The sequence below is a fragment of the Sphingobacterium sp. GVS05A genome (assembly GCF_019969845.1).
Lineage (GTDB): Bacteria > Bacteroidota > Bacteroidia > Sphingobacteriales > Sphingobacteriaceae > Sphingobacterium.
This window is the reverse complement of record NZ_JAHXYR010000005.1, coordinates 403699-461369: the sequence shown is the minus strand read 5'-3', so window position 1 is coordinate 461369 and position 57671 is coordinate 403699. Positions and strand designations below refer to the sequence as shown.

The following is a 57671-nucleotide window of genomic DNA, read 5'->3' as shown; positions in this document are numbered from 1 at the left end:
TTTGATAGTATTTCTAAATTGTGATATTCATTTGATTAATTTTCAGATTCATAACGATTTACTCCTGTGATCCCTCTTACTTGTTTAAGGTTTTTCATCAAGCTCTCCAATTGCTGTGTATCATTGACGTATACCATAATATTCCCATCAAAAATACCATCATTACTCGATATGGATAAGGAGCGAATATTAACGGCAAACTCTTGGGAAATGACAGTTGTGAGTTTATTGACCAATCCGACATCATCGATCCCCACAATATGCAACCCAGTCAGGAATGCAGAGTCTTTTGTAGAAGCCCAACGTGCCTTCAGTATACGATAGCCATAATTCGCCATTAACTTGGACGCATTAGGGCAACTGGTACGATGGATCTTGATACCGTCATTGACTGTCAGGAAACCAAAAATATCATCGCCAGGAATCGGATTGCAACAAGGGGCTAGGGTATAGTCGACTTTTTGCATATCATCTCCAATAAGGATGGTATCAAACTCTTTCTTATTGATCTTTTCGACTAAACCACCGATATGGCTATTGAACTGATTGCCAGAAGAAGAACCCGCATTGATTTCAACCGCTTTCTCATGCGCCACGTACTCGCGCAATTGCTTGATATCAACGATGCCTTTTGCGACGTTATAAAAAAGGTCCTGAGAACTTGGATATTTCAGATAATTAGCAATCTTATTGATATTATCGGTATTGTAGGTTACCTTTAAAGACTTCAATTTGCGCTCTAGAATCTCCTTACCGTCCTCTGCGACTCTTCTTTTCTCTTCTTTAAGGGAGGATCTAATTTTAGATTTCGCTTTTGCGGTAACGACAAAATTGAGCCAATCTTCTTTTGGAGACTGCTTACTCGATGTAATAATCTCTACTTGGTCACCATTTTGCAAAACGTGGCTAAGTGGGACCAATTTATGGTTCACTTTGGCACCAATACAACTTGCACCAATATCGGAGTGGATCTCAAAGGCAAAGTCCAATGCTGTGGCATTGTTAGGCAATTGAATCAGTGTACCTTTTGGCGTGAAGATAAAAATCTCATCGGAGAACAGATTCATCTTAAAATCATCCACAAAATCCATGGCATTCTGATCAGGGCTGCTCAATACATCGCGTACCTTTTTGATCCATTGATCCAGGCCTGAATCCGAATTAGACTCTTTATATTTCCAGTGGGCCGCAAATCCTTTCTCTGCAATTTCATTCATCCGTTTGGTCCGAATCTGCACCTCTACCCATTGGCCTTTGGGGCCCATCACTGTGGTATGTAAAGATTCATAACCATTCCCTTTGGGGGAGGAGATCCAATCGCGTAAACGGTCTGGATTGGGGCGGTATAAATCCGTAACAATGGAATATACTTTCCAACATTCGGTTTTTTCCTTTTCGTCTACCGCATCGATGACGATACGAATAGCAAATAAATCATATACTTCCTCAAATGGAATTGACTTTTTGCGCATCTTGTTCCAGATCGAATGGATGGATTTGGGCCTTCCAAACACAGATGCTTTAATCCCTTGCTCTTCTAGAATTTCTTTAATAGGGTCAATAAAATCACCAATAAATCTCTCGCGCTCGGCCTTCTTCTCATTCAGTTTGCGGGCAATAAATTTGTAGGTATCCGGATCGGTGAACTTCATGGACAAGTCCTCCAATTCTGATTTAATTGCATACAGACCCAAGCGATGTGCTAAAGGAGCATAGAGATAACTGGTCTCCGAAGCAATCTTCAACTGTTTGTCTCTTGCCATAAACTCCATCGTCCGCATATTATGCAGCCTATCCGCCAATTTGATAAGAATAACACGTACGTCGTCTGCAAGAGTGAGCAGCATTTTACGGAAGTTTTCAGCCTGCATTGAACTATTAGGATCGAATATTCCGGAAATTTTAGTTAATCCGTCGATAATGCGACGAACTTTTTTTCCAAACATTTCCTCAATTTCGTCCAAGGTCACATTGGTATCTTCAACAACATCATGGAGCAAAGCGCATACAATGGAGGTCGTACCTAAGCCTATTTCCTCAGCAGCAATTTGCGCTACAGCAATAGGATGATAAATATAAGGTTCTCCTGATTTGCGGCGCATTTCCTTATGACTATCCAATGCCAAATCAAAAGCTTTACGAATCTCTTGCTTATCCCCGCGCTGCAAAGTAGGCTTGCAAGCACGCAATAATGCGCGGTAACGTTTTCTTATCTCTTTGTTTTCTACCTCTATATCAATCACATAATCTTTCATAAACGTTGCAGGTAAATGATGTTTTTTTGAGTATTTTTGTTTAATTTAGTTAATGTATTTCGAATACGATTATCAAGCTAACTTATTTTGTAATAAATTTACCAAAATATAATAGCATTGACAAATTAAAAGAGTTATATAGTCATTCAGATGAAGACAATAGTAGGTGGTTTGCTTTTTCTTCTTGGGACTTTGTCAGGTGTGACACAGGCTCAATCTCTTGTTCTTCCATTGTATGGTGAAGGGGCGCAAGAGACTGTGACTGATTATATGAAAACAACATTACCTTCGGGCGAGATTCTACCTTGGTTTCCCATCCCCGAGGTTGTTATTGTCAGAAAACGAGTATGGTCAAGCGAGGAAGCAAGACGGGAATATCTACGTTTTAGACGAAATGTACTGAAGGTACTCCCTTATGCGATCTATGCGCAAAAAAGATACGACCAGCTGGATCGGGATCTAGCCATGACATCTGAAAAAAAGGAACATGAAGCCTTGGTGGAGCGTTGTGAAAATGATGTGAAACAAATGTTTAATAGGGAAATTAAAAACATGACCATTTCCCAGGGTAAAATTCTTATAAAACTGATCGATCGCTATACAGGACACACAAGCTACGAAATGGTAAAAGAAATGAAAGGTGGAATTTCCGCGTTCTTTTATCAAGGAGTTGCCAAAATTTTTGGACATAATCTAAAATCTGCGTACGATCCAAAGGAGGACTTCGAAATCGAAAACATTATCCGGGAATTTGAAAGATCAAGACCTAAACCGGTCATGTAGACTTCAATATGCTAATTGCAAGGAGACTTGAAAAAGTATCCGGATCCTCATATAAATACCTAAATTAAGATAATATGAAAACGATTTATGACTTTGATGCCTTGCAATTCAATGGAACCATGAAATCTCTAGGGGATTTTGAAGGAAAGGTTTTGTTGGTCGTCAATACAGCGAGTCAGTGTCTGTTTACAAAACAATTTAAATCGCTAGAAAAGCTCTACCAAAAGTATAAAGAAAAGGGGTTTGAGATACTGGCATTTCCATCCAATAACTTTCGAAATCAAGAACCCTTGACAGGCAGTACATTGGAAACATTTTGTCGAATAAACCAACAAGTCAGTTTTCCTGTTTTTAAGCGCAGCCATGTCATTGGCACGTATGCCACGCCGTTGTATAATTTTCTTTCAAATAAGACAGAAAACGGTCATATAAATAGCAAACCTTCCTGGAACTTTCACAAGTACCTGATCAACAAGCAGGGAGAGGTTGTGGATTTCTATTACCCCACGACTTCGCCATTGTCAGGTAAAATTTGTCGTAATATCGAACGACTTTTAGCGGAGTAAACAACAAACTTTCTACCTTTGACCTCGGCTTCACAGCAGTAAGTCCATCTATGTTGGCTATCTTCAAAATAAGCTAGCAATATGAAAGAATTAACTGCAGAATCATTTTAACCGATTTTGGTGAAATTGGAAGCTGTAAACAAAAAAGAGGATATCAATATGCTAAAACTAGATTTATTAGTCATTGCTGTGCATCCCGATGACGCAGAATTAGGGGCAGGCGGAGTAATGGCAAAATATGTTGCTGAAGGAAAAAAAGTAGGAATTGTAGACCTGACACAAGGCGAACTAGGCACACGCGGTACAGCGGAGACCAGAGCGCAAGAGGCAAAAGATGCCGCAACGATCCTGGGGCTGGCTACTCGCGAAAATCTTGGTCTCAGAGATGGCTTTTTCGAAAATGCTATCGAAGAAAAAATGGCTATTATAAGTGCAATAAGGAAATACCAGCCTGAAATTGTTATCACCAATGCAATTACCGACCGCCACCCTGATCATGGCAGGGCAGGACAGCTTGTGAATGAAGCCTGTTTCCTTTCGGGTTTAAGAAAAGTAGAAACAAGAGATGAAAATAATCATATACAAGAAGCCTTTCGGCCACGATTAGTGTTACAGTTTGTACAGGATTATTACATCAAACCTGACGTGGTTATTGATATTACGGACTACTATACTATCAAGGAGAAGTCAATCCTAGCCTACAAAACACAATTCTATACTGGTGAAAACACCAATCCAGACGAGCCACAAACCTATATCTCCAATCCGGATTTTATGGAATCTACTGCTGCTAGAGCGAGAGAATTTGGCCGTTATATCCAGACAAAGTATGCGGAAGGATTTACTTCTAAAAAGATATTAGGTGTTGATGATCTATTCGACCTAAGATAAAGAAGCTATAATGAAAATAAAGAAGTGAAAAGTCGAAGATTTTATGGAGACTCATAGAATCTTCGACTTTTTTTATAACGGATAGGCAACCTATCAGGAGATAAAACCTTTTACATATTGTTTTGTGATCTCATGCTGTGGATTTAAAAGTACTTGCTCCGTGGGGCCAAATTCTAGAATTTCACCTCCATAAACAAAAAGGATATAGTCAGACACTCTTCTAGCTTGTCTTAATATATGTGTAACTAGAACAATAGTATAATCCTGCTTAAGCTCGATTAATAATTCTTCAATTTTTGCTGTAGATAATGGATCCAATGCGGAAGTCGATTCATCGCCGAGTATAATTTCAGGTTCAACAGCAAGGCCCCTAGCTAAGCAAAGTCGTTGCTGCTGTCCAATCGAAAGACCACTTGCAGACTGCCCCAAACGGTCCTTGACCTCATCCCATAAGGCCACATTTCGCAATTGTGTCTCGACAATCTTATCCAGTTCCTTTTTATTCTTGGTGCCATGTATACGCGGGCCATAAGCGACATTATCGTAGATAGACATCGGTAAGGGATAAGGTTTTTGAGATAAAAGTCCCATCTTCTTACGGATATGTGTCACTTCAGCATCCTTACCATAAATATCCTCACCGTTCACAAGCACAGACCCCGTTATTTCAACACCTTTTGTGTCGTCTACAAGTCGATTAAGTGTTTTCAGCAATGTGGTCTTACCACAGCCTGAGGGGCCAATGATCGAGGTTACACTGTTGTTTGGTAAGGCAAGATTAATATTCTTTAAGATATGCCTCCCATCGATATACACATTGAGATCCTTGATCTTAATGTGAGGATCAGTCAAAGGACTGTTTAACGACGATTCTTTTGTTTCGATTGAAGGATATGTGTGCATACTACGATAATTAAAATAATGATTGTTAAAACCAGGGCCGAAGCATAAGCTCGCCCCTGAACCTCAGGAATTGGACTACTTAACTGAAAAAATATGGCCAAAGGAAGTGTTGCCGCAGGTTCATCAATATATTTAGGTAAATTGTCACTGAACCCTGTCGTTAATAGTACGCCAGCTACATCACCAATAGCCCTTCCAAACGCCAAGAGAATAGCTGTCAATAATCCGGCACGGATACTCCGCAACATAACCTTTGCAAGCTCCCAGCGTGTAGTACCCAAGGAAAGGGTGACATTTTTAAGATCTTCGGGAATCGTTTTGATCAACTCATCTACGGTACGTACCACAATAGGGATCGTCAATAGTGTGACGGTAATGATACCCCCCAATAGCGAAGCTCTGATACCGAAATAGACCATAATACCAAAGCCGACAGCACCATACACAATAGATGGCACTCCATAAAGCACATCAAACAACAACTTCGAAAACTGTGTTACTCTGGATTTTGTACCCAAATAGATATTCAGATAAATTGATATTGGAATACCAATAAAAGCCGATAAGGTAGTCGCTACACCGGCTAGATATAGTGAACCTAATATGGCGTTTAAGATTCCGCCTTCTTTACCAATGTAAAACCCGCCTTTGGGCAGTTGACTGACCATGTCCCAATCGAGATAGGGAAGACCTTTATAAAGTATTGTACCTACAATAAAAAACAGGGAAGCCGTCACCGTAATTCCGGATAGATGCATGAAGCCCTTCGCGATTTTTTCGCTCAATAACCTTCTTTTGGTATTATCCATCTAAACCTCCTTCAAGACGTCTCAGTATCAGACGTGATATTAAATTGAAAACAAATATGATCACAAATAGCAATAATGCCGAAAACATTAGTGCGGACTCATAAAGTGGGATGGACATCATCTCACCAAAGTTGTTGGCAATTAAAGCTGGTATGGGATAACCGGCATCAAATATGGATGTCGGGACCTTGGGTACATTGCCGCAAACCATTAATACTGCAATCGTTTCTCCAAATGCACGAGAGGTCGATAAGACAATAGCAGCAATAATACCGGGCTTTGCTTTTTTGAGAATAACATGTTTTATGGTATCCCATTTTGTTGCTCCCAAAGACAAAGAAGCTGCTTTTAATTCATACGGAATCGTTTGGAGAACCTCAACCATAATTGAAATCATAATCGGAAAAATCATGACTGCCAATACAATCCCCCCAGCTAACACCGAATAACCAGATGTCACCACGCCAAAAATCGGAGCAATATAAAGCTGGATCAATGGTACAATAAATAACACGCCCCAAACACCATATAGCACTGGAGGAATGGCAGCCAAAACATTGACAAGCGGGAGCATCATATTTTTCAATGCATCTGAAGCATATTCAGTCAGATAAACAGCTGTTAATATACACAGTGGTATGGCAATGGCAAGGGATATCAATGTGACAGCAAGTGTGCCAGCGATAAAAGGTAGAAATCCGAATGAGCCTTTCATAGGTGCCCATACTTTGTCTGTCAACAACTGAAATACATTGCTATATTCAAATAGTGGAATGGATTTTACGGTTAAACCGACCGCAATAATAAGGACAACTGAAAGCGAAATCAGTAGCAACAATAATGTGGACCGTTTTACTAAAGTATCTTTAACCAGACGTGTATTTAGCATGCTATAACTTATTTAGTTCTTCATTGATTAGTGTTTCACTCAATGGGACATACCCATTTTCCAGTAACTGCGACTGCGCCTGCTTCTGCAGTACAAATGAAATAAATTCTTTCAGGAGCAGAGATTCTGTCTTATTACGTGTGACAAATGTCAGATCACGCGAAGGGGGAGCGGGGTATTTACCCAAAGCAACAGCTCCGGTCAGGTCCGATAGCGATCCATAGAATTGCTCTTCGACTTCAATCTGTCCATTTTTATTTAAATCCAATGGCAATACATCAATATGATCAAACACTTTGTTTGTCTTTAAATTATATACATAATTAATGTTGTTGAAGCCAATACCCAACTTATCATCTTTGATAGCCTGAGCAATACCAGGATCTCCGAAAATGCCAACACCTTGCAGGTCCTCCTGTTTATGCCCGAAAAATTTAGCCCAGGTTTCTGCCGCTCCGGCGGCATCGGAACGCACGTAGACATTAATCGGATCTGCTGTAAACTGCGGATCAATTTGATTCCATGTTTTAAATTTTCGATTGACAAAAATATCCGCAAGTTCCTCCCGTGTTAAACCTCGTTTCAGTAATGCTTTATAATTCGGATTGCCCGGATTCAATGTACAAATCACAGCGTCTTTAGCGACGATAATAGGAACTGCACCTTTTTTGACTTCTTGCGCATGCAAATCCCGTGACACAAGACCAATGTCTACCATACCAGTTAACACATCGGCTATTCCTTTTCCCGCTCCGCCTGCGGAAATATTAAAACGAACATGAGGGTGAATTTTTTTAAAATCTTCACTCCAGATTACCGCCAAAGGGTAGAGGGCAAAGGCTCCAGATAATGAAATATTACCTTCGAACCCACGCTCTTTGCTATATCCATTCTTTACTTTTGGCGCGCATGACGTGATCTTAAATACAACTATAAAGCTAAAAACAAGGACTATAAAACATCTTTTTATCATTACACCTATTAGTCTACAGGTTTGGTATATTAAATTTTATACGGCAAATATATATTAATTTGGTAGATATTATAGAATATTAAAAAAATATTTTTACATTTGACATCGAGAAAAGAATACTAAATCAATAGATTTTATTTGTTTTATGCAAAGCTTCCGTACAGAATTAGAAAATCCAGTCGTGGAAAAGGAGATTATTGAACTTGAAAAAAAGATTCGGTTATTTCACGAAGGTAAGATCGCTGATGAGAAATTTAGATCACTGCGCCTTGCCAGGGGAGTATATGGACAGAGACAACCAGGGGTTCAAATGGTTCGTATCAAACTTCCATTTGGAAAAGTTACTTTTAAACAATTGATCAAAATCGCGACGATCTCTGATGAATATGCAAGTCGCAACCTGCATCTGACCACACGTCAGGATATTCAGATTCATTATGTCAGTCTGGATCGCACACCAGAACTTTGGTCAAAATTGGCAGAGGACGATATTACCTTAAGGGAAGCCTGTGGTAATACTGTTCGTAATGTAACGGCTTCACCAACTTCGGGTATTGACCCGAAAGAACCTTTTGATGTATCACCATATGCACAGGCGACATTTGAATATTTTCTACGTAATCCAGTCTGTGCGGAGATGGGTAGAAAATTCAAGATGTCTTTTTCTGCAAGTGAAGAGGACACCGCTTTCTCGTATATCCATGACTTGGGTTTTATTCCAAAATTAAAGTATGTGGATGGTGTAGAAGTACGTGGTTTCAAAGTCTTGCTAGGGGGTGGACTGGGATCACAGCCATTTTTAGCATCGCTAACAAATGAATTTCTACCGGAAGATGAGCTAATTCCTTATATAGAGGCTGCCTTAAGAGTGTTTGACCGATACGGCGAACGCAACAACCGTAACAAGGCTCGCTTTAAATACCTTATTCAAAAATTAGGTCTGGAGGAGGTGTTAAATCTGATCGAAGCAGAAAAGATTGCTACAAAAGTAAAAACTTTCGCTATCGATCGAACCAAAATTGAACAACCGCTGCCACCGGATGACAGCCAAATCACCATACTTGATCTCGATACCGATTTAAACTATCAGGTATGGAAGAATACGAATACATTTGAACAAAAGCAAGCAGGCTATTATGGTGTCTATGTACGTGTTTCTACCGGGGATATCGGTACCGATAAAGCGCGGTCATTGATCGCTGGATTAAAAGATCTTGTTGCCGATGATATCCGGATAACACAAAACCAAAGTTTACTGTTGAAGTATGCAACCGGAAAGTCGCTACCTCATATTTATCAACTGCTAAAATCATTAGATCTTGCTCAGGTAGGCTTTGACAGTACTGCTGATGTGACAACATGTCCCGGAACGGACACCTGTAATCTTGGCATTTCAAATAGTACCGAAATGGCGCGAGTCATTGAATCCTATATCGCCGAATTCCACCAAGATTTTATTTTCAACAGAGATTTGAAAATTAAGATATCCGGTTGTATGAATTCCTGTGGCCAACACGGACTGGCACATATTGGCTTCCATGGCAGCTCAGTTAAAGCAGAGGGTAAGGTAGTTCCCGCTGCCCAGGTTATGCTCGGCGGTGGTACGATCGGCGATGGTGAAGGCCGGGTCGCCGAACGGATTATCAAAGTACCAACCAAACGGGTATTGCATGTGGTTGAATTCGTACTGAACGATTACAAAAAGAATGCTGAAGAAACTGAAAACTTTCATGCGTATTACGACAGACAAGGTAAAAATTATTTTTACAATCTATTAAAGCCACTGTCAGATCTGACAACGCTTTCGGAAGATGAGTTTGTGGATTGGGGACATGAAGGTACTTTTCAAACAGCGATAGGTGTGGGTGAGTGCGCTGGGGTAGTGATCGATCTGGTAGCAACATTGATTTATGAGGCGGAGGAAAAGCTGCAATGGGCAAATGAGACATTCGGTGAAGCAAAATTCGCAGACGCTATCTACCATGCATACAATGCCTTTGTTCAGGCAGCGAAAGCCTTGCTGTTAGATAAAGGTATTAGCGCAAGCACACAAAATACAGTGATCAATGAATTCCAGACACATTTTGTGGAGTCCGGGGAATATGACTTTGATCAGTCATTTCCGGAGCTTGTCTTACAAATCAGTAAAAATGAACCTACGGAGGTCTTTGCAACAGGTTATCTACAAGAAGCCACAAAGTTTATCAATGAGGTTTATCAACGTAAAAATTTAACGCCTGTATTGGCTTAGGAGGGGACGGAATGTCGATAGAAGCAAAAGTAACTTTAGTAGGTGCTGGGCCAGGAGACCCAGAATTGATTAGCCTCAAAGGGATCAAAGCAATCCAGAAAGCGGATGTTATTTTGTATGATGCGCTTGTCAATGATGAACTATTGGATTATGCGAAAGCAGATTGTATAAAAATTTATGTCGGAAAACGTGCCGAACAGCTTTCTACATCACAAGATGAAATCAATCGCTTACTGGTTGACTATGCCTTGAATTATGGGCATGTAGTGCGTTTGAAGGGTGGAGATCCCTTTGTCTTTGGACGTGGAGGTGAGGAAATCGATCATGTGGCACAATATGGCATTGAAACAGCCGTTGTACCGGGTATTTCCTCCGCTATTGGCCTAACAGGACTACAGCAGATTCCTTTGACTTATAGAGGGATTAGCGAAAGCTTTTGGGTGATAACAGGGTCAAAATCTGACGGCAGTTTATCTAGCGATCTATACTTGGCAGCGGAATCCAATGCGACTGTAGTCGTTCTGATGGGCTATGGAAAATTAACAGAGATCGTGGCCATTTATCAGGAGAAAAACCTTCATCATCTACCGATCGCTTTGATTCAGAATGGTTCACTTCCCAATGAAAAGATTGTATTGGGAACAATGGACAATATACTAGATGAATCTACTGAAAAAAGAGTTGGGGTACCAGCTATTATCATCATAGGTGAAGTGGTGGCGAAACACAGATCGTTTCAACAGATTAAAGAAAAAGCACTTGCATTATAAGTATGAATCAGTTGTTTCCCATATTCGTTAAACTTGATCAGATCCAGACCCTATTGGTCGGAGGTGGAAAAGTTGCATTGGAAAAATTCCAGGCATTGATAACAAATGATGAGAGATTGAACTTAACTATTGTTGCAAGGGAAATTGTTCCAGAATTTGAAATATTACTCAGGAATTATCCTCACATTCAACTTCACATACGTCCTTTTGAGACGACTGACATTGAACACAAGCAACTTGTGATTGCGGCAACGAACAATATGGAACTGAATGATGAACTTCGTGAGTTAACATCATTTCACAATATACTCTTCAATGCAGCGGATAAGCCAGATCTATGCGACTTTTATTTGGGATCCATTGTTACTAAGGGCAATCTAAAAGTTGCAATTTCCACAAACGGCAAATCGCCAACAATTGCAAAAAGAGTAAAGGAATTGTTCAATGATCTATTACCAGCCGAAATCGACGAAACGCTTTCACTGATGAGCGAATATCGTGAACAGCTGAAAGGGGACTTTGAATTTAAGGTAAAGAAGCTGAACGAACATACCAAAAACATATTACGTCATGAGCGTTAAGGAAATTAAAGAAATTATCGGCGATAAAAAAGGAACCGAGATGCTGCAAGCAATTGCAGCACTATATCCTTCAGAAGTTGTTTTTTCGACATCTTTTGGGATAGAAGATCAGATTATCACCGAATGGATTGGCAAAAACAATATTGGTATCGAGATTTTCACTTTAGATACCGGGCGATTATTCAAAGAGACATACTCTTTGTGGAGCCGTACATTGGAACGTTATCAACTGAATATCAAAACATACACACCGGATACGACATTGCTGGAAGATTTTATCAGCAAAAAGGGGCCTAATTCTTTCTATGAATCTGTTGAAAACCGTAAAGAATGTTGTCGGATCAGGAAGATTGAACCATTGCAGCGTGCTATCAGTGGAAAAAAAATCTGGATTACCGGCATTCGGTCTGAACAATCGGTCAATAGACATGATATGGATTTTGTAGAGCACGACGAAATAAATGATATCATAAAAATTCATCCGCTGTTTGAATGGACCTTTGAGCAGGTAAAAATGTACTGTAAAGAACAGTATATTCCCTATAATGTCTTACATGACAAAGGATTTCCGAGCATTGGTTGTCAACCCTGTACAAGAGCTATTCAGGAAGGAGAAGATTTTCGTGCCGGAAGATGGTGGTGGGAAGATCAGAGTAAAAAAGAATGTGGTTTACATGCTGTTAAATCTTAATCATAAAAAAGCGTAAACCCGAATTCATTAAATCAAATTTTATTATTTCAAAGAATGGACTATTTAGATCATTTAGAAGCGGAAGCAATATATATATTAAGAGAAGTCGCTGGACAGTTTGAAAAACCAGCACTATTATTCTCGGGCGGAAAAGATTCCATTACATTGGTTCATCTAGCAAAAAAAGCTTTCAGACCTGGTAAATTTCCCTTTCCACTGGTTCATATTGATACTGGGCACAATTTCCCAGAAACTATTGTTTTCCGTGATAGTCTTATTGAAGAAATTGGAGAAAAACTTATTGTTGGCTATGTCCAAGATAGTATAGATCAGGGCAAAGTCGTTGAGCAAAAAGGTAAAAATGCAAGTCGTAATGCACTTCAGACTGTTACCTTACTCGATACGATCTCGAAACACGGTTTCGATGCATGTATCGGAGGGGCACGTAGGGACGAGGAGAAAGCACGTGCAAAAGAACGTATTTTCTCCGTTCGTGATGAGTTTGGACAATGGGATCCAAAAAGACAAAGACCTGAGTTGTGGAGTATTTTCAACGGCAAGATAAACAAAGGCGAGAATGTACGGGTATTCCCGATATCAAACTGGACTGAGCTCGATGTCTGGAATTATATCAAACGCGAACAAATCGCATTACCATCCATTTATTTTAGTCATGAGCGGGAGGTAATCACCCGTAACGGACAATTAATGGCAGCCGCACCGTTTTTGAATATTGATGAGGATGATGTTGTTGAAACTAAATCTGTTCGTTTCAGGACGGTGGGTGATATGACCTGTACAGCGGCAGTAGATTCTACAGCAACTGCTTTGGATGATATCATCGCGGAAATCAAGGCATCAACCGTCAGTGAACGTGGGGCTCGGATGGATGACAAAGTATCCGAGGCAGCAATGGAAGAACGAAAAAAACAGGGATATTTTTAATTCCTCAAATCTAATACTTGATATTGACAACAATGAATATATTGAAATTTATAACAGCTGGTTCGGTAGACGATGGTAAAAGTACCCTAATCGGTCGATTGCTATACGATACCAATTCTATTTTGGATGACCAATTGGAAGCGATACAACGTGCGAATCGAAAAAATGATGATGGAACAGTAGATTTAGCGATATTAACGGATGGACTAAAGGCAGAACGCGAACAGGGGATAACCATCGATGTCGCTTACAAATATTTTCAGACCGATCATCGAAAATACATTATCGCTGATGCTCCGGGCCATATCCAATACACGCGAAACATGGTTACAGGTGCATCTAATTCTGAGCTGATTATCATCTTGGTGGATGCACGGAAGGGGGTTATTGAACAAACGAAAAGGCATTCGTTTATTGCTAAATTACTGGCAATGAAACAAGTATTGGTGTGTGTCAATAAAATGGATATGGTAGATTATAGCGCCACTGTTTTTGAACAAATCAAAAATGATTATCAGCAATTGGCGGCCAATCTAGGGCTTCAGGATGTTGATTTTATCCCTGTATCTGCATTAAAAGGAGACAATATTGTTCATAAATCTGATCGTATGCTATGGTATTCAGGAAAATCGCTATTGGATTACCTGGAGAATGTTGAAATTCACGAAAATCAAGCGGCGAATTGGAGATTCCCTGTGCAGTGGATTGTAAGGCCACAAACAGATGATCTCCATGACTATAGGGGATATGCCGGCAGAGTATTAGGAGAGGGGCTTACCGTTGGTGATCAGGTGATTATTTATCCCTCAGAAACATATAGCGCTGTAAAGGCTATAGAATTTAACGGCCTGCAGCTTGACCGTGCGGAAAATGGACAGTCGGTTATTCTTCATTTAACAGACGATGTTGACATTAGTCGTGGCGACACCATAGCAAATGTTGAAAAACAGCCAAAATTTGAGCGCAATATACAGGCAAACGTATGTTGGTTTGACAATAAACCGTTGGATACCGAACAGATCTACTTACTTCAGAACCACAGTAAATTGACAAAAATTAAGATTGTCGATGTGCTTTATAAATTTGACATCAACACACAGGAAAAAGTTTTCGACGAAACGATCAAGCTCAATGATATTGGTCGTATTGCAATCAAATCTGCTGAAAATCTTGTATTTGATTTACAGACAGAAAATTCTGCAAATTCTCAAGCCATTGTCATAGATCCGAGGACTAACTTAACAGTTGGCGCTTTGATGATTCAGGCAGTTGATTAGCATTTTTTATTCTGTAAATATTCAACCTAAATATTTATTGAGGAATCTGAGCGTTTCGCTTGGATTCCTTTTTTTATATAAAATATGCAAGCCTTATTTATAAATCATTGTAAGAAAACTTATTTTATATAATATCAAAACCAGCAATAAGTGTATTAAATAATTCATTAGAAACTTCCATTCTCATCACTATACATATTTATTATAATTTATATTATGTTAAATAGTAATTTACAAACCTCCCTTTTACCCAACGATTTGTTATATTTTGTAATAAAATAGTATTGCTACTTTGTTATAACGAAGACTCTAATCTCATTGCATATAGCGATTTTAATTCCGCGTAAAATCAGATCTTACAATCTATTGAGACTTCATGATATAATGGCCTTATAAATTTTAAAATTTATAAGGCTTAGAATTACACAAATCATTACGTTTAATATGTTCTATTACAAAAACGAAAATGATTCTTTTTTTTTGCTAAAGTGTCGAATAAAATACGTGGATGATTTGATTTTGGCTACAATTCTATATTATCAAGCTAAATATACATATTTTATAGAATTCGAAATTTCATTATAACAACGTAAAATTTATAAAAAATTAACAAAAATTGGATTTTTATTAAAAAATACATAAATTAGTACCAGCCAAAGGGAAATTTTACTAATTAAAACATGTCAAAAAATTTTAACGAGTTCATTGCGAGCGTTGAGAAACGCAATCCAAATGAGCCAGAATTCTTACAAGCTGTAAAAGAAGTTACAGAGGATTTATTTCCTTATATCACAAACAATCACCCTGAATTTTTCGACCAAAAAATTCTTGAACGTCTGACCGAACCTGAGCGTATTATCTCTTTTCGCGTAACCTGGTTAGATGACAATCATAATGTACAAGTAAACCGTGGATACCGTGTGCAAATGAATAGTTCTATAGGTCCATATAAAGGCGGACTTCGCTTCGCTCCTTCTGTAAATCAAAGTATCTTAAAATTCCTTGCTTTTGAACAAGTTTTCAAAAACAGTTTAACAGGCTTACCAATAGGTGGCGGTAAAGGTGGTTCTGATTTTGATCCTAAAGGCAAATCAGACAATGAAATCATGCGTTTTTGTCAAAGCTTTATGACGGAATTATATCGTCATATTGGAGCCGATACAGATGTTCCCGCTGGCGATATTGGTGTCGGTGGACGTGAAATTGGCTTTTTATTCGGACAATTTAAGCGTCTTCAGAACAATTTTACAGGGGTTCTAACAGGTAAAGGTGAATTATGGGGCGGCTCTTATATTCGTCCGGAAGCTACTGGATATGGCCTACTATACTTCGTAGATTGTATATTTAAACATAAAGGACAATCCTTAAAAGGAAAAGTTGCAACAGTTTCAGGTGCTGGTAATGTTGCATTTTATGCTGTTGAAAAAGCAATGCAATTAGGTGCAAAAGTAATTACTGTTTCTAATAGCTTGGGTACATTGTATGACCCAGATGGTTTTGACACAGAGAAAATGGCTTTTGGAGCAACATTGGGACGGAATTTAGACCAATACCCTACTCGTTATCCAAATGCACAGTTTTTATCGGGACAAAAACCTTGGCAATTTAAATGTGATATTGCATTACCTTGTGCGACACAAAATGAATTGAATGAATCCGATGCAAAAACACTTGTGGCAAATGGCTGCATCTGTGTTGCTGAAGGCGCTAATATGCCTTCCACTGCCGAAGCAATTAAAGTTTTCTTAGATGCTAAAATTAGTTTTGCACCAGGGAAAGCGGCAAATGCTGGCGGAGTTGCCGTAAGTGGTTTGGAAATGTCCCAAAACTCGATCCGTACACAATGGGGTACCGAGGAAGTTGATAGCCGTCTAAAAACAATTATGGAAAGCATTCACGAAACTTGTTTGAAATATGGCAAAGAAAGTGACTTTGTTAATTACTTAAAAGGTGCCAATATTGGCGGCTTTATTAAAGTGGCTAATGCCATGAAAGCTCAGGGAGTTGTATAATCAGCCTTTTTCTAATCATATCATAATCCTGAACGCTCAAATGTATTTCATTTGGGCGTTTTTTTATACTTTTATGGTAATTTTTAAAACAAGAGATTTACATGAGATTAATAGCGGAACTCCCCCATCCTGATTGCAAGATTTCCATCTTTGGAATGAACCAGAAATTCATCATCAAATTTGAACAAGGAAATCTGGAGCAATCCTATAAAATTGCAGAGGTTGACATCATAGGCGGCGTAAATGGTGTTTTTGAATTGCTTGATGAGGAATTTCTTAAAAGTGTAATAGACCAGTTCTCGTTAATGCGTCAATCTTTTAACGGTGCTTACAGTAGATACGAATAGCGACAATTATGTTAAACTACCTTTATTTTGCGGCGTTTTGGGCTTGCCAAATTGTCTCCTCCATCCTATTTAAGCTGGGCGGTATTCACCCCAAATATAAATGGGCGGCGTTGATTGTTGGGAATATTATTTTGCTTTCAGCAAGTTGGTTTCTCATTCAATTATTTAAGAATGTCTCTCAACCTATTGTTATTGCCTTATGTTCAGGTGGGACTTTTCTGACGGTTCAATTGGCAATGGCATTTTATTTTAAAAGTCCACTGAGCTGGCAGCAGGTTGTCGGTATGTTTGTTATTATTGTAGGTATGGTGATGATTACCTTTGGTGGCAAAGATCAAACGATCTAAAAAGATAAAAAAGAACTCGCATTTTACATGTGCGAGTTCTTTTATTGCTATAGATAAGCGTAAGTTATTCCGTCTCCACCGCGGTCTTGATGTTCATCTTCAAACCGACTGACATGGCTGTATTTACGCAAGTAATCCCGAATGAATTTTCGTAAAATGCCGTCTCCTTTACCGTGGATAATTTTTAAAGATGGGTAGCCTACCATAACAGCCCTATCCAGTACTTTCTCCAATTCATTCAACGCATCTTCGGTGCGCATCCCTCTGAGGTCAAGTTCCGGATTAAAATCTGCGACAGTACCCGCAGACAATGATTTAGACAAGCTTTTTGCTGATTTCTTATTCTCTCGTCCCTCGAGCTTAATGACATTCTTTCGCTTCTGTACTGTTCTCAATTCTCCCATAGCAAGAATCAAATTGTTTTTAGCAATTTCAACAACCTGTGCTTCAGCACCATTATCAATAATCTGCACCCAGTCACCTATACTCAATTCGGAGGATTCCGTTACTTTTTCTTTAATGACATGCTTTACTGTTTGCTCTTTCGGCAAAACAGCTTTCAAAGCTTGATCCAGATTACTGCGCAATTCACGGGTTTTCTCCTTATCAGCTTTCGCTGATTTGATCTGTGCAACCGTATTTTCGATTAATTTATTGGAGTTTCTGATGATTTCCTGAGCCTCCTCTTTGGCTTTTTTCAGGATAACCCGCTTATTTTCTTCAAGATAACCTTGTAATTCCAAGTACTCCGATTTGAGAGATTCAAGTTCTTTCTCTCTTTTATTGATGGCAACTTTCGTGTCAAACACCTCTTTCTTCTCCCGTTCAAGATCGATCAACAAGGTATCTACCTTTTTCTGTTGTACACCGATTTTCCCTTTGGCGGCCTCTAGAATATCCTTGCCTAAGCCGATTTTCTGTGCAATTTCGAAAGCATAAGAGCTTCCAGGTTTACCGATCTGGAGAATATACATTGGACGCATCTCGCGGTTATCGAACAACATGGAAGCATTCTCCAGCCCCGTTGTATTGCTCGCAAATACCTTTAAGTTTGAGTAATGGGTTGTTACAACGCCTCTAATCTGCTTTTTATTCAACGATTCCAATACGGCTTCGGCAATAGGTCCGCCAAATAGAGGGTCTGTTCCAGTTCCGAATTCATCAATGAGTACCAAGGTGCGTCCATTGGCAAATTCCGTAAAATACTTCATTTTCGACAAGTGTGCACTGTAGGTACTGAGGTCACTCTCAATAGATTGATCGTCACCAATATCAGCAAATATTTGCTTGAATACACCTACTTTCGTCGTCGGCTCAGCTGGGATCAATAGACCTGATTGCACCATGATCTGCAGCAAGCCCACTGTCTTCATACATACTGACTTACCACCGGCATTTGGTCCAGAGACAACAATAACACGTTGCAACTGGTCGATTTGTATATTTAATGGAACTACAGTGCCTTTATGGTGTTCGTTAAGTATGAGCAATGGATGACGCGCATTGATGAGATTGATCTCCGCCTCTTTGGACAATTCAGGCATCTCGGCCTCAATATCCAAGGCAAACAATGCTTTGGCTCTAACAAAATCAACCTTGGTCAATAAGCCATGATAGGATAACAATAAAGGGAGATGCGGGCGCACTTTATCTGTGAGTTCCACAAGAATTCGGATGACCTCCCTCCTGCGCTCAAATTCAAGATCTCTAATTTTATTGTTCATCTGAAATACTTCTTCTGGCTCAATATAAGCCGTTTGTCCTGTCGCAGACTCGTCATGAATCAATCCTTTAAGCTTTCTTTTATTTTCAGCCAAGATCGGAATACATAGACGTCCATCCCGTACAGTCAAATTGCCATCCGCAGTCCAGCCACTGTCCTGAGCATTTTTGAAGATACTATTTATACGTTTGAGCGCATCTTGTTCTGCCCGTTGTATTTGTTGAGTGATTTCGAGCAATAAGCGTGAAGCATTATTTTTGAGTTTTCCTCGCTCGTCAATCACTATTTCAATATCACGGATGATTCCCTTCTCGATAGGTAAATGCTCAAATAGCACTTCCAAATTCGGATAAAGGCCCTCTCTTTCGTTAAAATAGCGAATGATGGCATAAACAGTTTTCAAGGACAACAGGACACGAAAAAACTCTTCTTCAAGTAGAAAAGCACCTTCCACCCTCGCTTTTTCAATAATGGATTTCAGAGGAAAAAAATTCTCGACTGGAAATGCTCCATCATTGACAAGAAGATCTTTGAATTCACTTGTCTGTCTCAAAAAACGATCTATCTGATCAAAGCGAGTTTGTGGCTGAATTTTTTCGACCAGCTCACGGCCCGATTCACTCAGGCATTTTTGTTTTATTTTATCTTTTATCTCGGAAAAGCCGAGTTTATCTATCGCATTTAATGGATATACCATAAAATTATATTCTTTGATGGTTAAAGTTTTGATACAGGCTTCAATGCCTGTGGTGGAGTAAGAATAGGTTTTTCAAGCCTTTGCTCCATTTGTTTTGGTAACGTTGCTGTGTCCTTTGCCGAAACGCCAGGTGTTGTTGCTGGGGACGCAGGATTTCCAGAGGAAGTAGGTGGCGGTGATCCAGCTGGAGTTATTGAACTACCTATAGATAGCTGGTTCATTAAATAGCTGTCCAAACTAACACCTGTTTTCTGTTGGAAATTTTTGTTAAACAACGAAGACGCTTCTTTAAAACTGAATTTCTCCTTGCTTCGTTTGTAGTGGATAAGCGCAGCAATACGTTCCTGATACTGTTGCTGTTGTCGCATCACACGACTTGTACTATCCTGAATTCTTGCATTGACAATCGAATCCCTTGTTCGGATAGAATCCTGCTTTTTACGTTCGATATCCGTATAAAACTTATTCTCCTTCGTCAAATTATCTTCCACTTTCTTATAAATGGCTGACATGACCTCAGCATCTTTACCGTAATAGTCCAGGTTCTTTTTAAAAGAAACGGAATCCAGTCCGTATTTATCAAAAGTCACCTGGTACAAAGGCACCATCACTTTGCGTGCACTATCAATGGGCAAAATATTGAGATATGAATCTGTCAATTGGATTTCTGTCAAAGCATTTACAAATTTGCTTTGTGAGATAATATCCTTCTCCTCTGGTTTGACACAGGAACCAAATAAAAAAATCACCGCAAGTAGATTCAGTATTAATCGTAGCATTTCGTAGTTTTGTACAAATTTACAAAAAGCACCGACATTTGGCACTTTTTACATCATCAAACTATATCGGAAATGAGTATTGCGAGTAATTTAGAAGCTTTAAGATTGGAAACTGAAGCAAAAGGCGTTCAGCTTGTAGCAGTTTCAAAGACAAAGTCCAATTCAGAAATCATGGAAGCCTATGAGGCTGGACAACGTGTTTTTGGTGAAAATCATGTTCAAGAATTAATTGAGAAAGCAGAGCTTTTACCCAAAGATATTCAATGGCATATGATCGGACACCTACAGACAAACAAAGTAAAATATATTGCTCCATTTATTAGTCTAATTGCTTCTATTGACTCCCTAAAACTGCTAAAAGAAGTTAATAAACATGCTATAAAAGCGAATCGTACCATCGATTGTTTATTGCAAGTATATATTGCTGACGAGGATACCAAGTTCGGTTTGGATCATGCCGAATTGATCGAGCTGCTTCGTGATGAAGAATTCCTGGAACTAAAAAATATCCGAATTTGTGGGCTAATGGGGATTGCGTCCAATACAGACAATGAAAAGGTGATCAAAGCAGAGTTCTACGAACTAAAGATGTTATTTGATGGAGTTAAAGCCAGCTTCTACCGTAAAGACGACTATTTTAATATCCTTTCCATGGGGATGTCATCGGACTATAAATTAGCAATTGAAGAAGGATCTACCATGGTCCGTATTGGCAGTACAATCTTTGGTAAAAGAGTAATTAAACATTATAAAAACAATGATTAAACCAATTATACGCGCAGCAATTAAATCAGATTGCCCACAAATGCTTGGGCTAATCAAAGAATTGGCTGTCTATGAAAAAGCCCCGGATGAGGTGACCGTTTCTCTCGCGGAGTTTGAAGAAGCTGGATTTGGACATAATCCTATTTGGGGTGCGTTTGTAGCGGAAGTTGGCGAAGAAATTGTTGGAATTTCATTATATTACGTCAGATACTCCACCTGGAAAGGAAGAAGACTTTACCTGGAAGATTTAATCGTTACCGAAAAAATGCGTGGACTGGGAATGGGTAAACAACTCTTTGATAAAACACTAGCCTACGGCAAAGAATGCGGTTATCATGGCATGGTATGGCAAGTTTTGGACTGGAACGAGTCTGCTATAAAATTCTACGAGCGGTATAAAGCTGATTTTGATTCGGAGTGGATTAATGTATCAATCACTTATTAAATTAGAGGGGAAGCAATCAATTCAATGCGGTTTTATCTTTTTTTGAAAATTTTATTTATAGGCAGCTTGTTGTATTCATGTCAAAACAAAAGTGCTGCACCTTCTCTTGCTCAAACTGGAGATACACTCTCATATCATAAAAAAATGGTTGATGAGCATAGTAATTATTTTCTAAAAGGAGATGATCAGTTGGATACCACATACTTTCGGGCAAGCTACCCTGTATTCGATGAAGTAAAAATCAATAATCTTGTTTCATCTATTGTTCATCTCGAAGGGGATACAAGCATGGAAGAAGCTGCCCATCGTTTTATCAGTGCCTACAATGAATATGTGGATGATAACAATGGTAAATCTACCGCGACCTGGAATCGAGATCTTCAGGTAGATGTAGTTGCTAACACACCGGTCTATCTTGCTTTACGAACGAAACAGGAAGAATATACTGGTGGAGCTCATGGCGACCATGTAACGTTATATTCAAACTTCGATAGGCAGTCTAATCGTTCTATCACGATTGACGATATTATTCGTAAAGAAGATAAAGACAGATTTACAGCAATAGCCGAACAATGCTTTCGTAAACAAGAAGGATTAAATAAGGATGATTCCTTAAATGGGAAGTATTTTTTTGAAGAGGGCAAGTTTTCACTCGCAGATAATTTTACTTTTGAAAAAAACGAATTATTATTCTACTATAATATCTATGAAATTAAATCCTATGCGGAAGGTAGTACAGAATTACGCGTCCCTTACACCGCTATTAAAGATCTAATGTCAGAAAAAGGATTACATTATATCAATAGTATCAATTAGCAATCAACTAAACTCAATAAAATAAATGCAGGTTTTTAAATTTGGAGGTGCATCGGTAAAGGATGCAGAAAGTGTCAGAAATTCAGCAAAGATTATTTCGAAATACAAAGGTGAAGCTTTGTTGGTCGTTATATCTGCCATGGGTAAGACGACAAACCTTCTGGAGAAATTGACCAGAGAATATTATAACAATACAGGCTTGCAGCTTCAAACCCTTGAAGATGCCAAAGCATTCCATTTCCAAATTCTTCAGGACCTATTTCCTGATGGTGAACACCCAATATTCGACGAAATTGCCAATTGTTTTGTCGAGATCGAATGGATTTTGGAAGAGGATCCGCAGGATTCCTATGACTATCTATTTGACCAAATTGTATCCATGGGTGAATTGATATCGACTAAAATTGTTGCTGCCTATGTTGCTTTTATTGGAGAGAAAGTAAAATGGTTGGATGCCCGTGATTATATTTTAACAGATAACACCTATCGAGAGGCTGCAGTTGACTGGAACAAAACAGAAGAAAAAATCCGTGCTGAACTTCCATCCATATTAGACGAATATATTGTCATTACACAGGGTTTTCTAGGATCCACATCTGAGAATTTCACAACGACATTGGGTCGTGAAGGATCTGATTATTCTGCAGCAATATTTGCGTCTTGTTTAAATGCCGAAAATGTAACAATCTGGAAAGACGTCCCGGGTGTACTCAATGCTGATCCTAAATGGTTTGAAAAAACTGAATTGATCCCTGAACTATCTTATACGGATGCGATCGAACTGACCTATTATGGTGCGACCGTAATTCACCCGAAAACGATCAAACCACTGCAGAATAAGAAAATTGCCTTAAATGTACGTTCTTTTGTTGATCCGGAGTCTCCCGGAACAATAATTCGAAGTACAAATCAGACATTACCAGTTCCTTCGTTTATATTTAAAGTAAATCAGATTTTTATTTCCATTTCGCCCCGGGATTTTTCTTTCATCGTGGAAGATAACCTCAGAGACATCTTTAATCTATTCCATGAACATCGTATCAAAATAAATATGATGCACAACACAGCGATCAATTTTACGGTCTCCGTGGATGACACTGGAAAGAATCTAGTGGATTTAATTAACGATCTTGAACAACGATTTAAAGTTACCTATGAGTCTGGTCTTGAGTTAATCACGATCCGTTATTATAACCAAGAAACGATCGATCGTGTTCTGGTTGATAAAGAGGTGATCAGTGAATTAAAAGATAGATATACGTGCCAGCTTCTTGTTAAGAAAATATAAATGAATAGATTGATTCTTCAAAACGAGGTACAGCTGTTTTTGGAAAAAAAACTGAGCGAGTCTCCTACTAAAATAGCTTTAAAGAAATCTCCTTTTGAAGGAATATCGTCTTCTGAATTAGCTGCACAACTCGATGGTAAGCAGCGTACACGGATTAAAATACCTTTGTGGGCAGGGACTCCAGGAGTCTATTTTCCTGCTAAACTAAATCTAGAACAGTGTTCATCAGAAAAAACGGCATTATTCAAAAGTTCGCTTGTTAAGGAAGATACAAATTTAGTTGATGCGACAAGCGGTTTTGGTGTCGACAGCTTTTATTTTTCAAGGCGGGCAAAGCAAGTGATTTCATGTGAACTCAATCCTGATCTTGCACAAATTTCTGCATATAATGCCAGGATATTGTCTGCCACAAATATTGAGGTTATTGCCACAAATGGTGTAGATTACATACTTAACAATCCACAGGCGCATTTTGATTATATCTATCTGGATCCTTCGCGTAGAGTTCAAAATAAGAAAGTATTTTTACTGGACGAATGTGAACCCAATTTGGTGGCTCTGCAAAACGATTTTTTCGAACGATCAGATGTCATTATCAGCAAGCTTGCTCCATTATTGGATATCTCCTCAGCATTGAGCATGTTAATCCATGTAAAGGATGTTTATGTCGTTTCCCTGCAAAATGATTGTAAAGAACTTATTTTTATTCAAGAGAAAGGATATATAAGCGAGCCGGTTATTCATGCTGTCCGACTATTCAAAGAGGAACAACAGATCATCTCTTTTACTTATGAGGAGGAACGCACTACCCTTGTTGATTATAGTGCACCTCTATCCTATCTTTATGAGCCGGATGTTGCCCTGACAAAAGCCGGTGCGTTTAAAACAATCGTCAGTCGCTTTGATGTAAAAAAACTACACCAAAGCACCCATTTATATACATCAGATCAGAAAATCCCTGATTTTCCAGGTAAAAAATTTATGATAAAACAGGTTGAATCTTTCACAGAATTCAAGAAAAAGAAAAGTCCTCTAATTGCGGATATTATCGCCAAAAATTTTCCTTTAAAAACGGAGGAGATAAAAAAGAAGTTTAAAATTAGAGATGCCGGTGACACCTTCACCTTCTTCACAACAATATTGAATAATCAGCTTACTGTCATACATACACGGCGAATCCTAGAATAGACAATTTCATTACAATTGTCCTATTTCTTCTCCGTAATTTTAATGCATGGATAAAATCGTATTATCAGCATTAGATTTAGCTCCTGTCAAAAAGGGAGAAAATGCAGCTAGTGCTATAGCTCGCAGTGTAAAAGTTGCCCAACATATCGAAAAACTAGATTTTAAAAGAATCTGGGTAGCTGAACACCATAATATGGAGTATATTGCAAGTTCGGCAACCTCACTACTTATACAACTTATTGCTTCAAAGACTGACAGGATCAGAGTAGGTTCGGGTGGTATCATGTTGCCTAATCATGCACCCCTAGTGATTGCGGAACAATTTGGCACATTGGAAACATTATTTCCCGGTCGAATTGACCTTGGCTTAGGTCGCGCACCAGGTACCGATCAATTGACTGCAATGGCCTTGCGTAGAAATAATCTGAATACTGCCTTTCAGTTTCCGCAGGAGGTCAAAGATCTTCAACGTTATTTCAGCGCCGATAATTATGATGAAAAGGTGCGAGCATTCCCTGGTGAAGGACTGGAAATCCCCCTTTATATTCTAGGGTCTAGTACAGATAGCGCTTATTTAGCGGCTAGTTTAGGACTTCCCTACGCCTTTGCAACACATTTTGCGCCGGCTCAATTTGCCTCAGCAAGTATGATCTATCATCAGAACTTTGTACCATCGGAGGTATTGGATAAACCTTACTTTATTTCATGTGTAAATGTTATTGCTGCAGACAGTACCGAAGAGGCTGAGTTTTTGTCAACCAGCTTCTATAATTTATTTGCTGGTATAGTAACGAATGCAAGGAGACCCTTATCTCCGCCGACGGAAGAGGTGATTTATAAAGGCATTCCGGCCATCGAACAAGCTGTACACAGCATGGCTTCCTGCGCTTTTGTGGGAGATAAAAATAAAATCGCTCCAGAGATAGAGAAATTTGTCAAAGATCATAAAGTCGATGAAATTATAGCGACCTCCTATATCTTTGACGATGAAAAGTGCCTGAAATCATTTTCCTTACTTAAGGAAGCACTCTCTTAGGAGGAATTATATATTGTGAATTTTTATATATTTAAATAAAAATTCACAATATATGAACAGCTATTCTGTTTTGACCTTACTGTTTGGGCTATTATTCATCCAAGCTTGTCACAGTCCCACAACGAAAAAAGGTGATACCCCAATAGATTCGGTTGCTACAAAAGATAGCTCATCTTTGGCATCGAAAGACAGTACAGCCTTGTTAATTTCGGCAGCAGCCGATAGTTCAAAAGGGCAGATTTTTTTGGTACGCAGTTATCGCATCTGGGAAAAAGAGGATCCGACCGCTGTATTGAATAAGGATTGGTTTGATCTTTATGAGCGCGAGGGGAAATATTATCTGGATAAAGTCGATTATGAAATTAACGATAGTTATGATGAATGTGCTCAGGTTCCGTCAAAAAGTGTCCAGTCCAAAAGAAACTCGCTTTTGTTCCTAAATATTAAAGGATTGACGACGGGAGTCGTGGAAAACATGAAGGTAAACCATTCGGAGATCTGGCCCAAGGAATCTGTAGAGTATAATTTTAAAAAACAACGAATTGTCCTTAAAGGATTGGGAGACATCAAATCCACTGAAGTGCAGACGGATGAAAAGGGACATGAAAAACTATTTCACGAAGTCGCACACTACAAGCTCAATGCCACCTTTGGGGGAGCTAAAGAAATAACATTATTTCAAAAAGATCAATATGATCATATATTTATGTCTACACAGTTTGTTGGTGATATAGATCGTGATGGACAGTTGGATTTTATCTTTTCCAATCCAAGTCACTATGAGGAAGAAACTACATTACTATTTCTTTCTAACGGCGGAAAACCTTTGATTTTCGAGGCGAGCGAACAGTTCGATTGTTAATTTATGATCATGGAAAAAATAAGGACAATACTGCATCAAATGAAGTCCATTCACCGAGCTCTAATCGCAATTTGTGTTTTTATACTTGTGTATATCTTTTCCCCGATTAAAACCTTCACATTGTTAAGTCTGGTTTTATGTTGGCTTGGCTTTTGTATTTCCTATATATTGGTTTCCTGGTATACGTTTTACACCATGCCGGTGACCACAATCGCTAAGAAAGCACAACAGGAAGACGGTAGCCGACTTTTTGTATCCCTATTTATAATATTAGTTACGGTTAGTTGCTTTATTTCTGTACTAATGATCATTATATCGACTAAAGATAAACAGCTTAGTGATTCATTTATTATCGTCATCTGTATGTTAGCCATACTGGCTTCCTGGTGTCTGGTTCATACCATCTACACATTCCATTATGCACGTTTATATTATGAAAATGGTTCCAAGGGCAGTGGATTGGAATTCCCAGGGGACGACAAACCGGACTATTTGGATCTTGCCTATTTTTCTTTTGTCATGGGCTGTACATTTCAGGTGTCTGATGTGGGTATTTCATCGAAAAAGATAAGACGTGTTGCGTTGTTTCACGGTCTCCTCTCCTTTGCACTCAACACATTCGTGGTGGCATTGACTATCAATATCATTTCCGGTTTGATAAATTGAGTTTTTAATCTAAAAAAACCTTATTTTAGTGCAAAATTTACACATATGAAGTTGTTCAAACCATTAGTCGCGCTCATTTTATGCCTTATCACTTTTTTTTCGTGTAAGAAGAATGAAAATACGGATGGTGAAGGGTCTGCTGGAGTTACAGGCAGTTATGTCGGTAGGGTTCAATTTCAGGGCAACTCATTGTCTATTGATCGATCTAATAGATTGATCCGCATTCTACCTGATGGAGGTGTCGAATCGTTTAAAATAGAATTCTTTACAGGGGTGCCAAATATTACAGGAGTTCGCTTTACACCGGTTAATGACAGCACTTGGATCTCGAGCGATACAACAGGACTAAGAAGTGTGACCATAGAGGGCAAATTACTTAAAATAAACTACCAGCTAAATAGCCAAAGCTGGATTGTAGATGACGGGATTCGTAAATAATAATCAATCTAAATTGTCATAATAACTTCATTTTTCGTTGCTAAAGTATTTTCTTATCGCTATATTTAGTCAAGCATAAGGAAAAGAGAAATGAAACATGTCAAAAAAATTGGAGCAATTGCTTCTGTATTTGCTATAGCCATCGCCTTGAGTGCATTTAACTTCCAACAGGAAAAACCTCAGGAAGAACCTAAACCAACGAATTTAAAGGTCTTACCAAAGGATATCTCGCATGATGAGCTGATATCAACAATGAAAGAGTTTAATGTCGCATTAGGTGTAAAATGCGGCTTTTGTCATGCCCCTTCAAAAGAAGATCCTAAAAAGCTGGATTTTGCTAGTGATGAGAACCATAAAAAGGAAATTGGCCGAGCAATGATCAAAATGACCAAAAAGATCAATAAAAAGTATTTTAATCGTAGCTGGGATAGCTCTCCTGCCAAAGCAATTTCCTGTAAAACTTGTCATGGCGGAAAAGAAGAACCAGAAATGGTCATAGCGAAAAACTAATCAAACTATATATTTATGTAACACCATAAGGTTTCTCTTATGGTGTTTTTTATTGCCTATTCTTTGCTTATTTATTGGCGTTTGTTTGGTTATTCTTTGCCGTTTCTAGGCTATTTCTTTGGGTTTTCCTTGGTATTGGTTTGCCATTCCTTTGCTATTTCTCAGCTTATTCTTTGGTATAATAGCAATAAAGCAGCAGAGAAATACAAATAAAATGCCATAAAAATAGCAAACGAAGTGGTATGTTGTGTCGAGTCTAGTGGCAAAAATTCCCGAATAGATAGCATTAAAGTAAATTTCGGTATTTAAAAAACTGTCCTTCTTTTTAATACACAACTCTGTCGCTACCACAGGTTCAGTCGCTTCACGAAAAGGGAAAGAAATTGAACACTCGCGCCACGTTGCCTTAACCTTTTGGTGGGAAGAAACAGGGCGGTAAATACGGATACAGGGAGATGCCGAATCAATTGATGATCAGGAAGCAGATCAATTTTTTAGGGAACGTAGTAGAGATAGCCAGATCGTTTCCTATGTAAGTGAGCAGGGTGCTTTACTTTTAATATGATCCCTACTGGCCGTGACAAATAAAAAAAGGCTTTTCAAATTGAAAAGCCTTTTTTGTTGTACCCGGAGCCGGAGTCGAACCGGCACGGTTTCCCACTGGTGTTTGAGACCAGCGCGTCTACCAATTCCGCCATCCGGGCATATCCGTTTGGGATGATGCAAAAGTAAGGAAAGTTTTTATTTTTCCAAACTATCTCCCGCTTCTTTTCCTAAACTACCTGAAAATGAATTAGAAATTTTTTATAAAACTATTTACAATGCCTCTCCAAAGGCTTAACTGGCATTTTTTTCTTAATTTTAAGCTGGAAATATTAGGTAAAACATGGAAAAGGTAAAGTTAGGAAATAGTGAAATTGAATTTAAACCGATCGTTTTTGGCGGAAATGTATTTGGTTGGACTGTCGATGAGCAACAGTCGTTTGCTCTTTTGGATGCATTTGTCGATATGGGCTTTAGTTTTATAGACACATCCAACAACTACTCCCATTGGGTACCTGGTCACACAGGATCGGAGTCCGAATCCATTATTGGTAAATGGATCAGTAAACGGGATGTTCGGGATAAAATTCAGATTGCAACGAAAGTAGGCGGACGTCGGGCCGGCAATGACAAACCCAATTTGAAAAAAGAACATATTATCAAGTCTGTGGACGAATCGCTCATGAGATTACAAATAGACACAATAGATCTTTATCAGTCCCATCACGATGACCTTTCAACAGCCATAGATGAGACGCTTGAGGCTTACCAACAATTGGTCCATGCCGGTAAAGTAAAATGGATTGGAGCGTCTAATTTAAGCCCTGAGCGCCTAAAGGAATCATTAGTTGTCGCAGAGAAGCATAATCTCCCTGCCTATATTGCTATCCAGCCCGAGTATAATTTGTACGACCGTTCAAAATATGAGAAAGATTATGAGCAACTCGCGCTCGAAAATCATTTGGGCGTAATCACCTATTACTCCCTTGCAAGCGGATTTCTCTCGGGCAAGTATAGGTCGATAGACGACATTAAAGAAGCAAAACGATCTGACGCCTTAAAAGGCCGATTTGATAACCGCGGACTTCGTATTCTGGACGCTTTAGCTCAAGTAGCACACAATCACCAAGTCGCTATGTCAACCATTGCACTGGCTTGGATTCTTCATCGACCTTCGGTCACCGCTCCTATTGTAAGTGCCACCTCCTTGCAACAACTTGAGGAACTAACCAGGGCAACCAAAATAAATTTGTCAACAGAAGAAATGTCCCTATTAAATACAGCGAGCGCATATGAAGAAAATTGATTTTGAAATAACAACAAAGCATTGATATAAAGGATCTTAAAATTAAATTAAATGCTAATCAGAATATTATTTGGCAAGTATACTTATAAAAAGGTTTTACACCTGACCTTACAGTAAAGATACACTTTACACAAAACACTATAATAGACTGTATTTCAATGCAAAAAATATCCCAACAAAATAATATTTTGTTGGGATATTTTGTATTTCGCAGTGGTAAATTGAGCGATTAGCGCTTTGGTAATCTCTTCTCGTCCAATAACGTTAGAACTTCCACAGGCACCATCTCGCTAACATCTCCCCCGTTAAACCAGACATCTCGCACAATAGTTGACGATATATGGGCCTTTCCGGATCTACTCATCAAAAAATAACTTTCGACTATGGGGTTTAGCAGCAAGTTATTTTGAGCGATCGCATTTTCAAATTCAAAATCTCCCGTATTTCGTAAACCTCGCAATATAAACTTCGCACCAACGTTCCGACAGAAATCTACGGTCAAACCACTATACTTCACAGCTTCAATCGCCTGTATGTCTCGAAAAACATCCTGTATAGCATTGACTCGCTCGTCATGGTCTAACATACCTTTTTTGCTTGCATTATAACCTACGGCAATAATGATTTTATCAAATAATGGCAATGCCCTTTCAACCAGATCCTGATGAGCTAAGGTAAAAGGATCAAATGAGCCTGGAAAGACAGCAATTTTCATATTATAGGGGTTTTGCGTAGAATGAAAAAGATGAATAACCGTATTTTCTGGTTTCTATGAAATTCGGATGCTCCTCCATTTGTCTTGTAGAAGGATGTTCGACAATAAGAAGCCCATTATTATTCAATAGATTATTATCAAAAACCAATTTTGGCAGTTGGGGCAGTTTTGGAATATCGTAAGGCGGATCTGCAAAAATTAAATCATAGGTACTTTTGCAGCTGGTAATAAATTTAAAAACGTCTGCTTTCCTGGTATTGATCTGTTCCAGCTTCATTTTTTTAGCAGTGTCCGTAATATATTGTACACATTTAAAATGTAAATCGACAGAATCAACGTGCTCCACTCCCCGGGATGCTAGCTCAAAGCTAATATTTCCGGTTCCTGCAAAAAGATCAAGGCAATTTAAGCCATCAAATTCCAAACGATTCTGCAGAATATTAAACAAGGCTTCTTTAGCAATATCTGTGGTTGGCCTAACCGGCAAATTGGTTGGTGGATTCAGCCTTAAGCCACCAATTTTACCTCCTATTATTCGCATAATATTGAATCAAATAATATGTTGTATGGTGTTAAGTTACTATTCACCTCCTGATCCGCCAAGACAACCTTTGTTTTTAAATCCAATACTTCGATATCTCCTGCATAGGACGCTATACGCTTATAAAAGAATTCGTTGGGAACTTCACCAGAAAGGAGAACTTTATCAATAGAATCGCCCAAGCCAAATTGTGTTAATATGTTCAATATGTAATAACTAACATCATCAAGATTATGAATTTCAAAGCTGTTGTAAAGTTGAAAAACACCATTCTTGAACAAATAAAAGTCTACAATGTTATCAGCTACAAAGTGCAACCCCAATACACTACCCCGAATAGATATACGCTCTTGCGCACGATCCAACACAACGGCAAATTCAGGAAGAATAACAGCATCCGCAAACAACCTGCGCCAGCGATTCAAAAGAAGCTTATCAAATTGATACAAAGCCACCAAACCAAGATTATCTAAATAATAAATAAATGTATTTTCAAGATCTGATGTACCCAAAAATTGTAGATATTGCGCAATATTATCCTTCTGAAAAACCTCCTTTGGTATAAATGTAAAGCTTTGATGTGGGATCACAATCCGAACGAATCGAAATGGCAGACTCATTATTCTTGTCGCATCTAAAATTGGCTCCTCAGAGGAATATTCGATCAATATAGGTGCTACTGACTTCTTATCAACTACCGCTAATACATCTTTCTGGAAGCCAGCCTTTACCAAAAGATTATACTCGGGTAAGTAATGAATGTTAAATTGTTTTGAAATATAATTCATTCGCTGAATTGTAAAAATAAAAACTTGTTAAAGCAAAAATAGCTTTTTCTAGAGGATAAGACAAACCTTTTAAATAACTTTGGGAGTGTTCATCAAAAATCTGCTAATACAACAATTTCCCTGGCAACCGACCGCACAGCAGTTGGAAGCATTCGAGCTATTGGAAGAGTTTCTGCTTGCTTTTGACAGGCAGTCTTGTTTTGTCCTCAAAGGCTATGCCGGGACCGGTAAAACAACGTTAATTGCGGCATTGGTCAAAGTATTGCCTGCATTAAAAAAAAGAGCCGTGCTCCTAGCGCCAACCGGTAGGGCGGCTAAAGTGATGAGTTATTATTCCGGACGAAAGGCACTGACCATCCACAAGAAGATCTATCGAAAAAAATCTGCCATTTCCTTTCAACTAGACTTCACTTTAGCGGAGAATTTGCACGAAGACACTTTATTTATCGTAGATGAAGCCTCTATGATTTCCAATGAATCAGTGAATGTATTTTCAAAAAGCCTTTTAAACGACCTCTTTCGTTATGTCCAATCAGGTAAGAATTGCAGCCTCTTGTTTGTTGGTGATACCGCTCAGTTGCCGCCAGTTGGTTTATTGGACAGCCCAGCATTGAACCCCGGCTATCTCGAAAATGAATTTCACCTCTGTGTCTACCCCTATGAACTGACCACGGTAGTACGGCAGTCCCAAGATTCGGGCATACTGTACAATGCGACCAAAATACGAAATGAGATCATATCGGCTGAGGAAGGGCAACATGACTTCCCATTCCCAAAATTCATAACAAAAGGATTTAAAGACCTTTATAGAATGACAGGTGAACGGTTAATAGAGGGAATAAATTATGCTTATGATAAATATGGCGTAGAAAACACCATGATCATATGCCGTTCAAACCGTTCAGCAAACTTATATAATCAGAATATCCGCAACAGGATCCTTTTTAGGGACGAAGAACTAACAGGTGGAGACTATATCATGGTTGTGAAGAACAACTACTTCTGGCTACAGGAAAACAACATGGGCGATGGTTTTATCGCAAATGGTGATATGGCCAAAGTCCGAAAAGTGAGCAATATCCACGAGCAACATGGTTATAGATTTGCCGATGTTACACTAGAATTTATGGATATTGATGAAATCGAACCGATCACTTGTCGCGTTATTTTAGACAGTCTCTATACAGAGGGCCCCAATCTTTCCTATGAAAGTCAGAAGAACTTGTACGAAGAGATCAGTTTGGATTATGCAGATATATTAGACAGGAAAGATCGGCTTGAAGCTATTAAAAAAGACCCCTATTATAATGCACTCCAGATTAAATTTGCGTTTGCGATCACTTGCCATAAAGCTCAAGGGGGACAATGGCCTATTGTATTTGTCGATCAGGGTTATATTAACGATGAAATGCTCGATCTTGAGTTTCTTCGCTGGTTATATACTGGTGTTACCCGGGCCACACAGGAACTTTTTTTGGTAAACTTTAATGAAAACTTCTATCCATCATAGTATTATTACACGAATCATTCGTATGGCGATATAATAATGAATATTTTAGTGGTCAAAACCAAGATTACACAATTATCTATATTTATTTAATGCATAAGTTCTATTTTATTTTTGCAGCCAGTCTATTACCCTATTTCGGCTCCGGACAGCAGATTCAAGAACCTCCGGTAAAAGCGAATTACCAGTTGGCCGCCAAATTTTCTCCAGAGAAATTAAAAAAAATGATTTTCTCTACAAGCATCAAACCAAATTGGATCAATTTTTCGGACCGCTTCTGGTATGATTACGCCAGTCCACAGGGCAAAAACTGGTATATCGTCAATCCAGCACTTAAAAAGAAAGAAACCCTTTTTGACAGTGAGAGCGTAGCCGCTCAAATAACCAAGATTGTTAAAAATCCTGTTGATGCACAGCATCTGGAATTACAGGGCCTGAGATTCACCAAAGATGAAAAAAAGATCAGATTTCAGATCCAAAGTACAAAAGATACTGTGAAATCAAAAGAGGAGATCGAAAAGCTTAAAAACAAATCAGACACAACAAAGAAAAAGCTTTTCTATCTAGAATATGATTTTGTTTCAAAGACAGTAACTGAAATCAGCGATTCTACTAAGGTTAAAGCGCCGCTAGCTTGGGCAAGTTTTTCACCCGACACCAATACTGTCTACTTCGCCAAAGACTTTAATCTGTATTGGATGGACAAAGCCAACTATCTCAAAGCGGTCAAAAATGAGAAAGATAGCACCATTATTGAACATCAGATTACAAAAGACGGTGTACAATACTATGCTTGGGGGGGTGATGAATATAGCACTACCACAGGTGACGAAAAGGATAAAGATAGTGAAACGAAACGTAAGCGTGTATGGATCAGCTGGTCACCAGACGGCCGCTATTTTACCCTGACAAGAAAAGATAACAGATCATTAAAACCTTTGTGGGTCATCAATAATGTCGGCTCTGCTCGACCTACCCTGGAAACTTATAAATACCAAATGCCAGGTGAGGTTGACTCGACCGAAACTGAATTCTATATCTTTGAAGCGGCAACAAAGGCACCGCGCAGGATAAATATTGCAGCTTTTAAAAACCAAACCATCTCCAACTGGACCAAAACGCCAGATAGAAATTCATACAAAGAGGATTATTACATTAACTACTGGCTAGGAAATAACGAAGAGTTTTATATCTCCCGTTCCAGTCGTGATTTAAAAAGAATAGACTTGTTGAAGGTGAATGTGAATGGAGCGGTCAATCCTATTATTCAGGAACGTTCAAACGTATATCTTGATGTCCAAAAACCACTCCTGACCGAAAATGGGAAGCGTTTGGTTCATTGGTCAGAAAGAGATGGGTGGGGACATTACTACCACTACGATACCAACGGTAAACTGATTAACCAAATTACCAAAGGAAGTTTTCATTGTGAGGAAATTACAGGGATAGATCCAACAACACAGACTTTGTTTTTTACAGCATCCGGTCGTGAGAAAAATGAAGATCCTTATTACCTTCACCATTACAGTGTCAATCTCAACGGCAATGGAATTAAACTGCTGAATCCAGGAAACTTTGATCATCAAATTGAGATGAGCGAATCCTCCAAGTATTTTGTCAACAACTCATCGAGAGTAAATACTACACCCGAATCTGTATTATTAAATAGCAGTGGACAGAAGATCATGACACTTGAAAAGACAGATCTGTCACTATTATTTGCTGCAGGTTATAAATTCCCTGAACCGTTTAAAGTAAAGGCTGGCGACGGTACCACAGATCTCTATGGTGTCATGTACAAACCTTTTGATTTTGATAGTACAAGAACCTATCCTATCGTAGAATATGTCTATCCAGGCCCACAAACAGAAGCTGTCAATAAATCTTTTGGACGGAGCATGGATCGGATAGATCGATTGGCCCAATTTGGCTTTATCGTTGTTACCGTAGGAAATCGAGGCGGACATCCATCCCGTTCACAATGGTACCATACTTATGGTTATGGCAATCTACGTGATTATGGATTGGAAGACAAAAAAGTGACAGCGGAGCAGCTTGCTGACCGTTATAAATTTATTGACATCAATCGTGTAGGTATCACAGGGCACTCTGGTGGTGGTTTTATGTCAACTGCAGCAATGCTTGTTTACCCAGACTTCTTCAAAGTAGCGGTATCGGGAGCTGGCAACCATGAAAATCAAATCTACAACCGATGGTGGAGCGAACGCCACCATGGTGTGACAGAAAAAGTGTCAGCAAAAGGTGATACAACTTTTTCATACCAGATCAACAAGAATACCGAATTAGCCAAAAATCTAAAAGGAAGACTATTGATTGCCACGGGTGATATAGACAACAATGTCCACCCTGCAAATTCGATCCGAATGGTCGATGCATTGATCAAAGCTAATAAACGATTCGACTTCCTGCTCTTACCAGGACAAAGGCATGGATTTGGTGATATGACGGAATATTTCTTCTGGAAAATGGGCGATTATTTCAGCCAATATCTCTTGGGTGATTCCAAAATGAATGAAGTCGATATGACCGAAATGAATAGAGAAAAACCTCAAAAATAATAGGTTTTATGACCTACATCGAAAAAATAAAGTTTTTATCCGTTACCTTAAGATCATTTGAGGTAACGGATTTTTCTTTGAATGTGCTTGGGGATATTAGCCTTCGGGACCTACTAGACATCTCACTAGAGAAAAATAAAACCATTTCTTTCCGGGCTGCCTGGGTATTTGAAACCATTGTATTAAAGGATACGGCTTTGCTTGATGGATTGTTACCACAATTTTTTGAAAATTTGAAAAAACAAAAAAACTGGAGCTGTCTTAGGAGTTATAGCAAAGTTTTAATGTATTTGACCTCAAAAAAGAATAAACGCTATAATCTTGATGAAAAGACCGAAGAAGAACTTATTGAACAGGCTTTTCAATGGATGATTGAACAGCAATGTCCTGTGGCTGTTTTGGTCAACTGTTTAGACATATTAAATAATCTAAGCAAGAAATATACTTGGATAAAAGAAGAGCTTTTTGCTCAGATAGATCATTTTCAGAAAATAAAACCTAGTCCGGCTTTATTGAGCCGAACGAAGCGAATCCTTCGAAACGAGTAAAAAAAGTTCCCTCCTAAATCATTAGAGATCAAAACAATGTATTCCCTTTTGGATTATGCGCCCGACCAAGGTGTCTATAGGCAGCTTCAGTGCATTCACGCCCCCTCGAGGTACGCATAATATAACCTTCCTGAATCAAAAAGGGTTCATAAACCTCTTCGATTGTCCCCTCGTCTTCCCCTACGGCAGTAGCAACAGTCTTAAGTCCTACTGGCCCGCCTTTGAATTTGTCGATGATTGTAGTCAAGATTTTATTATCCATCTCGTCCAAGCCATTTTCATCCACGTTCAGCGCTTGCAGCGCATATTTTGCAATTTCTTGATCGATACTTCCATTTCCTTTTATCTGAGCAAAATCCCGCGTACGACGCAATAAAGCATTTGCTATCCGTGGGGTCCCTCTACTCCTACGTGCTATTTCGTAAGCACCCTCATCAGAAATAGGTGTATTCAGGATATGTGCAGAACGGAGTACGATCGTTGTCAATAGTTTTGCATCATAATATTGAAGCCGTGAATTGATCCCAAAACGTGCACGCAGCGGAGCCGTTAACAAACCTGATCGTGTCGTCGCACCAATCAGCGTAAAAGGATTTAATGAGATCTGCACAGAACGGGCGTTAGGGCCTGTTTCCAGCATAATATCGATCTTAAAATCTTCCATGGCCGAATAGAGGTACTCTTCCACCAAAGGGCTTAAACGATGGATTTCGTCAATAAACAGCACGTCACCCTCCTCCAAGTTTGTTAATAATCCAGCAAGATCCCCTGGTTTGTCCAAGACTGGGCCTGAGGTAATTTTTATACCTACTCCCATTTCGTTGGCAATAATATGCGAAAGTGTCGTTTTACCTAGTCCTGGAGGGCCATGTAATAAGACATGATCCAAAGCTTCTCCTCTCAATCGTGCAGCTTTCACAAAAATATTTAGATTCTCCAATATTTTTGCCTGCCCTGTAAAATCTTCAAATGCTTGAGGTCGCAACGCCCGTTCGATGTCACGATCTGTATTGTTCAAACGTTCCGGGTTTGGATCTAAATTTTCGTTCATTGACCAATATTATTAATTTCTCTTATAGCTTTTTCCGATACTCCCCAGTTTCAACTGGATTACACCAAAAAAAGCCTCCTTAAAGATACTCGTACTCATTTTAGATGTGCCTTCGGTTCTATCCGTAAATATGATAGGTACCTCCACAACATTAAAACCATATTGTATGGCCGTAAATTTCATCTCAATTTGGAAAGCATAGCCAACAAATTTAATCTTGTCCAAAGGAATAGTCTTCAACACCTCCCGTGTAAAACAGACAAAACCAGCCGTAGCATCCTGAATTTTAATTCCAGTTATAAAACGGACATATACAGACGCAAAATACGACATCAAGACCCGGCTCATCGGCCAGTTGACAACATTTACGCCTTTAATATACCGAGAACCAATACTCATATCAGCACCATCCACACAGGCTTGTCTCAAACGGACCAAATCCTCCGGATTGTGACTAAAATCAGCATCCATTTCAAAGATATATTGATAATGTTCTCTGGCAAGCCCCCATTTAAACCCATGAATATAAGCGGTCCCCAAGCCCAGCTTCCCTTTCCGTTCTTCTATAAATAAGCGGTCAGCGAACTCATTCAATTGTAAATTTTTTACGATATCTGCTGTGCCATCAGGCGACCCGTCATCCACAATTAGGATATCAAATGCATGTGATAAGGAAAAAACTTTACGAATAATCTTTTCAATATTTTCCTTCTCATTATATGTTGGAATAATTACTAAACTCTCCGCCACTTTTCTTTTATTTAAGACCCGTAAAGGTAATAATTTAAGCCAAATTCTATACTAGGAATTTCGATGAAATCTTCATAAATGGGATATTTTGCATAATAACTAAAAAAAGAAAAGCCCGCTACTATGGGAGTAACGAGCTTTCATTAACCAATTATAAACTTAAATTATGAGACTGCAAATATGATGAATATTGCTTACATATGCAAATTTTTATGCGTTTTCATGCAACATTTTCAATACAATATCCCATTTTTTATCAAAACACCTTCACAATATGCAGAATACTGCAATTTATCGATCTACTTCACCCAAAACAATGTCAATTGACCCAAGTATAGCAATGAGATCCGCAATCAACACCCCTTTTCCCAATTCGGAAATAACAGAAAGGTTATTGAAACTTGGCCCTCTTGATTTTACCCGCAATGGAATATCGGATTTCTCTTTCGTCACAAAATAAAAACCGAGCTCTCCTTTTGGATTTTCCGCACGCACATAGTAATCTTGCGCTTTCAAATTCACTTTTTTGGGCACGAGTGCACGTGGATCAAAATCAGCTGTACGCTTAAAATCTTTCTGCAGCCGCTCAAGGCATTGTTCAACGATACGAACAGATTCATGCACCTCATCTACCCTAACCTTATAGCGATCCCAGCAATCTCCAATGCTCCCCATAGCTCCTTTTCCTACTGGAATCTCAAAATCTATTTCAGGATAGACAGAGTATCCATCAATCCGCCTCAAATCCCATTTAATACCTGATGCGCGCAACATAGGACCCGAAACACCATAATTGATTGCGACATCCGCTGGTAGGATACCTATATTCGCTGTCCTAGATATAAATATCTGATTCTGGGTTAATATCTCATCCAATTCAATCAATTTCGGTTTAAAATAGTTGATGAATTCTGCGCAACGCACTTCAAAACCAACAGGCAAATCATAGAAAAGACCACCGACCCAGATGTAATTATATAACATACGCGAACCGGATGCCCATTCCAACATATTCATAATATGTTCACGATCTCTAAAACACCATAGAAAAGGAGTGGTAGCACCAATATCAATGCCGTAGGTACCAATAGCAATTAGATGTGATGCAATGCGATTGAGTTCGCAGACCAATACCCGAATATATTCTATTCTTTTAGGAATTTTACTATCCAACCCCAACATACGTTCCACCCCCATCACAAATGCATGGCTATTGTTCATCGATGCCAAGTAATCTAGACGATCGGTAAATGGAATTGTCTTCCCATAGTTTAAAGATTCCGCATGTTTATCAAAACATCGGTGCAGATAACCCAAATGCGGAACGACTTCCTTAACGATTTCCCCATCCGTGATCAACTTCAAACGCAATACACCATGTGTTGAAGGGTGTTGCGGACCCATATTCAAAACCATCTCTTGCGTGGAAATTTCCGTGAGATGCCTTTCATAACGATCTAACGCTTCTTTATATTTTGGATTCGCCATACAGATCAATTAATGTTAATGCCATGATATTTTTCGGCCTCCTGATAATCCTTTCGTAACGGATAACCCTCCCAATCATCCGGCAGGAGAATTCTTCTTAGATCGGGATGTCCTGAAAAATAAATTCCCATCAGATCAAAAGCTTCCCTTTCATGCCAATCTGCTGTACGCCAAATGGAAGTAACAGACGGGATTTCTGGCAGCTCATCCAACGAGCGATTGCCCTCCAGTTCCACTTTCAATACAACTGTATGTTGATAAGGCAAAGAACTCAGATGATAGACGATCGTAAAGTGATCTTCGTAATCTACAGCAGTTATATTGCTCAAAAAATCAAAATATAGACCTTCGGTATCCCTAAGAAAAGAGCAAACAGGAACTAGATCTTCAACATGGACAAACAAAGCTGCTTGTAAGCCAGTCACCTCCTCTTTCAGGATTACTGAATCTCCAAATCTGGAAACTAGTTTTAATTTAATTTCTTCAAATGTCATATTATGGAGCTAGACGCGTGATTTTCCAAGAATCCGAAACCTTTTTATAAACAATCCGATCATGAAGACGACTAGCACGTCCCTGCCAAAATTCAAAATAGATCGGTTTTAGGATATAACCACCCCAATGTGCCGGTCGAGGTATGATCTCATCACCCGTATATTGATCCAAAAGCTCTTCTACTCTACTCTCCAAAAAATTTCGGTTTGGAATTTCGCGGCTTTGGGGTGATGCCAGGGCACCTATGCGACTACCCTTAGGACGCGATTGAAAATATTCATCCGAATCTGATTCATTAACTGGCTCAATGATACCCTCAATACGGATTTGCCGTTGTAGCTCAGGCCAGAAAAATAAAAGCGCAGCATGCGGATTGTCTTTCATGTCTTCCCCTTTTCGGCTCTCATAATTTGTAAAGAATACCAACCCTCCTTCTGAAATATCTTTTAATAGAACAATCCTTGAGGATGGCAAATGCTGTAGCGAAACAGTGGACAACACCATCGCATTGGGCTCAATCACCTCACTATGAATAGCCTCATCAAACCATTTTTTAAACTGATGGATGGGATCATGATCCACATCAGATTCAGATAGGTTACCCAATACGTAATCTTGTCTGATCGCTGCAATATCTTTATGTTGAATGGACATAGAAACCTATTTTTATATTCCTACAAACTTACTAAAATCATTGCTTTTTCTCTATAAACTTAGTAGAAATTGCTAAAAACGTTTTTTTGGCACAAATCTCGCATGACTTAAGCAAAAAAGGATTAATTTCGATATATACTTAATTTTGCGTCCTATGTTTAATGAATTAGACCCACAAAAAGGAAGCTTGCTGATTTCAGAGCCATTCATGTTAGACCCTCGATTCCTAAGGTCTGTTATCCTATTATGTGATCATAACCAAGAAGGTAGCTTAGGCTTTGTATTGAATAATAAAACGAATGTCCATATTGGTCAATTATTGGAATCAATAGCGCAATGTCATTTCCCGATCTATATAGGCGGACCTGTGGCACAGGAGAGTCTATTTTTTGTACATAGTCGGTTTGATCTTCTACTAAGTGGTGAAGAGGTTGCTCCAAACCTCTATTTTGGCGGTGATGAAGAAAAACTTATTGACGCGATTCAACAGGACCAGATTAAATCTGATGAAATTAAGTTTTTCATCGGCTATTCAGGTTGGTCAAGTGGACAATTGGATAAGGAAATAAACGAAAACAGCTGGGCTGTTCAAAACAAATACCATCATCAGATTATTTTTGAAGGTAATGGTGAGTTGCTCTGGAAGGATGCCATAATTGGGTTAGGTCCAAAATATGCCCATGTCGCCAATTTCCCACAGAGCCCCGAATTAAATTAAGATTATTTGTAGATCTAAATCTTCTACTGGATTGTTGATCGCCCGATTCCAACATTCACTTGCCTCCATAGTGGGCCTGTATAGTTTTTTCTGTCTAAGCTACCCTGACATAGGTTCAAATACGATTACTAGGTTATATTGAACGCTTATGACAAAATGAATGAATTTCTGCCATCCTGTCCTACAATCGCTATTTGGAACACAGATTGTACATTAATCACCAAAATCATAAAATTAAATAGCAACATACAAATTATGAATCCAGAAAAAGGTAGTATTTCAATCCACACGGAGAACATATTTCCCGTAATCAAAAAATTCTTATACTCAGATAATGAGATTTTCTTGCGCGAACTGGTATCTAATGCAGTTGATGCTTCCCAAAAGATTAAACGTTTGGCATCTTTGGGGCAATACAATGGCGAAACAGGTGAGTTAATCGTAGATGTGAAGTTTGATGAGGCGGCCAAAACCATTACGATTTCAGACAATGGTATTGGTATGACTGCCGAAGAAATCAAAAAATATATTAATCAAATCGCATTTTCGGGAGCAACAGAATTCATGGAGAAATTCAAGGAAGCTAACGATGCAAATGAGATTATTGGTCGCTTTGGGTTAGGATTCTATTCTGCATTTATGGTGGCTGACACCGTAGAAATTCAATCATTATCCTACCAAGATGGAGCCGAACCAGCGCATTGGACATGTGACGGTAGTACTTCTTACGAAATTTCAACAGGGACTAGAACAACACGTGGTACAGACATCATTTTGCATATCAATGACGAGTCCACAGAGTTTTTGAGTCAAGCTCGTCTGCAGGACATCTTGGACAAATATGCAAAGTTCCTTCCTATCCCAATTCGTTTTGGCACGAAGACAAGCTCTGAGCTAGATGGAGAAGATGAGGAAGGTAAACCAAAATATAAATCTGTAGAAGTTGACAATATCATCAACAATACAAATCCAGCCTGGACAAAGTCCCCTTCAGAGTTAAAAGACGAGGATTATTTAGCTTTCTATCGCGAATTATATCCATATTCGATGGATGAGCCATTGTTTTGGATCCACCTTAACGTAGATTATCCATTTAACTTGACTGGTATTCTTTACTTCCCTAAAGTGAAAAACGAGCTGGAAATCCAACGCAACAAAATCAAGCTTTACTCTAGACAGGTATTCATTACCGATGAAGTAAAGGATATTGTACCGGAATTCCTAATGTTACTTCATGGGGTAATTGATTCTCCGGATATTCCATTGAATGTCTCCCGATCTTTCTTACAGGCAGATAGCAATGTCAAGAAGATCAACAGCTATATTACCAAAAAAGTTGCGGATAAATTAAATGAAATATTCAAAACTGACCGCAAAGGTTTTGAAGAAAAATGGACAGACATTGGCTTGTTTATCAAATATGGTATGCTAAGCGATGAAAAATTTGCAGAAAAAGCGAGTGATTTCTGCCTAGTAAAAAATACGAGCAACGCGAGTTTTACAATCAAGGAATACTATGAAAAGGTAAAAGATATTCAAGTCGATAAAGATGGTAATATTGTTTACTTATATACACATGATGCTGCTCAGCAAGATGGTTTTATCCAAACAGCGTTAAACAAAGGCTATGATGTTTTGGTACTTGATGGCCCACTTGACACACATTTCACCTCCTATCTGGAACAAAAAGGAGGTGAAAAGGTACAGCTTAAACGCGTAGACGCAGATGTGATCGACAAGCTAATTCAAAAAGATGAGAAGATCGAACTTTCATTATCCGAAGAGGAATCCAAAAAAGCTTTGGAAGTTTTCGAAAAAGCGATTTCGCGTCAGGATATGAAAGTTGAGGTAGATGCCCTTCGTGAAGGCGACTTACCCGTATCCGTTACTATAGATGAGTTTATGCGTCGTATGAAAGATATGGCCAAAACTGGCGGTGGTGGTATGAACTTTTATGGTTCATTACCGGATAATTACAAAGTAACGGTTAACGGCAATCACCCGTTGATCAAAAGAATATTATCTTCTTCTGATGAAGAAAGTGCGAAACTGGCGAAACAAGCCTTTGATCTAGCACTTTTGTCAAGAGGCCTGTTATCTGGTGCAGATCTAACATCTTTTGTAAAAAGAAGTGTTGAGATGATCTAACATCACAATAACTGTATAAAAAAAGCGATCACCCGACTAGAGTGATCGCTTTTTTTATACTTTTTGACTCAATTACCTAACAAAAATCGACCTGATTTTAAGTAAAAATCTCAAATCACGTCCTACGGGCTATTACAATCGTTTTTTATTAAAATTTAATAAACTAATCTTCACCTAGTTGACTTTAATACCTGTTTTTTTCATTTAAATATTTGGAGGGAATAGGGTTTAATCGTACTTTTGTATCATCAAAATCACGGTAGGTATAGCTCAGTTGGTTAGAGCACTAGATTGTGGTTCTAGGGGTCGTCGGTTCGAGCCCGATTACTTACCCAAAAAGGGCAAATCAAAATAAATCGGTTTGCCCTTTTTCCATTTTATATCGGCTATATTTTTACTCAACAACACGACAATTTACTTTCCCTATCCATAACTTGCAACATGAAACACTTTTCAGTAGTCATGCGAATTTGTTTGCAATAGATCTGTGCCAATGGCCACTTTTTATTTGCGAGCAATCAAAATAGCTGTTATGGAGAGATTAAGGACAATTTTAGATTCCCAAGGCCAGATCTCGTCGATAAAAATATGATCATGAATCTGCCGCGATTAGCACAGGCCCACAGCTTTGAAATCTTTCCTGATCCAACGATAATATCGTCCTCTAGGGCCATTCCCGCGCAGTTCGAGCCAACCAAGAGCATGCAGCAATTTAATTGTGGAGTACAAAGTTGCCCAACTGATATGCTGTATTGTTCGTAACTCAACATAGAGGTCGTCAATGTTGTCAATAATAACTTTGCGCCACAAATGCTTGATAATATGTAGGCGTTGAGGTGTTAATTTGTGTCCATTACTTGTTAATGAGCTGATTAAAACTTCCATATCTCTTATACTATAAATGGTAGAGTCCGATGACCTGGTTTCGCTCCCATATCTTACCATCCAACTCTATATTATATATTGCATAACTTGTAAAATACCGAAGGTAAAAAACTATCCCTCCAATGAATAATACACAATAAACTAATAATCAACCTAATAAAATTCATCAAACTATTACACATAACTCATCATTTTTAAAGAATTATCTTGTCTTTGATCATATTAAGTGATAATACATGAAGATACTCTTAAGAATGAAAACAACTGGATATATTTACTTGAGTAAGAAGCGTAGTTCTTTAGACCCTCTAAATCCGACGTATTTAGCTGGCCTATTGTGATCATAGATTTGTAATGAACAATGATGGTATATAGGTATGGATAGGCAAAATCCAGATAAAGTGGACAACAAATGTGATTTTCCCAAAGAAAAATCAATCCAAATATGAAAGGATCGATCTAAAATAAGCCAAGATATACTTATATTTATATCCAGACCCTACTTCGGTCCAACAGTTCGTAGATGTAATTACAAAAAAGAATACTCAACAGCAAATAACCTTGCTTCAACAAGATCATATAAAAATGAAAAATACCATGATCAATACCGGAATTCTAAGCTTTGGTATGTCGGGTCGCGTCTTCCACGCACCTTTCATCCACAGCAATCCACATTTTAACTTAGTCGCCGTTGTCGAACGGTCACAGAAAATAGCAAAAGACCTTTATCCCGAAATCAAAAGCTATGATACCGTAGATCAGTTATTGGCAGACGATACGATAGCACTGGTGATTGTAAACACGCCAAATCATACACACTTTGAGTTCGCGACAGAGGCCCTAAAAGCAGGAAAACATGTCCTGATCGAAAAACCAGCCGTGGAAAATATAACGCAGTTCAATGAACTTTCCGAGGTCAGCAAAAAAAGTGGAAAGCGGATTTTCTTTTATCAAAACAGACGTTATGACAGCCATTTTCTCGATGTAAAGAAAGTTATTGAAAGTGGTAATCTTGGTAAACTGACCGAAGTATCTTTCCGCTTCGACCGCTATAAAATGGAATTAGGTCAAAAATATTTCAAGGAAAACAACCAATATATCTCGAGTGGTCTCACCTATGATCTGGGGCCTCATATTATAGATCAAGCTATTTCGCTTTTCGGAAAACCATTGAAATTTAGCAAAACAACTTCAATTAATCGGCCCGACTCCCAAGTAGCAGACTACTTCCATTATCATTTACGCTACCCCAATGAACTGAATGTATTTCTAACGGGGAGCCTTGCTGTGGCCGATCCCTTGCCCGCTTTTGTGGTAAATGGTACCAAAGGAAGCTTCATAAAAACGATGGCTGATGTGCAAGAACAGCAATTGATAGATGGCATGCTTCCCAATAATCCAGCCTACGGTGTCGAACCGAATGGCAGTGAGGGTAAACTGGTGACTATCGACAACACAAATCAAAAGCATATTTCTTATCCGCTTCCACATAAAGGAGATTATAATCTATTATTCAACGACATCTATGAGAATCTTGTTAATGAGGTCGAATATCCAATTACAATGGACCATATCAGATGGCAAATTGAAATGTTATCTGCCAATAACAACCTCTAGCATACAGCATCAATCAGACAAGCCTAAAGACTCAAGCACAAAAGTAGTAGCTTTTAACACAAAAAACCATCCCAATTAAATTGGGATGGTCCTCTCCTGTTTATATTGCCAATATCAATTTTTATGCATTAAAAACTAATAGTTTAGCAAAGTCTTTCACAAATGGATTTTGCATTGAAATCGATTTTAAAATAACTCAAATTTGAGTCCCAGTTGATATTGTTCAATATCTGCAGTCCAATTGTCTATAATATCATTTGTTCTATTAAATTTTCGATACCGAAAATAAACCTTACCCAATTCTGCACCTAAACTGTAACCTGTTCTCGGTTTACCACGAAATGCGTTCTCTCCGTTGTTGAGTTTGTAACGGTCATCATTGAGCAAAAAATTAAAATCCAGTCCCGCCATAATCGCAATTGTACGGGTAAAATTTACCTTTAGATACAACGGCACACTCATATATTCCAATTTTCTGGTTCCGGCTCCTATCCCATATTCACTTTCTGCAGTCTGATCATTATTACGGATCCGCATTAAATTATAGACCGGTTCGGCTTGCAACGCTATGTTTTTGTTAAAATGATAGCGAAGATCCCCTCCGATCTGAAAACCGATTCTTTTACCGGAACGAAAAGCCGAACCATTTGTACCAGATAGATTCCCACCGGCCCTAAGCCCCATTCCAAATTGCGCTAACGCTTTATGTGTACACAACATTCCAAAAATTACTGTTACGGCAAATACTAATTTCATTCGTTTGTTGACTAGCATACAATGTTATTTACGATATAAGTTTCTCACAACAATCCATCCAACATAACTGCATGTATATTTAACAAAGCACCCTCATCGTGAACAGGAGGAGAAAACTTACAGACAATCTATTTCCAGAGAAATAAATTGTTATTTAGAATAAAGCTAAAGGAAAAATAAATACAAATTGACAAAATTATACGAACATCGTTATTTGATATACGAACAGGCTAATTCTGCCAAACATGGCCATTTAGTTTGTATAATTACTCGGTTCGATGTGGATCATAACATAACCAAGATCGGGTATATGTTCGATCAGATAGTCTTTGAGCTCATGAGCCAGTGAATGACCTTCTTTCACTGTGATCTCACTATCCACAATCGCATGTAGGTCGACGTGATATTTTGTTCCCGACTTTCGAACATAACATTTCTCCGTCGCTTTTATACCCGCTACCTCCAAAGCATATTTTCTGATTTCCTCAATCACTTCCTCGTAAACATTTTCATCCATGATTTCACCAAGAGCGGGTCTAAAAATATGGTAACAATTATACAAAATAAATCCAGCTGCAAATAACGCAGCATAATCATCTGCATTCTCATATCCCTTACCTAATACTAAAGCGATAGATATACCAATAAAAGCCGCCACCGAAGTAATCGCATCACTTCGATGATGCCATGCGTCCGCTTTTAGCGAAGAACTATTGGTCTCCCGACTTTTTTTCATCACAATTCTGTAGGAACTTTCTTTCCAGATAATGATTCCTCCGAGAACGAATAATGTCCAGGGCTTCGGTAGTTCATGGGGTGTCCCGATGTTTTCTATACTTTCATAGGCAATGATCGTAGCTGATACGATGAGAAAGCCGACAACGATAAACGTGATAAGTGGCTCTACCCTTCCATGGCCATAGGGATGATTTTCATCAGCAGGCCGCTGGGCATATTTTAATCCAAGAAGAACTAAAAAGGAAGAAAAAATATCAGCGGTAGATTCAATGGCATCTGCTATAAGCGCGTATGAATTTCCAAAAAAACCCGCCAACCACTTCAGCAAAGCCAATATTGCATTTCCGATAATACTGAAATAGGTAGTTTTTATCGCTGTTTGCTCTTTAATTTGGGACATATCATTATTGCTGTGATCTATTACGAAGGTAATATTTTTATAGTCAACTGTAAAGAAAGTATATGATTCAATGTTGTGACATACTATCAAAAGTTTTCAATAATTTTAATACAAAATTATTGTGGCTTAAAATTTTTACCAGCTATGTCTGAGATTGTAAACGAATACACTAAGTTTGGACCTCTATTTTTGGTCGATGAAGAACACTATCTTGAATTTTGTAGTTATCTCAAATCAGCAACCTATAAAAAGTCCGATTTCTTTTTGAAAGAAGGCGAAAAATGTCAATACTTAGGTTTTTTAAAAACCGGTTTTATGCGAACGTTTTATATCAATGATAACGGAGAAGATGTAACTTTCAATTTCCATTTTGACAATTACTTTTTCACCGATTACGAAAGTATACTTTGTAATACGAAGTCGCGCATGAATATTAAAGCGGTATCTGATGCCGAGGTATTGCTTCTACACAAAGATGACCTTCAAAAACTCTATCAAAAGGATGTTTACTGGCAAGAATTTGGGCGAAAGATGACCGAGGTCATTTACCTCGGGGCTAAAAAGAGAATCGAAGAGTTGTTATATTACTCGCCGGAAATACGGTATAATAATCTACTCGCCGAGAATGCACAAATTTTTCAGCTCGTAGCCCAAAAACATATCGCCAGCTATCTCGGCGTTAAACCACCTTCGCTAAGTAGAATCCGTCGACGAATTTTAAAACGTTAACTTAAGTTAATATGTTTAATAGCGACTTAAACATATATTTGTTCTATAAACTTCAACGAATATGGGAAATCAAAATGTAACAATTATTTTAGTCCATGGAGCCTGGGGAGACGGGTCTCATTGGAGACATGTTATCACTAATCTTCATGCGGAAGGATATACGGTACGAAGCGTACAAAACCCATTAACATCTGCCGAAGACGATATCCAAAAGACCAAAGATTTGATCGACCTACAGGCAGGTAAAGTTATTCTGGTTGGTCACTCTTATGGTGGAGCAGTAATATCCGCTGCTGGACATCATGAAAAAGTTGCAGGCTTAGTGTATATCGCTGCCTTTGCTCCGGACAAGGGTGAAAGTTTGGGCGGTATCTTCGGCCGCAGAGAACCACCATCCGGTGCGGCCAACCTTGTTCCTGATGAAAAAGGATTTCTATGGATCAAATACGATAAATTCCACGAAAGCTTCGCCCAAGATTTAGATGAAAAAGATGCGATCGCAATGTCCTTGGCACAGAAACCAACACATGGAAGTATTTTTGCGGCAGAGGCAGGCGAGCCAGCCTGGAAAACAAAACCCAGCTGGTATCAGGTATCAGACAATGATCATATGATACCACCAGTGACTCAACAGGAAATGGCGGAACGAATTAACGCTCGTAAAATTATTCATTTGGAGGCCAGCCACGCTTCACTAGCAACCCATCCAAACGAAATTACAGCATTGATCAAAGAGGCCGTTGAAGCCGTATCTTAGGTCAAAAATCATAAAAAGAGTTAAATAGGCGTTAAACCTACTTAGCTCTTTTTAGTCCTTGCGGCTTTCGCTATGTTCTAGGTGAGTTTAATTTGCCTTTGTCAGTTCCTCTAAAGCCTTTGCAATCTCAGGAGCAGCATAGTCTCTGCTTCCCTCCAAACGTTCTACAATTTGTCCATTTTTGTCTAAAATCACCGTGGTAGGAATGGATCCACCCAAAAATTCTGGTGGAATTTCTCCTGCTGCGGTATATAGAGGTAAATCATATTTGTTCTCCTCCATAAACGCAGCCGATTGCTCAATATCATTATCGACATCAACCATTAGGAATACTATATCTTTGTTGTCTTTGAATCCCTGTCTTAAGGTATTAATGGACGGCATTTCATGTATACACGGTGGACACCAAGTAGCCCAAAAATTGATAAAGACAACCTTCCCTTTTAAATCACTTAGTTTAACAACATTACCGGCTTTATCTTTGAAGGAAACATCAGCCGCTTTTGGTTCCTCAACTTCTTTAACAGCTTGAGCTTGCTCTTTTTCTGCTTTGGGTTTGTTACCATCTGTCGAGTTTCCACAGGCAGTCAAAACACTTGCTGCAATAATGAAAAGTCCAAAACCTGTTATAATCCTATTAAATTTTATATTCATTATTATATATCTAAATTGCTATATTTTAATTATTTATACACTAACACCAAAATAATCCGCCAACGGTTTATCTTTCTTTATCTTAGTAGTTCCCCAACGTATAAAAACAGATGAATATCAAGACTATCTCCTAGTGAAGACAGAGCTGATTAAAAAAGAATTCTAAATGCGTAATGTTCGATATTGGAGAAAAATAGGTAAAGTATGCACAATCTTCTGACGCCCGTTTCGACTAGGCGACAGTTGCAGGTGCTCCTGTATGCTAAAAGGATAAGATGACCTAAGGATTAGCACATCATCTGGTAAAAGAAGAGATTCCTGGATAAAGCTTAGTCGGGAATTTCCACTATCTACCGACTCACTACAGCGCTCAAATCCAGTATCAAAGGGTACGGCCCGATCTGCTATGCGCCCCTGTTCCGTATTGACCGGTAGCCCTGCGAGACTTTTGATCCCATTTTTTATTGGACAGGATGTGAGCAATACTAGAATAAACATTACCAAAACAGTAACGTATCGTCCATAGCTGCTGAGAATATTAGATTTGATGCTGTCCATTAATGGCTAAAATAAGCTTATTTACGCAAGCACACAAGTAGCTTGGGCTATTTTTATTTATTTTTAAGGACTATTACTTATCTTCAACAGATAGCCTATAAAACGAGACCTCTTCATAGAAAGATTGGCCTTGTAATTAAAAAAACAATTCCACCATGCTAGTTGTTCATATCAGTCGGTCGATATAGGCAAGACAATAGGGGCTTTCAAATGTTGATAGGATCCTATGCCTTGTAACAACTTAGGTTTAAAAATAAAAGTCGTCCCGGATAAAGGACGACTTTTTCTTGATTTCTGCATTTAATTTATGCAGAATGTGATGTTGCAATGAAGCCTTTTCTTTTGATGATTTCTATAACCTCTTCTTCAGAGATACCGTTCGATTTCACCGTTAGAATTTTATCACTATTTGATGTATCGACGCTCCATTCACAGATCCCTGCTGCATTGTCTAAATCGGCACTTACTTTGGATACACAGCCGCCACAGTTAAGGTTCGTTTTGAATTGAATATTTTTGCTTTCCATGTTATTTAATTTTAAAGTTATTGTTTACTATTTACTATCTATTTTTTCCATTTTAAACGTAAGCTGTTGCTCACTACACTAACACTGCTCAAGGCCATTGCTGCTCCTGCAAGCATAGGATTCAAAAGAAAACCATTGATCGGGAAGAGTATACCCGCAGCGACAGGAATACCGATCACATTGTATATAAAAGCCCAAAATAGGTTTTGCTTGATGGTGGCCACCGTTTGTTTCGACAAGCGGATTGCTTGCGGTATTTTAGTCAAGTCCGAAGAGATGATGGTCATTTTCGCCACATCCATAGCAATATCACTCCCTTTACCCATCGCTATACTGACATCCGCAGTTGCCAAGGCGGTACTGTCGTTAATACCGTCACCGACCATCGCCACTACCTTTCCCCGCTGTTGGAGGTCTCTTACGAAATCAGCTTTATGTTGCGGCATCACTTCTGCTTTATAATGCTTAATGCCTGTCTGTTCTGCAATAGCTTTGGCAGTCGATTCATTATCACCTGTAAGCATATAAAGCTCAATACCCATGGCTTGCATCTCTTGAATGGCCAATACCGAGGTCTCCTTAATTTTATCAGCAATAGCAATGACTGCTAGTGCTTGGGTACTGTTGGCAAACCAGATGACAGTTTTCGACTCCTCACTCCATTGTTCTGCCTGATCCTGCAATTGCTCTGCGACAGTGATGCCATTTTCAATCAATAGTTTCCTGTTACCAACGTAGTAAGTCTCGAGACCATGATTGGCTTTCGCCCCTTTCCCAGTAATACTGTCAAATGCCGATATTGTCGTCACTGCTACACCTTCAAGGTGATTGACGACAGCTTCCGCAAGCGGATGTTCAGATTGCTTTTCTATACTCAATAATATCGCATTTGTCGTATCATCGCCGTTCAACCATTGAACACCTGTTACCTGTGGTCTGCCTTCAGTAATTGTTCCAGTCTTATCCAAGACAATTGCATTGACACGTTTGGCAAGTTCCAGGCTCTCCGCGTCTTTGATCAAGATACCTTGCTCCGCCCCTTTTCCAACACCCACCATAATTGCTGTGGGCGTCGCTAAGCCAAGCGCGCAGGGACAGGCTATCACTAATACTGTTACAGCAGCCAGTAGACCTTGTACCACACCATTTTCACCGCCCAGAATAAACCACAATACAAAGGTAAATAGGGCAATGCCAATCACCACCGGAACAAATATTCCGGCAATCTTATCGACCATTTTTTGTACTGGAGCCTTACTACCCTGTGCATCTTGCACCATTTTAATGATCTGTGCCAGCATCGTCTCCTTACCGACTTTGACTGCCTTGAATTGAAAGCTACCTTTCTGGTTAATCGTACCAGCGAAGACCTTTTCGTTTTCTTTTTTGAACACTGGAACCGGTTCACCACTCAACATACTCTCATCAACATAGGAATCGCCCAAAATAACCATACCATCCACAGCAATCTTCTCCCCGGGTTTTACCAGGATAATATCACCTGCTTTTACGGCTTCTATTGCAACTTGGATTTCAGATCCGTCAGGTTGTATGACCATGACCGTTTTGGGCTGTAGCCCCATTAATTTTTTTATAGCCGAAGAGGTATTACCTTTCGCTTTTTCCTCTAATAATTTCCCAAGCAGGATAAAAGCAATAACAACTGCTGCAGCTTCAAAATACACATGCGCATGCAATCCACGCTGATGCCAGAATTCAGCAAATAACATATTGAAAACGCTAAATATATAGGCGATCCCAGTGCTTAATGCAACCAGTGTATCCATATTTGCTGAACGATGCTTTGCTTGTTTCCATGCGTTAAGGAAAAAGTCTTTACCAAACCAGAGTACAACAGGTGTTGCAAAGAACCACATGATTGGATTTGCATATGGAATATCCATAAAAAACATACCGATCACCACCACGGGAAGTGATAGGATAATTGCCCATATTGTTTTGCTTTTGAGTGTTCGGAATTTTTCGGCATGGATAGATTCCAACGTTTCTTGTTGCGTTGATTCGTCTTCCACTAATAGATCGTAACCACCTGCCTGTACAGCTTTTTGAATTTTAGCGGCATCAGTGATATTCGGGAGATATTCAACAGTCAAGTTTCCGGTAGCAAAATTTACAGAAGCATTCACTACGCCAGATTCGTATTTTACCATACTTTCTGCACTCGCTGCACAGGAAGCACAAGTCATTCCTAGCACAGGAAATGTTTTGACTACTGTCGACACGCCATAGCCAAGATCCTTAACAGCTTTTACAGCATTGGCTACAACCTCATTATTTTTGACCGTAATAGCCGCCCTACGATTGTTCAGTTCAACTTTGTGACTCTCTATCCCCTTTACTAAGGCCAACTCTTTTTCAACAATTAATGCGCAATGTTCGCTTTCTACATCCTCCAAAGGAATATAAATTGTTTCGTTATAATTATTTGTAGCCATATCTGTATGTATTAATCTTACATTACAAATTTGGCCACAAACCTGGAGTAAATCATTACAGAATTACGGAATTGATTTGTAATATTATGGCATATTTTCTATCCTAGGATTCCTAAATATGAGATCAAACTTTTAATCTGATCTAAGAGTAGATCCTGTTTATTGTATCCTAAGTCATTTTTAAGTGCTGCCTTAAATATATAGCAGTTAGTGATATCTTGTCTTCCAACAGATTAGCCACTGTTCCTTCAAAGAGCAGCTCACCACCATATTTGCCAGCTCCTGGACCAATATCGATCACCCAATCCGCCTGAGCAATGATGTCAAGATTATGTTCGATCACAATAACAGTATTCCTATTTTTCACAAGTTCATCTATAAAGTTCAGTAGTTTTTGTGTATCAGATGGATGTAATCCCGTACTTGGTTCATCGAGCACTATTATACCGTTACTTTGGTTGAGTTCCCGTGTAAGCTTCAGGCGCTGTCGTTCACCACCTGAAAAGCTATCCAGTCGCTGTCCTAAGCTAAGATAACCTAGGCCAAGGTTGGATAACATGTTAAAAGTATCATGAAAGGACTCATCGGGAAAGAATACAGCTGCCTCCGTGACAGTCATATTCATGACATCGACTATATTTTTACCCTTGTAATGATAATCTAGTACCAGTGCTGTGAATCCTGAACCACCACATAGCTCACAAGGTTGTTCAATATCATCCATAAAAGCCAGATCAATTTTCTCTATGCCCAATCCGCCGCAATTTTCACATGCCCCTAAACTATTCCTACTGAATAGTTTATCAGAGACGTTATTTGCTTTTGAAAAAAGCTTCCTGATCATATCTGATAAATTAAGATAAGTGAGCAGATTTGAACGTACACTGGCCGCAAAAAGTGCCTGATCAACTACTTTGATCTCTGGATAAAACATTGGCAATACTTTGTTGATCAGCGTACTCTTACCTGAACCGGCGACACCCGTAACAACAGAAAGCACCTGTTTGGGTATTCTTACATGGATATTTTTCAAATTATGCAAGCTCGCATTCTTTATTTCCAGATAACCTTGGGCCTTTCTTGGAGTGTGATTGAAATCGAAACATTGGCCAAAGTAAGATCCTGTTTTTCCTTTTGAATATTGCAGTCCCTCAAATTTGCCTTCGTAGACAATTTTACCACCTGATTTTCCCGATCCCGGCCCCATATCGACAACCCAATCCGCAATTCTAATTAAATCTGGATCGTGTTCTACAATAATTACAGTATTGCCCTTCTCTTTGATCTGTTGAATAATTGTTCCGATATTTTGCAAATCTTTGGGATGAAGACCAATACTCGGTTCATCAAAAATATAGAGCAAGTCAGTTAAACTATTACCGAGATTACGTACCATCTTGATACGTTGGGATTCTCCGCCAGATAAGGTATCTGTACGTCTGTCTAAAGTCAGGTATTGAAGGCCAATAGTGGCTAAATCATGTAATTTCTTGCTCAGTTCATTTAACAATACCTGATAGGTCTTGGAATTTATTGCACCTATGAATTCGAGTAGCTCGTCCACGGAGAGTGATGCACAATCCGCGATGCTTTTACCCAATATTTTACACGATAGCACCTTTCTATTTAGCCTTGTGCCATTACATACAGGGCATTTTTTTGTGATTATAATATTTTTGAGAGCCTTTTTACGAGTTATATTCTCCTTCGAATCTTTTTTTAAGAATGCCTTTTCGATACGAGGAATTAAGCCTTCGTATTTCACAGTCTTTCCCCATTGTTTGTCAGGGAATCTGGGTTTATGTTCTGTCGCATTCAAAAGCATCTCCCATTCTGATTTGCTATAATTTTTTAATTTCTTGTCATTGTCAAAATATCCAGATAAAGTATATCGAGTTAAACGCCATCCTCCGGGCTGAAATGTCGGAAATGCGATTGCACCTTCATTCAAAGATTTTTCCATATTCAAAAGTCGTGTAATGTCAAGGGTCTGCACAAAACCAAGTCCCTCACATTCACGGCACATACCCACTGGGTTGTTAAATGAAAACACATTGGAATATCCCACAAACGGAGCACCCATTCTAGAAAAAAGCAATCGCAATGAACTATAGATATCTGTAGCTGTGCCTACCGTGGAACGGGCGTTCCCACCTAGCCTTTTTTGATTGATAATAATAGGTACATTTAAGTGTTCAATCTTATCTACTTCTGGAACCCCGATGTGCTGCAAACGATTTCTGATAAAACTCGTCTGAGTCTCGTTAAACTGCCGCTGTGCTTCTGCTCCAATCGTTTCGAATACCAGAGACGATTTTCCTGAACCGGATACACCCGTGAAAACAGTGATCTCTCTTTTGGGAATGTTGAGCGAAATATTCTTCAGATTGTTTTGCTTTGCATTTACAATGACGATATAATCCATTTTAATTATCTTTGATATTGATTAACCTAGTTAAACATAATACTTAACAAAGTTAACTAAACTATTGTTTTATGAATAAGAGCGAAACTGATTTTTATCAGGTCTTTACAGACCTACAGTGTTTTATATTAGCCAATATGAACCGAGGAAATATACATGGGGTGACCGCCACACATTACAATATAATGGAATATATTTATAGAGGTCGTCAGGTTACTGGTAAGCAAATCGCTGAAGCCTTTCAAATAAGTCAGGCCGCTATTTCCAGGCAGCTTAAATTTTTGACCGAAAATAGGCTTATCAAGCAACAGCAATCGACAATAGATCGTAGATTTTTTGATCTTACCCTGACTGATCAAGGACGATATATCATTGATAATTCGGAAAACTTTAGGGAAAGTATTGCAAAAAAAGCCTCACGCTCTTTGACAAAGGATGAATTAAAAACACTTACTTTACTTCTTCATAAGCTTATGCAACAGATAAAGGAGTAATACCATTATTGAAATTTATTGGAGCCATAATGTCTTATTTATTCTTCAAATTTTTAGCTATTGACAGACAGTTGTCATTTCTATGATATAGCTTTGTTTTTAACTAAAGGCTTGGTCCAATGGAATTTTAGTCAACTTGTGTCCACATCTTCATTTAATATATATTTGAATTATCTACAATATTTATGAGTCTTATTAAAGATATTTATTCCCTCGATTTCTATCAACTACTTGCGGATCAGTTTAGTCGCGTAAATCCTGATTTCAATAAAGAGCAATTTATTACAAGAATCTTCAGCGCTGATTTCAACGATATGGAATGGAAGCAAAGGACCAAACAT

The 57671-nt window shown here is 38.8% G+C and carries 56 protein-coding genes and 2 tRNA genes (1 of these 58 running past the window's edge); 34 read left to right on the top strand and 24 right to left on the bottom strand.

Annotation, left to right across the window (positions count from 1 at the left end):
* Window positions 1-35 precede the first annotated feature (35 nt).
* Entirely contained in the window at window positions 36-2255 is a 2220-nt protein-coding gene (locus LC454_RS15490; protein ID WP_223583382.1) for a RelA/SpoT family protein, read from the bottom strand.
* Between the two features lie 150 nt (window positions 2256-2405).
* Here LC454_RS15490 and LC454_RS15485 point away from each other — a divergent pair, with 150 nt between their 5' ends.
* The 3 genes from LC454_RS15485 to bshB1 all read left to right on the top strand — a co-directional run bounded on the left by LC454_RS15485 (window position 2406) and on the right by bshB1 (window position 4495).
* Window positions 2406-3038 carry a DUF4294 domain-containing protein gene (locus LC454_RS15485; RefSeq protein ID WP_120257511.1) on the top strand — a complete coding sequence of 211 codons (633 nt, stop codon included), beginning with the start codon at window positions 2406-2408 and terminating at the stop codon, window positions 3036-3038.
* A 74-nt stretch (window positions 3039-3112) separates the two neighbouring features.
* The gene (locus LC454_RS15480) at window positions 3113-3604 is read left to right on the top strand and encodes a glutathione peroxidase (protein ID WP_223583381.1); all 492 of its coding nucleotides are present in this window, start codon (window positions 3113-3115) and stop codon (window positions 3602-3604) included.
* Between the two features lie 159 nt (window positions 3605-3763).
* Window positions 3764-4495, top strand: coding sequence for a bacillithiol biosynthesis deacetylase BshB1 (bshB1, locus tag LC454_RS15475; protein ID WP_223583394.1), 732 nt, complete (start codon window positions 3764-3766; stop codon window positions 4493-4495).
* Window positions 4496-4588: 93 nt separating this feature from the next.
* Here bshB1 and LC454_RS15470 read toward each other — a convergent pair whose 3' ends face one another.
* Genes LC454_RS15470 through LC454_RS15455 form a run of 4 tightly spaced genes read right to left on the bottom strand, consistent with a single transcriptional unit; the run spans window position 4589 to window position 8069 of the window.
* Complete coding sequence (locus tag LC454_RS15470) at window positions 4589-5398, bottom strand: phosphate ABC transporter ATP-binding protein (RefSeq protein WP_223583380.1); 810 nt, start codon at window positions 5396-5398, stop codon at window positions 4589-4591.
* Window positions 5356-6207 (bottom strand): PstA family ABC transporter permease, encoded by an 852-nt coding sequence (locus LC454_RS15465; RefSeq protein WP_223583379.1) that lies wholly within the window; start codon window positions 6205-6207, stop codon window positions 5356-5358. Before LC454_RS15465 ends, LC454_RS15470 begins: the two co-directional genes overlap by 43 nt.
* Complete coding sequence (gene pstC, locus LC454_RS15460; RefSeq protein ID WP_120257507.1) at window positions 6200-7096, bottom strand: phosphate ABC transporter permease subunit PstC; 897 nt, start codon at window positions 7094-7096, stop codon at window positions 6200-6202. Before pstC ends, LC454_RS15465 begins: the two co-directional genes overlap by 8 nt.
* Window position 7097: 1 nt before the next feature.
* Window positions 7098-8069 carry a PstS family phosphate ABC transporter substrate-binding protein gene (locus LC454_RS15455; RefSeq protein WP_223583378.1) on the bottom strand — a complete coding sequence of 324 codons (972 nt, stop codon included), beginning with the start codon at window positions 8067-8069 and terminating at the stop codon, window positions 7098-7100.
* A gap of 145 nt (window positions 8070-8214) precedes the next feature.
* Here LC454_RS15455 and LC454_RS15450 point away from each other — a divergent pair, with 145 nt between their 5' ends.
* From LC454_RS15450 to LC454_RS15410, 9 genes are all read left to right on the top strand, one after another.
* The gene (locus LC454_RS15450; RefSeq protein ID WP_223583377.1) at window positions 8215-10320 is read left to right on the top strand and encodes a HEPN domain-containing protein; all 2106 of its coding nucleotides are present in this window, start codon (window positions 8215-8217) and stop codon (window positions 10318-10320) included.
* An 11-nt stretch (window positions 10321-10331) separates the two neighbouring features.
* On the top strand, window positions 10332-11090 hold the full coding sequence (gene cobA, locus LC454_RS15445; RefSeq protein ID WP_223583376.1) for a uroporphyrinogen-III C-methyltransferase: 759 nt from the start codon (window positions 10332-10334) through the stop codon (window positions 11088-11090).
* Between the two features lie 2 nt (window positions 11091-11092).
* Window positions 11093-11671 carry a bifunctional precorrin-2 dehydrogenase/sirohydrochlorin ferrochelatase gene (locus tag LC454_RS15440; protein WP_223583375.1) on the top strand — a complete coding sequence of 193 codons (579 nt, stop codon included), beginning with the start codon at window positions 11093-11095 and terminating at the stop codon, window positions 11669-11671.
* Window positions 11661-12362, top strand: coding sequence for a phosphoadenylyl-sulfate reductase (locus LC454_RS15435; protein ID WP_223583374.1), 702 nt, complete (start codon window positions 11661-11663; stop codon window positions 12360-12362). The genes LC454_RS15440 and LC454_RS15435 overlap by 11 nt, the downstream gene beginning before the upstream one ends.
* A gap of 54 nt (window positions 12363-12416) precedes the next feature.
* Complete coding sequence (cysD, locus tag LC454_RS15430) at window positions 12417-13307, top strand: sulfate adenylyltransferase subunit CysD (protein ID WP_223583373.1); 891 nt, start codon at window positions 12417-12419, stop codon at window positions 13305-13307.
* A 32-nt stretch (window positions 13308-13339) separates the two neighbouring features.
* Window positions 13340-14584 carry a sulfate adenylyltransferase subunit 1 gene (locus tag LC454_RS15425; protein ID WP_223583372.1) on the top strand — a complete coding sequence of 415 codons (1245 nt, stop codon included), beginning with the start codon at window positions 13340-13342 and terminating at the stop codon, window positions 14582-14584.
* A 680-nt stretch (window positions 14585-15264) separates the two neighbouring features.
* Window positions 15265-16596 (top strand): NADP-specific glutamate dehydrogenase, encoded by a 1332-nt coding sequence (gene gdhA / locus LC454_RS15420; protein WP_223583371.1) that lies wholly within the window; start codon window positions 15265-15267, stop codon window positions 16594-16596.
* A 101-nt stretch (window positions 16597-16697) separates the two neighbouring features.
* Window positions 16698-16943, top strand: coding sequence for a hypothetical protein (locus LC454_RS15415; protein ID WP_108634281.1), 246 nt, complete (start codon window positions 16698-16700; stop codon window positions 16941-16943).
* An 8-nt stretch (window positions 16944-16951) separates the two neighbouring features.
* Window positions 16952-17290, top strand: coding sequence for a hypothetical protein (locus LC454_RS15410; protein WP_120257498.1), 339 nt, complete (start codon window positions 16952-16954; stop codon window positions 17288-17290).
* Window positions 17291-17337: 47 nt separating this feature from the next.
* Here LC454_RS15410 and LC454_RS15405 read toward each other — a convergent pair whose 3' ends face one another.
* Both LC454_RS15405 and LC454_RS15400 read right to left on the bottom strand, forming a co-directional pair.
* Window positions 17338-19710, bottom strand: a complete 2373-nt coding sequence (locus LC454_RS15405) for an endonuclease MutS2 (protein ID WP_223583370.1) — start codon at window positions 19708-19710, stop codon at window positions 17338-17340.
* 20 nt (window positions 19711-19730) lie between these two features.
* A complete protein-coding gene (locus LC454_RS15400) occupies window positions 19731-20489 on the bottom strand; it encodes a DUF4296 domain-containing protein (RefSeq protein WP_223583369.1) in 759 nt (252 codons plus the stop codon).
* 72 nt (window positions 20490-20561) lie between these two features.
* Between LC454_RS15400 and LC454_RS15395 the strand changes: the two genes are divergently transcribed.
* The 10 genes from LC454_RS15395 (at window position 20562) to LC454_RS15350 (ending at window position 28503) form a co-directional block, all read left to right on the top strand.
* Complete coding sequence (locus tag LC454_RS15395; protein ID WP_223583368.1) at window positions 20562-21254, top strand: YggS family pyridoxal phosphate-dependent enzyme; 693 nt, start codon at window positions 20562-20564, stop codon at window positions 21252-21254.
* Window positions 21247-21699: a GNAT family N-acetyltransferase gene (locus LC454_RS15390; RefSeq protein ID WP_223583367.1), complete on the top strand. Its 453-nt coding sequence runs from the start codon at window positions 21247-21249 to the stop codon at window positions 21697-21699. The genes LC454_RS15395 and LC454_RS15390 overlap by 8 nt, the downstream gene beginning before the upstream one ends.
* A 144-nt stretch (window positions 21700-21843) precedes the next feature.
* Window positions 21844-22515 carry a DUF3298 and DUF4163 domain-containing protein gene (locus tag LC454_RS15385; RefSeq protein WP_223583366.1) on the top strand — a complete coding sequence of 224 codons (672 nt, stop codon included), beginning with the start codon at window positions 21844-21846 and terminating at the stop codon, window positions 22513-22515.
* Between the two features lie 25 nt (window positions 22516-22540).
* Complete coding sequence (locus LC454_RS15380) at window positions 22541-23803, top strand: aspartate kinase (protein WP_223583365.1); 1263 nt, start codon at window positions 22541-22543, stop codon at window positions 23801-23803.
* Window positions 23804-24991, top strand: a complete 1188-nt coding sequence (locus tag LC454_RS15375; RefSeq protein ID WP_223583364.1) for a THUMP-like domain-containing protein — start codon at window positions 23804-23806, stop codon at window positions 24989-24991. It abuts the gene before it with no gap.
* Window positions 24992-25037: 46 nt separating this feature from the next.
* Window positions 25038-26027, top strand: coding sequence for an LLM class flavin-dependent oxidoreductase (locus LC454_RS15370; protein WP_223583363.1), 990 nt, complete (start codon window positions 25038-25040; stop codon window positions 26025-26027).
* 52 nt (window positions 26028-26079) lie between these two features.
* Window positions 26080-26889 (top strand): hypothetical protein, encoded by an 810-nt coding sequence (locus LC454_RS15365; RefSeq protein ID WP_223583362.1) that lies wholly within the window; start codon window positions 26080-26082, stop codon window positions 26887-26889.
* A gap of 3 nt (window positions 26890-26892) precedes the next feature.
* On the top strand, window positions 26893-27555 hold the full coding sequence (locus LC454_RS15360) for a DUF1345 domain-containing protein (protein ID WP_317196266.1): 663 nt from the start codon (window positions 26893-26895) through the stop codon (window positions 27553-27555).
* A gap of 45 nt (window positions 27556-27600) precedes the next feature.
* Window positions 27601-27993, top strand: coding sequence for a hypothetical protein (locus tag LC454_RS15355; protein ID WP_223583361.1), 393 nt, complete (start codon window positions 27601-27603; stop codon window positions 27991-27993).
* A gap of 90 nt (window positions 27994-28083) precedes the next feature.
* A complete protein-coding gene (locus LC454_RS15350; protein ID WP_223583360.1) occupies window positions 28084-28503 on the top strand; it encodes a c-type cytochrome in 420 nt (139 codons plus the stop codon).
* Window positions 28504-29127: 624 nt separating this feature from the next.
* On the opposite strand, the gene LC454_RS15345 is transcribed toward LC454_RS15350, so the two are convergent.
* Window positions 29128-29207, bottom strand: a tRNA-Leu gene (locus tag LC454_RS15345).
* 182 nt (window positions 29208-29389) lie between these two features.
* Here LC454_RS15345 and LC454_RS15340 point away from each other — a divergent pair.
* Window positions 29390-30352, top strand: a complete 963-nt coding sequence (locus LC454_RS15340) for an aldo/keto reductase (RefSeq protein WP_223583359.1) — start codon at window positions 29390-29392, stop codon at window positions 30350-30352.
* A gap of 229 nt (window positions 30353-30581) precedes the next feature.
* On the opposite strand, the gene coaD is transcribed toward LC454_RS15340, so the two are convergent.
* The 3 genes from coaD to LC454_RS15325 are packed head-to-tail and all read right to left on the bottom strand — an operon-like array spanning window position 30582 to window position 32396.
* Entirely contained in the window at window positions 30582-31067 is a 486-nt protein-coding gene (gene coaD, locus LC454_RS15335) for a pantetheine-phosphate adenylyltransferase (RefSeq protein ID WP_223583358.1), read from the bottom strand.
* Window position 31068: 1 nt separating this feature from the next.
* Complete coding sequence (rsmD, locus tag LC454_RS15330; RefSeq protein ID WP_223583357.1) at window positions 31069-31608, bottom strand: 16S rRNA (guanine(966)-N(2))-methyltransferase RsmD; 540 nt, start codon at window positions 31606-31608, stop codon at window positions 31069-31071.
* The gene (locus tag LC454_RS15325) at window positions 31599-32396 is read right to left on the bottom strand and encodes a DUF3822 family protein (protein ID WP_223583356.1); all 798 of its coding nucleotides are present in this window, start codon (window positions 32394-32396) and stop codon (window positions 31599-31601) included. The genes rsmD and LC454_RS15325 overlap by 10 nt, the downstream gene beginning before the upstream one ends.
* Before the next feature lie 85 nt (window positions 32397-32481).
* Between LC454_RS15325 and LC454_RS15320 the strand changes: the two genes are divergently transcribed.
* The 3 genes from LC454_RS15320 to LC454_RS15310 all read left to right on the top strand — a co-directional run bounded on the left by LC454_RS15320 (window position 32482) and on the right by LC454_RS15310 (window position 37030).
* Window positions 32482-33906 carry an ATP-dependent RecD-like DNA helicase gene (locus tag LC454_RS15320; protein WP_223583355.1) on the top strand — a complete coding sequence of 475 codons (1425 nt, stop codon included), beginning with the start codon at window positions 32482-32484 and terminating at the stop codon, window positions 33904-33906.
* Window positions 33907-33995: 89 nt separating this feature from the next.
* Window positions 33996-36482: a S9 family peptidase gene (locus LC454_RS15315; protein WP_223583354.1), complete on the top strand. Its 2487-nt coding sequence runs from the start codon at window positions 33996-33998 to the stop codon at window positions 36480-36482.
* Between the two features lie 8 nt (window positions 36483-36490).
* A complete protein-coding gene (locus tag LC454_RS15310) occupies window positions 36491-37030 on the top strand; it encodes a hypothetical protein (protein ID WP_223583353.1) in 540 nt (179 codons plus the stop codon).
* A gap of 28 nt (window positions 37031-37058) precedes the next feature.
* On the opposite strand, the gene ruvB is transcribed toward LC454_RS15310, so the two are convergent.
* The 5 genes from ruvB to pdxH all read right to left on the bottom strand — a co-directional run bounded on the left by ruvB (window position 37059) and on the right by pdxH (window position 41468).
* The gene (gene ruvB / locus LC454_RS15305; protein ID WP_120257478.1) at window positions 37059-38081 is read right to left on the bottom strand and encodes a Holliday junction branch migration DNA helicase RuvB; all 1023 of its coding nucleotides are present in this window, start codon (window positions 38079-38081) and stop codon (window positions 37059-37061) included.
* 12 nt (window positions 38082-38093) lie between these two features.
* Complete coding sequence (locus tag LC454_RS15300) at window positions 38094-38831, bottom strand: polyprenol monophosphomannose synthase (RefSeq protein WP_172394084.1); 738 nt, start codon at window positions 38829-38831, stop codon at window positions 38094-38096.
* Between the two features lie 291 nt (window positions 38832-39122).
* Entirely contained in the window at window positions 39123-40319 is a 1197-nt protein-coding gene (locus tag LC454_RS15295; protein ID WP_223583352.1) for an NADH-quinone oxidoreductase subunit D, read from the bottom strand.
* A gap of 5 nt (window positions 40320-40324) precedes the next feature.
* A complete protein-coding gene (locus tag LC454_RS15290) occupies window positions 40325-40813 on the bottom strand; it encodes an NADH-quinone oxidoreductase subunit C (protein ID WP_223583351.1) in 489 nt (162 codons plus the stop codon).
* A 1-nt stretch (window position 40814) separates the two neighbouring features.
* Window positions 40815-41468 carry a pyridoxamine 5'-phosphate oxidase gene (gene pdxH, locus LC454_RS15285; protein WP_223583350.1) on the bottom strand — a complete coding sequence of 218 codons (654 nt, stop codon included), beginning with the start codon at window positions 41466-41468 and terminating at the stop codon, window positions 40815-40817.
* A gap of 154 nt (window positions 41469-41622) precedes the next feature.
* Between pdxH and LC454_RS15280 the strand changes: the two genes are divergently transcribed.
* From LC454_RS15280 to LC454_RS15270, 3 genes are all read left to right on the top strand, one after another.
* Window positions 41623-42186: a YqgE/AlgH family protein gene (locus LC454_RS15280; protein WP_120257473.1), complete on the top strand. Its 564-nt coding sequence runs from the start codon at window positions 41623-41625 to the stop codon at window positions 42184-42186.
* A 255-nt stretch (window positions 42187-42441) separates the two neighbouring features.
* Complete coding sequence (gene htpG / locus LC454_RS15275) at window positions 42442-44334, top strand: molecular chaperone HtpG (RefSeq protein ID WP_223583349.1); 1893 nt, start codon at window positions 42442-42444, stop codon at window positions 44332-44334.
* 259 nt (window positions 44335-44593) lie between these two features.
* Window positions 44594-44667: transfer RNA gene (locus LC454_RS15270), tRNA-His, on the top strand.
* A 276-nt stretch (window positions 44668-44943) separates the two neighbouring features.
* On the opposite strand, the gene LC454_RS15265 is transcribed toward LC454_RS15270, so the two are convergent.
* Entirely contained in the window at window positions 44944-45219 is a 276-nt protein-coding gene (locus tag LC454_RS15265) for a transcriptional repressor (RefSeq protein WP_223583348.1), read from the bottom strand.
* Window positions 45220-45804: 585 nt separating this feature from the next.
* Here LC454_RS15265 and LC454_RS15260 point away from each other — a divergent pair.
* On the top strand, window positions 45805-46836 hold the full coding sequence (locus tag LC454_RS15260) for a Gfo/Idh/MocA family oxidoreductase (protein WP_223583347.1): 1032 nt from the start codon (window positions 45805-45807) through the stop codon (window positions 46834-46836).
* A gap of 186 nt (window positions 46837-47022) precedes the next feature.
* Here LC454_RS15260 and LC454_RS15255 read toward each other — a convergent pair whose 3' ends face one another.
* A complete protein-coding gene (locus tag LC454_RS15255) occupies window positions 47023-47592 on the bottom strand; it encodes an outer membrane beta-barrel protein (protein ID WP_223583346.1) in 570 nt (189 codons plus the stop codon).
* Between the two features lie 253 nt (window positions 47593-47845).
* Window positions 47846-48730: a cation diffusion facilitator family transporter gene (locus LC454_RS15250; protein WP_223583345.1), complete on the bottom strand. Its 885-nt coding sequence runs from the start codon at window positions 48728-48730 to the stop codon at window positions 47846-47848.
* 144 nt (window positions 48731-48874) lie between these two features.
* On the opposite strand from LC454_RS15250, the gene LC454_RS15245 reads away from it, so the two are divergent.
* Together LC454_RS15245 and LC454_RS15240 are read left to right on the top strand one after the other, a co-directional pair.
* Entirely contained in the window at window positions 48875-49459 is a 585-nt protein-coding gene (locus tag LC454_RS15245; RefSeq protein WP_223583344.1) for a Crp/Fnr family transcriptional regulator, read from the top strand.
* Between the two features lie 61 nt (window positions 49460-49520).
* On the top strand, window positions 49521-50216 hold the full coding sequence (locus LC454_RS15240; RefSeq protein ID WP_223583343.1) for an alpha/beta fold hydrolase: 696 nt from the start codon (window positions 49521-49523) through the stop codon (window positions 50214-50216).
* Window positions 50217-50303: 87 nt separating this feature from the next.
* Here LC454_RS15240 and LC454_RS15235 read toward each other — a convergent pair whose 3' ends face one another.
* The 5 genes from LC454_RS15235 to LC454_RS15215 form a co-directional block, all read right to left on the bottom strand.
* The gene (locus tag LC454_RS15235; RefSeq protein WP_223583342.1) at window positions 50304-50870 is read right to left on the bottom strand and encodes a TlpA family protein disulfide reductase; all 567 of its coding nucleotides are present in this window, start codon (window positions 50868-50870) and stop codon (window positions 50304-50306) included.
* A gap of 162 nt (window positions 50871-51032) precedes the next feature.
* Window positions 51033-51428 (bottom strand): hypothetical protein, encoded by a 396-nt coding sequence (locus LC454_RS15230; RefSeq protein ID WP_223583341.1) that lies wholly within the window; start codon window positions 51426-51428, stop codon window positions 51033-51035.
* Window positions 51429-51733: 305 nt separating this feature from the next.
* Complete coding sequence (locus LC454_RS15225) at window positions 51734-51955, bottom strand: hypothetical protein (RefSeq protein WP_120257465.1); 222 nt, start codon at window positions 51953-51955, stop codon at window positions 51734-51736.
* A gap of 38 nt (window positions 51956-51993) precedes the next feature.
* Entirely contained in the window at window positions 51994-54411 is a 2418-nt protein-coding gene (locus LC454_RS15220; protein ID WP_223583340.1) for a heavy metal translocating P-type ATPase, read from the bottom strand.
* A 169-nt stretch (window positions 54412-54580) separates the two neighbouring features.
* Complete coding sequence (locus LC454_RS15215; RefSeq protein WP_223583339.1) at window positions 54581-56836, bottom strand: ATP-binding cassette domain-containing protein; 2256 nt, start codon at window positions 56834-56836, stop codon at window positions 54581-54583.
* A gap of 71 nt (window positions 56837-56907) precedes the next feature.
* On the opposite strand from LC454_RS15215, the gene LC454_RS15210 reads away from it, so the two are divergent.
* Window positions 56908-57330 carry a MarR family winged helix-turn-helix transcriptional regulator gene (locus LC454_RS15210; RefSeq protein WP_223583338.1) on the top strand — a complete coding sequence of 141 codons (423 nt, stop codon included), beginning with the start codon at window positions 56908-56910 and terminating at the stop codon, window positions 57328-57330.
* Between the two features lie 185 nt (window positions 57331-57515).
* On the top strand, window positions 57516-57671 hold the beginning of the coding sequence (locus LC454_RS15205; protein ID WP_223583337.1) for a DNA alkylation repair protein. 939 nt of this gene lie beyond the right edge of the window; the window shows 156 of its 1095 coding nt (coding positions 1-156); it begins with the start codon at window positions 57516-57518; its stop codon lies beyond the right edge, outside the window.

Excerpts from the sequence above, each read along its gene's own strand:
- LC454_RS15365 (WP_223583362.1), top strand. The coding sequence starts at position 26,080 with ATGAACAGCTATTCTGTTTTGACCTTACTGTTTGGGCTATTATTCATC.
- LC454_RS15245 (WP_223583344.1), top strand. The coding sequence starts at position 48,875 with ATGTCTGAGATTGTAAACGAATACACTAAGTTTGGACCTCTATTTTTG.
- LC454_RS15290 (WP_223583351.1), bottom strand. The coding sequence starts at position 40,813 with ATGACATTTGAAGAAATTAAATTAAAACTAGTTTCCAGATTTGGAGAT.
- LC454_RS15235 (WP_223583342.1), bottom strand. The coding sequence starts at position 50,870 with ATGAATATAAAATTTAATAGGATTATAACAGGTTTTGGACTTTTCATT.
- LC454_RS15210 (WP_223583338.1), top strand. The coding sequence starts at position 56,908 with ATGAATAAGAGCGAAACTGATTTTTATCAGGTCTTTACAGACCTACAG.
- gdhA (WP_223583371.1), top strand. The coding sequence starts at position 15,265 with ATGTCAAAAAATTTTAACGAGTTCATTGCGAGCGTTGAGAAACGCAAT.
- LC454_RS15480 (WP_223583381.1), top strand. The coding sequence starts at position 3,113 with ATGAAAACGATTTATGACTTTGATGCCTTGCAATTCAATGGAACCATG.
- LC454_RS15350 (WP_223583360.1), top strand. The coding sequence starts at position 28,084 with ATGAAACATGTCAAAAAAATTGGAGCAATTGCTTCTGTATTTGCTATA.
- LC454_RS15260 (WP_223583347.1), top strand. The coding sequence starts at position 45,805 with ATGAAAAATACCATGATCAATACCGGAATTCTAAGCTTTGGTATGTCG.
- LC454_RS15220 (WP_223583340.1), bottom strand. The coding sequence starts at position 54,411 with ATGGCTACAAATAATTATAACGAAACAATTTATATTCCTTTGGAGGAT.
- LC454_RS15435 (WP_223583374.1), top strand. The coding sequence starts at position 11,661 with ATGAGCGTTAAGGAAATTAAAGAAATTATCGGCGATAAAAAAGGAACC.
- cysD (WP_223583373.1), top strand. The coding sequence starts at position 12,417 with ATGGACTATTTAGATCATTTAGAAGCGGAAGCAATATATATATTAAGA.
- LC454_RS15255 (WP_223583346.1), bottom strand. The coding sequence starts at position 47,592 with ATGAAATTAGTATTTGCCGTAACAGTAATTTTTGGAATGTTGTGTACA.
- LC454_RS15410 (WP_120257498.1), top strand. The coding sequence starts at position 16,952 with ATGTTAAACTACCTTTATTTTGCGGCGTTTTGGGCTTGCCAAATTGTC.
- LC454_RS15465 (WP_223583379.1), bottom strand. The coding sequence starts at position 6,207 with ATGGATAATACCAAAAGAAGGTTATTGAGCGAAAAAATCGCGAAGGGC.
- LC454_RS15340 (WP_223583359.1), top strand. The coding sequence starts at position 29,390 with ATGGAAAAGGTAAAGTTAGGAAATAGTGAAATTGAATTTAAACCGATC.
- LC454_RS15215 (WP_223583339.1), bottom strand. The coding sequence starts at position 56,836 with ATGGATTATATCGTCATTGTAAATGCAAAGCAAAACAATCTGAAGAAT.
- LC454_RS15315 (WP_223583354.1), top strand. The coding sequence starts at position 33,996 with ATGCATAAGTTCTATTTTATTTTTGCAGCCAGTCTATTACCCTATTTC.
- LC454_RS15325 (WP_223583356.1), bottom strand. The coding sequence starts at position 32,396 with ATGAATTATATTTCAAAACAATTTAACATTCATTACTTACCCGAGTAT.
- LC454_RS15240 (WP_223583343.1), top strand. The coding sequence starts at position 49,521 with ATGGGAAATCAAAATGTAACAATTATTTTAGTCCATGGAGCCTGGGGA.
- htpG (WP_223583349.1), top strand. The coding sequence starts at position 42,442 with ATGAATCCAGAAAAAGGTAGTATTTCAATCCACACGGAGAACATATTT.
- LC454_RS15395 (WP_223583368.1), top strand. The coding sequence starts at position 20,562 with ATGAGTATTGCGAGTAATTTAGAAGCTTTAAGATTGGAAACTGAAGCA.
- LC454_RS15440 (WP_223583375.1), top strand. The coding sequence starts at position 11,093 with ATGAATCAGTTGTTTCCCATATTCGTTAAACTTGATCAGATCCAGACC.
- LC454_RS15370 (WP_223583363.1), top strand. The coding sequence starts at position 25,038 with ATGGATAAAATCGTATTATCAGCATTAGATTTAGCTCCTGTCAAAAAG.
- LC454_RS15390 (WP_223583367.1), top strand. The coding sequence starts at position 21,247 with ATGATTAAACCAATTATACGCGCAGCAATTAAATCAGATTGCCCACAA.
- pdxH (WP_223583350.1), bottom strand. The coding sequence starts at position 41,468 with ATGTCCATTCAACATAAAGATATTGCAGCGATCAGACAAGATTACGTA.
- LC454_RS15250 (WP_223583345.1), bottom strand. The coding sequence starts at position 48,730 with ATGTCCCAAATTAAAGAGCAAACAGCGATAAAAACTACCTATTTCAGT.
- LC454_RS15485 (WP_120257511.1), top strand. The coding sequence starts at position 2,406 with ATGAAGACAATAGTAGGTGGTTTGCTTTTTCTTCTTGGGACTTTGTCA.
- LC454_RS15230 (WP_223583341.1), bottom strand. The coding sequence starts at position 51,428 with ATGGACAGCATCAAATCTAATATTCTCAGCAGCTATGGACGATACGTT.
- LC454_RS15415 (WP_108634281.1), top strand. The coding sequence starts at position 16,698 with ATGAGATTAATAGCGGAACTCCCCCATCCTGATTGCAAGATTTCCATC.
- LC454_RS15405 (WP_223583370.1), bottom strand. The coding sequence starts at position 19,710 with ATGGTATATCCATTAAATGCGATAGATAAACTCGGCTTTTCCGAGATA.
- LC454_RS15265 (WP_223583348.1), bottom strand. The coding sequence starts at position 45,219 with ATGGAAGTTTTAATCAGCTCATTAACAAGTAATGGACACAAATTAACA.
- LC454_RS15310 (WP_223583353.1), top strand. The coding sequence starts at position 36,491 with ATGACCTACATCGAAAAAATAAAGTTTTTATCCGTTACCTTAAGATCA.
- cobA (WP_223583376.1), top strand. The coding sequence starts at position 10,332 with ATGTCGATAGAAGCAAAAGTAACTTTAGTAGGTGCTGGGCCAGGAGAC.
- pstC (WP_120257507.1), bottom strand. The coding sequence starts at position 7,096 with ATGCTAAATACACGTCTGGTTAAAGATACTTTAGTAAAACGGTCCACA.
- LC454_RS15400 (WP_223583369.1), bottom strand. The coding sequence starts at position 20,489 with ATGCTACGATTAATACTGAATCTACTTGCGGTGATTTTTTTATTTGGT.
- LC454_RS15360 (WP_317196266.1), top strand. The coding sequence starts at position 26,893 with ATGATCATGGAAAAAATAAGGACAATACTGCATCAAATGAAGTCCATT.
- bshB1 (WP_223583394.1), top strand. The coding sequence starts at position 3,764 with ATGCTAAAACTAGATTTATTAGTCATTGCTGTGCATCCCGATGACGCA.
- LC454_RS15385 (WP_223583366.1), top strand. The coding sequence starts at position 21,844 with ATGGTTGATGAGCATAGTAATTATTTTCTAAAAGGAGATGATCAGTTG.
- LC454_RS15455 (WP_223583378.1), bottom strand. The coding sequence starts at position 8,069 with ATGATAAAAAGATGTTTTATAGTCCTTGTTTTTAGCTTTATAGTTGTA.
- ruvB (WP_120257478.1), bottom strand. The coding sequence starts at position 38,081 with ATGAACGAAAATTTAGATCCAAACCCGGAACGTTTGAACAATACAGAT.
- LC454_RS15225 (WP_120257465.1), bottom strand. The coding sequence starts at position 51,955 with ATGGAAAGCAAAAATATTCAATTCAAAACGAACCTTAACTGTGGCGGC.
- LC454_RS15450 (WP_223583377.1), top strand. The coding sequence starts at position 8,215 with ATGCAAAGCTTCCGTACAGAATTAGAAAATCCAGTCGTGGAAAAGGAG.
- LC454_RS15380 (WP_223583365.1), top strand. The coding sequence starts at position 22,541 with ATGCAGGTTTTTAAATTTGGAGGTGCATCGGTAAAGGATGCAGAAAGT.
- LC454_RS15470 (WP_223583380.1), bottom strand. The coding sequence starts at position 5,398 with ATGCACACATATCCTTCAATCGAAACAAAAGAATCGTCGTTAAACAGT.
- rsmD (WP_223583357.1), bottom strand. The coding sequence starts at position 31,608 with ATGCGAATAATAGGAGGTAAAATTGGTGGCTTAAGGCTGAATCCACCA.
- LC454_RS15280 (WP_120257473.1), top strand. The coding sequence starts at position 41,623 with ATGTTTAATGAATTAGACCCACAAAAAGGAAGCTTGCTGATTTCAGAG.
- LC454_RS15355 (WP_223583361.1), top strand. The coding sequence starts at position 27,601 with ATGAAGTTGTTCAAACCATTAGTCGCGCTCATTTTATGCCTTATCACT.
- coaD (WP_223583358.1), bottom strand. The coding sequence starts at position 31,067 with ATGAAAATTGCTGTCTTTCCAGGCTCATTTGATCCTTTTACCTTAGCT.
- LC454_RS15425 (WP_223583372.1), top strand. The coding sequence starts at position 13,340 with ATGAATATATTGAAATTTATAACAGCTGGTTCGGTAGACGATGGTAAA.
- LC454_RS15295 (WP_223583352.1), bottom strand. The coding sequence starts at position 40,319 with ATGGCGAATCCAAAATATAAAGAAGCGTTAGATCGTTATGAAAGGCAT.
- LC454_RS15490 (WP_223583382.1), bottom strand. The coding sequence starts at position 2,255 with ATGAAAGATTATGTGATTGATATAGAGGTAGAAAACAAAGAGATAAGA.
- LC454_RS15375 (WP_223583364.1), top strand. The coding sequence starts at position 23,804 with ATGAATAGATTGATTCTTCAAAACGAGGTACAGCTGTTTTTGGAAAAA.